This window comes from Streptomyces mayonensis, from assembly GCF_018982965.1.
GTDB classification, from domain to species: Bacteria; Actinomycetota; Actinomycetes; order Streptomycetales; family Streptomycetaceae; genus Streptomyces; species Streptomyces mayonensis.
The window spans coordinates 1-56785 of record NZ_JACBYP010000003.1 but is presented as its reverse complement, the minus strand read 5'-3'; the positions used below and the strand labels follow the sequence as shown (position 1 = coordinate 56785).

The window sequence follows — 56785 nt, the reverse complement described above, 5'->3', positions numbered from 1 at the left end:
CGTTGACGAAGGTCAGGGCGACGGCGGCCGCCGCGACCAGGATGCCGACGGCGAACCAGATGGCGCTGGTGTAACCCTGCACCTGACCCTGCAGCTGGACCAGCTGCTGCTGGGAGCGGGAGGACGCGCCACCCATGTGGTCCGCGATGTACGACGTGGTGGCGGACGCGGCGATCGTGTTCAGCAGTGCCGTGCCGATCGCGCCGCCCACCTGCTGCGAGGTGTTGACCATCGCGGAGGCCACGCCGGCGTCCCGCGGCTCCACGCCCATGGTGGCCAGGGACATCGCCGGCATGAACGCCGTACCCATGCCGAGGCCGAGCAGGAGCATGCCGGGCAGCAGCACACCGGCGTAGGAGGTGTTGATCTCCAGCCGGGTGAGGAACAGCATGCCGACCGCCGCGACCAGGAAGCCCGGGCCCATCAGCAGCCGGGGCGCGACCCGCGTCATCAGGCGGGTGCCGATCTGGGTGGAGCCCGTGATCATGCCCGCGATCATCGGCAGGAAGGCGAAGCCGGTCTTCACCGGCGTGTAGCCCTTCACGATCTGGAGGTAGTAGGTCAGGAAGAGGAACAGGCCGAACATCGCGATGATCGCCAGGCCCAGCGAGAGGTAGATCCCGCCGCGGTTGCGCTCGGTGATCACGCGCAGCGGCAGCAGCGGGGCCTTGACCCGGGACTCGACGAGCACGAAGGACAGCAGCAGCACGGCGGCGCCGACGAACATGCCGATCGTCGTGGCGTCGCTCCAGCCGTTGGACTCGGCGCGGGTGAAGCCGTAGACGAGCGCGACCAGGCCGAGGGTGGACAGGATCACGCCGGGGATGTCGAGCGGCGAGCGGTTGCGGCTGCCCTTCGGCTCACGGATGACGAGGTACGCACCGGCCGCGGCGACGACGGCGAACGGGATGTTGACGAAGAACGTCCAGCGCCAGTTCAGGTACTCGGTGAGGAAGCCGCCGAGGATCAGACCCACGGCACCGCCGCCACCGGCGATCGCACCGTAGATGCCGAAGGCCTTGGCCCGTTCCTTGGCGTCCGTGAACATCACGGCGAGCAGGGAGAGCGCGGCGGGCGCGAGCAGCGCGCCGAAGACGCCCTGGAGGGCGCGGGAGCTGAACATCATCGCCTCGTTGGTGGCCGCGCCGCCGAGCGCGGAGGCCACGGCGAAGCCCGCCAGGCCGGTGACGAAGGTGCGCTTGCGGCCCCACAGGTCGGCTATCCGTCCGCCGAACAGCAGCAGGCCGCCGAAGGCGAGGGCGTAGGCCGTGACGACCCACTGCCGGTTGCCGTCGGAGATGCCGAGGTCCTGCTGGGCGGAGGGCAGGGCGATGTTCACGATGGTGGCGTCGAGGACCACCATCAGCTGGGCGAGCGCGATGAAGACGAGCGCTTTCCAGCGTCCGGCGTCCGGAGCGTCGGTGACGCCGGACGCCTTGACGGCTGACTGAGACATGCGGATACCCACTTCGGGACTTCGTGACGGAAAAAACGAGACGGAAAGGTGACTAAAGGGACGAGTGGACCGCAGCCGGGTCACAGTCGGACCGCGGTCGGACCACGGGATCGCAGTGACCCGGGGACGACCTGACGGCCCGACGGCCGCGGACCTGAGGTTCCGGACCGCTGGACTCGGGACCGCTGAACCCTGGCCTACGGGGCTCCGGCCCAGGGGCTCCGGTCTACGGGGCTCTGGACTACTGGACTACTGGACTCTGGACTACTCGGCTGGGCTACTGGTCACAGGGCCGGCGCAGGTCCTCCATGGTGACTTCCGTGCCCGGCAGGGTGCTGCGGGCAGGAGCCCGCAGCCCGTCCAGGAACAGCTGCAGATGGCGATGGACGAACCGGTCGGCGCTCAGGCACCCCGTGCCGGCCGGGGGCCGGCTGAGCTGGGACGCGGCGATCATGAGATCGCTCACGCCCACGTCTCCACGGAGCTGACCGGCCGCCTTCGCCCGGTCCATGACCTCGGCGACGAGTCGTTCGACCCGTTCGCGCGCCGCCACCAGGTCGGGGTGGTGCTGGTCGAACGTGCTGGACACCATGGGGCACAGGGCGCTGATCCGCTCGTCGGCGGAGGCGTGCACGAAGCGCTCCAGCGCCTCGAACGCGTCGCCGGTCTCCGCGAGGGCCAGTTCGGCCGCCCGTGCCGTGCGGTCCATGACCGAGCAGACGACCTCGCGGACGAGGGCGTCGCGGTCGGGGAAGTTGCGGTACACCGTGGCGTTGCCGACACCGGCCCTGCGGGCGACGTCGTCGAGCGGCACGTCGGGGCCGAACTCGACGAACATCTCCCGGGCGGCGGTGACGATCCGCTCCCGGTTGCGCACGGCGTCGGCGCGGGGCCGGGCCGTCCTGCGCTGGTCGGGAATCGCGGTCCGCACGGCGTACTCCTTGGTCTGTGAGGGTGTGAGTGCGTGTGTCTCTGCTCGGTGGCGATCCGGGGATTCCGTCCCCGTTTCGCTCGGACACAGTTCCAAACGGGGAAACGGTCCCCGGTTATTTCCCCCTTCCGGAGAAGTTTCCGGTGACCTGGCTCACACCCCGCTCCGCCTCCGTCCCCTCACCGTCGGTGAGGGGACGGTGCCTCTCACCCGATCGGCGGCTACCGGCGAGAAACCCACGATCGGCCTTCTCAGCGCGCGCCCGCGCACCCTCCGACACATCGTGAGGCCATGGGTGCAGCCGGTGTCGGGCGGCTGCCGTGGTCGGGGAGGTCCGCATGCAGCCGCAGCCGCAGCCGCCGAGCCGACGCATACGCCCGCGCCGACTGGCCGCGATCGGGACCGTCACCGCCCTGACGCTCGCGCTCAGCACCTCGGCCGGCACCGGCCGGCTCGCGCCCGGCACCTCGACCGCGGGCCCCGGCCCCGCCGCCCTCTCCCGCTCCTCCGCGCACGGCCCCTGCATGATCAGCGGCGGCTCCGAGATCCAGATGTCCGAGGGCGTTCCCACGTCCACCGGTTACGCCCGCTCGACCGGCACCGTCCGCGCCCTGAACCTGATGATCGACTTCTCCGACGCACCCGGAGAGGGCAAGGCGCTCGACCGGTACGGGGAGTTCTTCCCACAGACCGAGGAATGGTTTCGCACCAGCAGCTACGGCCGGCTCGACTACCGCCCCGAGACCCCGATCCGCGACTGGCTCCGCATGCCGAAGTCGTTCGCCGAGTACGGCATAGAGCGCGGCGCGCCCTTCGAACCCGGGTACCGCGGGCTGGTCCAGGACATGGTCGCGGCGGCCGACGCGAAGGTGGACTTCCGCAAGTACGACCTCGTGAACGTCCTGGTCACCCCGAACGCCGGGCCCTCCGCCCTGGACACGGTCCTGTCCGTGACCTTCGCCGGCAACAAGGAGGCCCCCGTCGCCGACGGTGTCCCGGTCGCCAACGCCTCGTTCGTCTACTCCCGCCAGGACGACGGCTCCGGCTCCTACGACGAGACCGGCTACCGGGTCCTCCCCCACGAGAACGGCCACGTCTTCGGCCTGCCGGACCTCTACACCCAGGAGGGCGGCGGCGCCGTCGGCCACTGGGACATCATGAGCGAGGACTGGGGCGCCAACAACGACCTCCTGGGCTGGCACAAGTGGAAGCTGGGCTGGCTCGACCCGTCCCAGGTGCACTGCGCCACCGCCTCCGGGACCACGGAGTACACACTGACTCCGCTGGCCCGCAAGGGAGGCGACAAACTGGTCGTCGTCCCGCTGGACGGCAGGACGGGTTACGCGGTCGAACTGCGCACCCGTGAGGGCAACGACGAGACGGTGTGCCGGCCTGGCGTACTGATCTACAAGGTCGACGCGGACGTGGACACGGGGATGGGACCGGTCCGGGTCTACGACTCCCAGCGCGACAGCGGCGGCTGCACCCGCAGCCCGAACGTCCACGCCGAACTCTCCGACGCCGCCTTCGAGCCGGGCGAGACCTTCAAGGACCCGCGCCGCGGCATCACCGTCGCCGTGTCGGCGGCGGACGGCAAGGGCGAGCAGCGGGTGCGGATCACACGCAGGTGACGGCGGACGCCGGGGCGGGGCCGGGCCGCCGGAACGGGCGGGGGCTTACGGAGAGGGACTTACGGCGGGGGCTCACGGAGAGGGCTTACGGTGGGGGCGCTCCGACCGCCGTACCGGAAAGCCGACGACCGCCTCGATGACCGCCAGACCGACGAACGAGTCCGCACCGGAGCCGAACGCACCGCAGCCGGCCCTGCCGGAGGCGACCGTGCGGAACTCGCCCCTGCCGGAGTCGCCTGCACCGCAGCCGGCCCTGCGGGAGGCGTCCGTGCCAGAGGGGCCCGCACCGGAACCGTCCCCACCGAAAGCGCCCACGCCACAGCCGACCGCACCGGAACCGTCCCCGCCGGAGGCGCCGGAACCGTCCCCGCCGGAGGCGCCGGAACCGTCCCCGCCGGAGGCGTCCGTGCCGGACGAGGCGGTCGGCCCGCTTCTGCGCGGCATCGCCGTGCTGCGCCGCCTGACCGAGGCGGACGGCGTCACCCTCTCCCTCAGCGGCCTGGAGAAGGCCACCGGGCTGGCCCGCTCCACGGTCGACCGCGTCACGGCGACCCTGGCCCGCATGGGCTACGTCCGCCTGGACGGCCGCGACGTGACCCTCGCTCCCCGCCTGATGGAGCTGGGCAACGCCTACCTGGCGGCCCTGCGCCTGCCCGCCCTGCTCTCCGCCCGCGCCGACGAACTGGCCGACGAACTGGACGAGTCGGTGTCACTGGCGGTCGGCGACCGCGACGGCATCCGCTTCATCCACCAGGCCACCCGCCGCCGCGCGATGTCCCTGAGCTTCCGCATCGGCGACCGGCTCCCGGCCGAACGCACGGCGCCCGGACCGCTGTTCGCCGCGGAGTGGACGCCGGCCGACTGGCACCGCTGGCGCACCCGACGGGCCGCCGACCCGGGAGACACCGCCTTCCCCGCCGTACCACCGCGCGAACCCGCCACCCCCGCCCCGGACTTCGAGCATCGCACGGCCCGGGCGGCGTCCGACGGGTGGTGCGTGGACGACCAGTTGATCGAGCCGGGTCTGGTGGCCGTCTCCGTCCCGGTACGCGATCCCGGCACGGGCCGGGTGGCCTGCGTGGCGAGCGTCGTGAGCCACACCAGCCGCCACACGGCACCGGACCTGCGGGCCACCCTCCTCCCCCGCCTGCGCGAGGCGGTCACGACGATGGAGCGCGACCTGCGCACCGCCCCGCCGCCGGCGCCGGAAGGGCACCGCACCGACCTGGCGACCTGGACCGGCGCGTCGAAGCAGGAACTGGGCCGGGAGTTCGTCGAGTCCCTGGCCCGCGGCCTGACCGTCCTGACCGCCTTCGGCGAGGGCCGCTCCCGGCTGACCCTCACTGAGATCGCGAAGGCCACCGGTCTGACCCGCGCGACGGCACGCAGGGCGCTGATCACCCACACCCACGCGGGCCTGGTCACCCCGGCCCCCGACCACACCCACGCCCTCACGCCCCGCGTCCTCTCCCTCGGCTTCCCGCCCCTCTCCCGCACGTCCCTCCCCGACATCGCCCAACCCCACCTGACCGCCCTGGCGGCCCGCGTCCACGAGTCGACGGCGCTGGCCGTCCTGTCCGACTCGGGCGAGGAGATCCAGTACACGGCCCGGGCCTCCACCGGCCGCGTCCTGACCGCCCACGTCCCGGTCGGCACCCGCCTCCCGGCCCGCGCGACGGCCCTGGGCCGCGTCCTCCTGCCGCACTCCGAGGCCCGGACCCGGGGCTACGCCCTGGTCGACGAGGAACTGGAGGCCGGTCTGCGTGCGATCGCGGTCCCGGTCCGCGACCGTACGGGCACGGTGGTGGCGGCGATCAACGTGGCGATGCACGCGGCCCGCCGCACGACGGAGGCCTGCGAGCGGGAACTCCTGCCCGAACTCCTGCGCGCGGCCTCCCAGATCGAGGCGGACCTGCGGGTGGCGGGCCGCTTCGTCGCCGTGCCGACGACCTGACGAGACCCTCTCTTGCCGCCCCTCCCGGCTGTCACCCACCCCTGCCTCCGCACACATCCCGCAGTTGCGGCAGAGCTGAGCTGAATGACAGACTTCTGCTATTCACGGGCAGCTCCTGGCGCGCGCGGACGACTTCGGTGTGCCCGGGGGTGCACGTCCTGTCGAAAGGGGTGTCCGTTCGCATGCACTTCCCTCGTCCGTTCGCGATCTCCGGTCCCACACTGTGGCTTCCCGAGCGACGCGAAAGCGCGTCCCAGGCGGTGCGGCAGGGGCGGCTCGACTCCGAGACGGCCGGAGAACTCGGCCACGACGCGCTGCCCGTCGCCGATCAGGCGCCGCCCGAGCTCGCCGTCGCCGCCGGGCGCCGCGCCCTGGAGGCGGCGGGGCTGGACGGCAGGTCGGTCGGCCTGCTGCTGCACGCCTGGATCCACTACCAGGGCCACGACCTGTGGTCGCCCGCCCACTACATAGCCGACCGGCTCGAAGCCGACTCCGCGACGCCCGTCGGTGTGCAGCAGGTGTGCAACGGGGGCGCCGCCGCAGTGGAGCTGGCGGCGGCCCGGCTGCTCGCCGAGCCCGAGCTGGGCATCGCCCTGGTCACCACGGCCGACCGGTTCGCCGATCCCGGCTTCGACCGCTGGAGCGGTGACTACGGGATCGGCTACGGCGACGGCGCCACCGCCCTCCTCCTGCACGACACGGACCGCCACCCGGCCGGCCTGCTGCTCCACTCGATCGCCACCGTGGCCGCCCCCCAACTCGAGCGCATGCACCGCGGGGACGACCCGTTCGGCCCGGCCCCCCGCTCGGTCAGCGAGCGGGTGGACATACGCCGCACCAAGAAGGCCTACCTGCGGGCCGAGGGGATGGAGAGGTTCGGCAAGGCGAGCGCGGAGGCCCTGCGCCAGGTGGTGACCTCCTGCCTGTCCGCCCCGGCCCTCGCCGGCACCGGCGCCCGGCTCCGGTGTTGGTCTCCCGGACGCTCGGCCCACGAGTGATCAATCCACGAGTGACCAGTCCGCGAGTGATCAGTCCGCGAGTGAGGCGAGTACCGGCTCACGCCGGTGGTGCCGGACGTCCCCGTCACCGGGTGACGGGTCGGGGTCGAGCGAGGCCTCGCCGCGCAGGATGTCCTGCTCCATCTGGAGGAGGAACGGTGAGGGTTCGAGGCCGAGTTCGGCCACCAGTCGCCGGCGGAGCCTGCGCGCCACGGCCAGCGACTCGGCCCGCCGTCCGCTGCGGTACAGCGCCAGCATCAGGTGACCGTGCAGGGTCTCGTGCAGCGGGTGCAGGGACGTCAGTTCGACCAGCTCGCCCATCAGGTTGTGGTGCGCCCCGCGCTGCAGGTCCGCGAAGATGCGGTGCTCCTGCACGCACAGGCGGGACTCCTCGAGGTGGAGGACCCGGGCGCCGAGCAGTTCGCCCGTCTCGACGTTGACCAGCGGAGCCCCGCGCCACAGGGCGAGCGCCTGGCGCAGCATCAGGGCGCCGGCCGGGTAGTCACCCTGCCGGACTGCCCGCGTACCGGTCTCGGCCAGCTGCTCGTACTCCGCGATGTCGAGCGCCGCACGGCCTCCGGACAGGAGGTAGCTGCCGCCCTCGGTGACGAGGAGCGTCTCGGCGGCCTCGGCCACGCTGATGCCCAGGGCCGCGGCGAAGCTGCGCCGGATCTGCCCGATGTAGGTCTGGATGGTGGCCGTGGCCGTGCGCGGCGGCGTGTCCCCCCACAGTTCGCGCGCGAGGGAGGTGACGGAGATCGCCCGGTTGGCGTCGATGGCCAGCATGGCCAGGAGCCGCTTGGGCTTGGGCGCGAGCGGGATGGGTCGTAGATGATCGTCGAGAACGGTCAGCGGACCGAGTACTCGTATGTGCACAGTTCCCCCTATGGCCGTCCCGAGCCCCCGGCAGGGGCGGGCTGCCGCTGCCGGGGGCTCGGGACAGTACCTTTTTGAACAATGTCTGCTTTATGACAGAACACTGTCTTTTCTATCGAGCAGCCTGTTCCGCCGCAAGCCTTTTTGCTCGATTTTGAGGTGTTGGGGATGTCTCACTCGGCGCGTGAACGCCTCACCCGGTGCGGGGGCGAACGGGGGCGCCGACGGCGTCGGCCGAGCCGTCGACCGAGCTGCCGGTCGAGCTGTCGGTCGATCTGTCAGTCGAGCTGTCAGTCGAGCTGTCAGTCGAGCTCCGTCAGCGTGGCGATGGCCCGCTCCAGGTACTTCTCGAAGCGCTCCCGCTCCTCGGGCTCGAAGGCCGAGCCGAGTGCCGCCTCCACCTGGAGGGCGGCCTTGTCGGCCTTCCGCGCCACGGCCCTGCCGCTCCGCGTGATGCGGTTGACGACCACCTTCTGGTGCAGCTTGGAGGGCTCGCGGGCGATGAGCCCGGTCTTCTCCAGGTTCGTCAGCACGGTGGCCACCGTCTGGGGAGTGACGAGGCACTCGCGCGCCAACTGCGCGGCCGACATGCCGTCGGACACGGAGAGCAGCAGCAGGATCGAGTACTGCGGCACGGTGAGGTCGAACTCCCGCAGGGCCCGGGTCTTGCGGGAGATCAGGGCCTGCTCGGCCCGCTTGATGGTGTGGCCGAGTCGGCCTGCGGCCAGTTCTTCCGCTGCAGTTTGCGCCATATCAGTATTCTCTTACATGCCAGAACACGAAGTGAAGCGGTACGGGCATCTACTTTCTCCGTCCACGGCGCGCCGCAGGGATGGCGCAGGTCAGCCTGGCGGTGCAGGTCCGCCGACCGCGCTCGTCGGTGACGACGATCTCGTAGGTGGCCGAGGACGTTCCCAGGTGCAGGGGACGGCAGGTGGCGGTGACCAGTCCCGAGCGCACTGCGGCGTGGTGGGTGCACGACAGCTCCTGCCCCACGATGACGCGGTCCGCTCCGGCGTGCAACCAGGCCGCGACCGAGCCCACCGTCTCCGCGAGCGCCGCGTTGCCGCCGCCGTGCAGCAGGCCGATCGGCTGCCGGTTGCCCTCGACCGGCATGGTGGCGACCACCAGGTCGGGCCGGCAGACGGTCAGTTCGATGCCGAGGCGCTCGACCAGCTGCTGCCCGGCGTACTCGGGCAGCACCTCGATCGGCCCCAGCCGGGTGGCGGGCGCCGCGGTGGCCGCCGCGCTCACCGTGCCGGGCCCGTCGGGACGGCGGCGGGCCCTTCGGCTTCCTGGACTGCGGGTCCTTCGGCTTCCTGGACTGCGGGGGCAGGCTCCTCAGTCTGCTTCCGGCCCGACAGCAGTGCGGCGACGGCCACCGCGCTCACGGCGCAGGCGGCGGCGACGATCCACATGGTGGCGTGCAGCCCGCCGGTGTAGGCGTCGGCGGTGGCCCGCACCACTCCGTCCCGCGCACCGGCGGGAACGTCGGCGGCCGCGTCGGCCAGGCTGCCCTGGAGGGCCCGCGAGGTCAGGTCGTCGGCTCCGCCGGGGTAGGTGCCGACGGCGCCGGAGTCCAGCGCGTTCTTGGTGAGTACGGTGACCAGGGCGCCCAGACCCGCCATGGACACGGCGTCCGAGGTCAGCCGGACCGTGTTGAACATGCCGGCCGCCATGCCCATGCGCTCGGGCTCGACGGCCGAGACCGCCGCGCCGTCCAGGATGCCCAGCGAGATGCCGTAGCCGATGCCGAGGCAGAGCAGCGGCCCGGCCAGCGCGAGTGTGGTGGAGTCGGGCTCGATCACGGTCAGCCAGGCGGCACCGACGGCCGAGAAGCACAGCAGCAGCACGAACAGGGTGCGCTGGGAGACCTTGGGGGCCACCACGCCGGTGACGGCGGGCACCACCAGCGAAGGACCGGTGAGCAGCAGCAGCGTCAGACCGATGCGGAAGGCGGACAGGCCTCCGGCGGAGGTGAGGTAGGGCGGCAGCACGATGACCAGCGCGACGAAGCTGAACGCCAGGACCAGCGGCACCAGGCACACCGCCAGGAAGCGCGGGTTGGCGAAGAGGCCCAGGTCGAACATGGGGTTGTCGCTGCGGCGCTCGATCGCGGCGAACGCCGCCATCAGCACCACGAAGCCGGCCAGCGAACCCAGCACGGCTGGGTCGGTCCAGCCCCGGGCGGGGCCCTCCACCAGGGCCAGGACCAGCAGCGCGACACCGACGCTGAACGCGAACGTACCGCTCCAGTCGAAGCGCTGACCGCGGTTCGGCCTGGGGCTGGGCAGCAGCGGTGTGGCGAGCAGCACCAGGGCCGAGGCACCCGCCAGGACCAGGAACACCGAGCGCCAGCCCCACAGGTTGACCAGCGCACCGCCGAACATCGGGCCGAACGCCAGCCCCGCGCCCAGGAAGGTGCCGAAGAGACCGAACGCCTTGGCGCGGGCGGAGTCGTCGAAGGACTGGGCCACGATCGCGGTGATGGAGGCGAGCGCCGCCCCGCTGCCGAAGCCCGCGACGGCCCGTGCGAGGTCCAGCAGCAGGATGCTGTTCGACAGGCCGGAGACCGCCATCCAGAAGGCGAAGAAGGCCATGCCGAAGGTGAACATCCGGCGGTGGCCGATCCGGTCGGCGAGCGAGCCCATCGCGGCGAGGCTGCTGGAGGCCGTGAGCATGTAGCCGTCCACCACCCACTGGGCGGCGGACAGCGAACTGTCGAGGTCCGCGCTGATGTCGGGGACGGCGACGGAGGGCCCGGTGACCACGAGGGTCATCAGCGGGCCGACGACGCACGCGGCGGCGAGTGTGGCCCGGGGATTGCCGGTTGACACGAGGATTCCTCTTCTCGGTGGGTGCAAGGGAGGCCTGAACGGACGCCCGGACAGAAGCCGAAGCTGAAGCCAAAGCTGAAGCAGAACTCTGTCACAGATTAGTAGTCTGCGTCTTACTGATGTCAATAGCGCATGACAGAGGTCTGTGTAAGGATGTGACTCTGTCTTGCGGACGGCGGACAGAGGCGACGAAGCAACGACGGAGAAGCGACGAAAGGTGGTGCGCACGGTGATGCGCGAGACACGACTGGGCGGCGGGGGCAGGACCTTCGCGAGCGTCGGGCTCGGCTGCATGGGCATGTCGTGGGGGTACGACGAACTCGGGCGCGACGAGACGGAGTCGATCGCGGTCGTCCACCGTGCCGTCGAACTGGGCGTGGACCTGATCGACACCGCCGACCAGTACGGCCCCTTCACCAACGAGGTGCTGGTCGGCAGGGCCCTGGCCGCCCTGGGAGACGGCCGGGACCGGGTCCTGCTGGCCACCAAGGGCGGCCTCGTCGTCGACGACCCGGTCACCTACCGCAGCCACCGCGACGGCCGGCCCGAGCACCTGCGGGCGGCAGTCGACGCGAGTCTGACCCGGCTCGGCGTGGACCACATCGACCTCTACCAGCTGCACCGCATCGACCCGGAGGTCCCGGTCGAGGAGAGCTGGGGGGCGCTGTCCGAACTCGTCGCCGCGGGCAAGCTCGGGGCACTCGGCCTCTCGGAGGCGTCCGTGGCGGAGATCGGGCGGGCGCAGGGCGTCCACCCGGTGGCCTCGGTGCAGAGCGAACTGTCGCTCTGGAGCCGAGAAGCGCTCGACGACGGGGTCGTGGAGCACTGCCGCCGCGAGGGCATCGCCTTCATCGCGTTCGCTCCGCTGGGCCGGGGCTTCCTCTCCGGCCGCATCTCCTCTCCCGAGGACCTTCCCAAGGCCGACGGACGGCACCGGCTCGCCCGCTACCAGCCCGACGCCCTCGCGGCCAACCAGGCGGTCCTCGACCAGGTGCGTGCGGTGGCCGAGGAGACCGGGGCCTCCGTCGCACAGGTCTCCCTGGCCTGGGTGCTGGCCCAGGGCGACCACGTGGCCGTGCTCCCCGGCACCAAGACCCGCCGCTACCTCGAGGAGAACGTCGGGGCCGGTGCCCTGCGGCTGTCCCCCGCCGCGCTCGAACGGCTCGCTCACCTCCCCGCGGCGGTCGGCGGCCGCTGACCCGACGCCGGGGGCCGGTCCCCGCCGGAGCCCGGGCCCGGCTTTCGCCGGGCGACCGGTCACACCGGCTGGCGCCGGGTGCCGGGCGCCAGCCGGGCCGGGAGGACCTCCCAGCCCTCCTCGGCGGCGGTCCGCACCATCGTCGGGTGTTCGCCGACCACCGTCGGACGCCCGACGCGGCGCAGCATGGTCAGGTCGCCCGGATCGTCGCCGTAGGCGTAGCAGTCGGCCGGGTCGGCACCGAACTTCGCCAGCGCCTCCCCCATCGCGTCGCCCTTCGCGGGCCCGAACATCGCGTGCCGGATCGTCCCGTCCATCCTGCCCCGCGCGTCGATCCCGGGCTCGGTGCACAGCACCAGGTCGATGCCCAGGTCCTCGGCCATCGGCTGCAGCGTGGCGGGCCACGACCCGGAGACCACCACCGTGTGGTGCCGCGCCTCCCGGTGCCGGCGCAGCCGGGCGACGACCGGCTCGACGAACGGGCAGCCCTGGGCGCGCAGTTCGGCGTACCAGTCGCGGGCGTCCGACCGCACCTCGTCCCAGGGCACGCCCTCGAACAGCTCGTAGAACCTGGACACGACCTCCACCGGGGTCACCCCCAGGGCGGCGAGCCGGCGCAGCGGCTCGACCCGGCGCTCGTACTCCGCGCCCGAGACGTCTCCCTGCTGCCTGAGCCGGTACCGCAGCAGCGAGAACGGGGTCTTCATCGCGATCAGCGTCTCGTCGGCGTCGAAGAACGCGATCACGGGGCGCTCGTCCGTGGCGGTGGGGAAGGGCCCGTCGGGGCCGGACTCGTCGGCCCGGTCGGGCCGTTGGGACAGACGGCGCTCGCGGCGCTCGTAGCGCTCCTGCTCCTGCTCCTGCTCCTGGTGCTCGTGGTGCTCGTGGTGCTCGTGGTGCTCGTGGTGCTCGTGGTACTCACGGGATGTCATCGCGTCGCGCCTCCGTGCTGCTGCCGGGAAAGGGGAAGGTGTGCCGCCCGTGTCAGCAGGCGGACCGCTCGCAGCGGATCCTCGGGGTCGGCCCGTGCCAGGAGGTGTCCGTCGGGGCGGACCAGCGCCACGGTGGGCGCCGGCCCCAGCGCCTTGGCGAGCGCGGGGGCGACCGCACGGTCCAGCTCCACCACCGGGGACGGCGCCAGCGCCGCGCGCAGCCGGTCCCGGGTGCCGGCCCAGCCGGGCGGCGGATTGCGGGTGCCGGGCCACAGCAGGGCGGTGGGCCGGTCGCGGTCGATCTCGGGCCACGGCGAGGTGCCGCGTCCCGGTGGCCGCCCGCCGGCCGACCGCACCGGCAGACGCGGGTGCTCCGCGCCGTAACCGACATCGGTCTGGCTGAGCTGAGGGGCGACCGTCCGCTGGAACAGCCCGGTGCGGTCGGCGGCCCAGAACGCCGCGTCCCGCACCGCCACCTTCGCCGGAGTACGGACCACCCCGGCCCTGGTGAGCAGTTCGGTGGAGCGGGCCACCCGGTGCGAGACGCTGCGCCGCTCGGCGTCGTACGAGGCGAGGATGGCCTCGCCGAAGTCGCCGCGCAGCACGCCGGAGAGCTTCCAGGCAAGGTTGAAGGCGTCCTGCATCCCGGTGTTCATGCCCTGGCCGCCGGCCGGGCTGATCACGTGGGCGGCGTCGCCCACCAGGAAGCAGCGGCCCGCGGCGAACCGGGCCGCGATCCGCACCCGTACCCGGAAGGAACCGCTCCACAGCAGCTCCTCGACGCGGCTGCGGCCGGCCGCCCGTGCGTCGACCATCCGCTGGAACAGCTCGGCCGGCGGCGGGTTCTCCTCGTCGAAGGCGTCGTGCTGCACGTTCAACGCGATGCGGTGGACGCCACCGCCCATGGGGCCGACCACGATCGCGCCGCCGGGCGAGTAGCAGTAGTGGGACAGGTCCTCGGACAGCGTGGTGGACAGCCGTGCGTCGGTGATGGCGAAGGTGACGTCCACCGGCGGCCCGTCGTAGGCGATACCCAGCTGCTTGCGCACGGTGCTGTGGGCGCCGTCCGCTCCGATCAGCCAGTGCGGCTCGCTCTCCTCCGTCCGCCCGTCCTCGTGCTCCAGTTTCACCGCGGGCAGCGCCCCGGAGTTGTCCAGTGCGGTCAGCCGCACCCCGTGCTCGACCGTGCCGCCCAGCTCGGCGAGGCGTTCGCGCAGCACCAGCTCGGTCTCGTGCTGGGGGATGGTCAGCGCGAAGGGGTAGGGCGCGTCGCGGAGCCTGCTCATCCAGGCCGTGGCCAGCCGGCGTCCGCGGGAGTAGAAGGCGGTGCCCGCCAGCCGGTGGCCGCGCAGGACCAGCCGCTCGGCCACCCCGACCCGGTCGAGCAGTTCCAGGTTGCGCGGCCACACCACGTTGGCCCGCGAGTGCGCGGTGGTGCCGCGCCCCGCGTCCACCACCCGGACCGGGATGCCCTGCTGCAGCAGCTCGCACGCGGTCAGCAGGCCGACCGGCCCCGCACCGACCACCAGCACGTCCCGCCCCGGTGTCAGGCCGCCCACAGCAGCCCCCCGTTGACTTCCAGCACACTGCCGTTGACGTAGCCGGACTCCCGTGAGGCCAGGAACACCGCCGCGTCCGCGACCTCCTGCGGTTCGCCCAGCCGGCCCGACAGCAGACGGCCGCGGTAGGTCTCCCAGGCCCGGGCGTTGGCGGCGAGGTCCTTGCCCATGCCCTCGTCGATGTAGCCCGGGGAGAGGCAGTTGACGGCGATGTTCCTGGCGGCCAGCTCGGCCGCCGAGGTACGGGTGAACATCTCCACCGCCGCCTTACTCGCGCTGTACGCGGCGGCGCCCACCGCGACCCGGCCGGCCACGCAGGACGAGACGTTGATGATGCGGCCGCCGCCCTGGGCGGTCATGTGGCCGGCCGCGGCCCTCGTGCACAGGAAGACCCCGGTCACGTTGGTGGCGAACGTGGTGTTCCAGTCGTCCAGGCTGAGCCGGGCGATCTTCCCGTCCCGGCTGGTGCCCGCGTTGTTGACCAGCACGTCGAGCCGGCCGTACGTGTCCACGGCCGCCGCCATCAGGTCGGCGACGGACGCCTCGTGGGTGACGTCGGCGTAGTGGAAGCGCAGCCGGCCGCCGTACGCGTCGGCCAGTTCCTTGATGTCGTACGGGTTGCGGGCGGCGGCGATCACCGAGGCGCCCTCGGTCAGGTAGGCCTCGGTGATCGCCCGGCCGAGTCCCCGGGTGCCCCCGGTGACGACGACGGTCTTTCCCTGGAGCCGCATGACTCCTCCAATGCGTGAGTGGCGGGCTTGCGGTCAGTACCAGGTGAGCAGGGCGGCTCCGGCGGTCATGCCGCCGCCCACCGAGGCGAGCAGCACCCGCTCGCCCCGGGCGAGGGGCCTGGCGCGGTGCGCGGCGTGCAGGGTGAGGGGGACCGACGCGGCGACCGTGTTGCCCAGCCGGGGCGCCGTGTAGACGACCCGCTCCGGGTCGATTCCGGCCTGCTCCACGAAGGTCTCCAGCAGCCGGGTGTTGGCCTGGTGGAAGACGAAGCGGTGCACGTCGTCCAGGCGCAGCCCGCAGTCGTCGAGCACCTCGCCCGTGAGCTTGCCGAGCACCCCCAGCGCGTAGTCGCGCACCGCCCGCCCGTCCATCCGGAACAGGTGCTCGCCGGCGTCCCGGGCCCGCCGGTCGAGCGGGGTGCGGGTGCCGCCCGCCTCCACGCCGACGTAGTGGTTCAACTCCCCGTTGGTCACCAGCCGCAGCGAACGCAGACCGTAGCCCTCGGGCACCTCGCCCAGCAGCACCGCGCCCGCGCCGTCACCGAACAGGCTCACGGTGCGGCGGTCGCCGCGATCCATGATCGTGGAGAACATGTCCGCGCCGACCAGCAGCGCGTACGAGCCCTGCCGCCCGGTGGTGATCAGGCCCTCGGCGACGGCGAGGCCGTACAGGAAGCCGCTGCACACCGCGTTGACGTCGAAGGCGGGCAGGGCGTCGAGGCCCAGCTTGTGCTGGAGGATGGACGCCGTCGACGGCTGCGGCACGTCGGGCGTGCAGGTCGCCACGACGAGCGCCGCGAGCTGTTCGCGGACCTCGGGTCCGGCTCCCCGGAGCGCCTCCCGGGCCGCGGGCAGGGCGAGGTCCGAGGTGGTGGTGCCCGGATCCGCGTAGCGCCGCTCGCTGATGCCGGTGCGTTCGGCGACCCACTCGGCGGACATTCCGGTCCACTCGCTGATCTGCTGGTTGTCGACGACCCGGTCGGGCACGTGAGAGCCGATCGACACGATACCGACGGCCATGGGCTGTCCCCCCTGTTGGTTGTGCACGGCTGTGCTGATGCACCTGGCGGTGGCTGTACCGGTGTTGGTTGTGCTCTGTGCTTTGGGATCTGTGCTCTGTGCTCTGTGCTCTGGGACCTGGGACCTGGGACCTGGGACCTGAAGTCGGGTCTGCAGTCCGTAATCCGGAACCCGGAATGCGGGATCTGTCAGAGGCCCATGCCGAGACCGCCGCTGACCGGCACCACGGCACCGGTGATGTACGAGGCCCGCTCGCCGGTGAGGAAGGCCACCGTGTGGGCCACGTCCTCGGGCGCACCGGCCCGGCCGAGCGGTGTCATGCTCAGGTACTCGCGCCGCCGGGCCGGACGCAGGTCCTGGATCATGTCGGTCTCGATCAGCCCGGGGGCCACGACATTGACGGTGACGCCGCGGCTGCCCAGCTCCCAGGAGAGGGAGCGGGCGAGACCGACCAGACCGGCCTTGGCAGCCGTGTAGTTGGCCTGTCCGGGGGACCCGGTGAAGGCGACCGCCGAGGAGATCAGCACCATGCGCCCCCAGCGGCGGCCGAGCATGGCGCGGGCCGCGTGCTTGGCCACCCGGATCACCGCGCGCAGGTTGGTGTCGAGCACGGCGTCGATGTCGTCGTCGTCCAGCACCGGCAGCAGCCGGTCCCGGGTGATCCCGGCGTTGGCCACCAGGATCTCGACCGGACCGTGTTCCTTCTCCACCTCCTTGAACGCCCGCTCGACCTGCCCCTCGTCGGTGACGTCGCAGCGCACCGCGAGCAGGCCCGCGGGCGGCTCGCCCGAGCGGTGGGTGACGGCGACCCGGTCGCCCCGCGCGGCCAGTTCCCGGGCCACGGCCAGGCCTATCCCCCGGTTGCCCCCGGTGACCAGTACGGATCGGCCCTCGGGCGGGAGGGCGGCGGTGTCGTTCATGCGGGTGTCACCGCGATCACCGCGTTCTGCCCGCCGAAGCCGAAGGAGTTGTTGACCGCGGCGCCGATCCGCACCGGGCGGGCCTCCTTCGCGACGACGTCCACCTGGACCTCCGCGTCGAGTGAGGAGAGGTTCGCCGTGGGCGGCACCAGCCCCCGCTCGACGGCGAGCACCGTGTAGGCGGCCTCGGCCGCGCCGGCCGCGCCCAGCAAGTGCCCCACGACACCCTTGGTTGAGGTGACGGCGGGGCGTTCGCCGAACACCCTGCGGACGATCCCCGACTCCGTCTTGTCGTTGAGCGGCGTGGACGTGCCGTGCGCGTTGACATGGTCGACCTCGCCCGGCTCGATGAGCGCGTCGGCGAGCGCGGCGCGGATCGCCCGCTCGGCGCCGCCGCCCGACGGGTCGGGCGCGGAGGCGTGGTGGCCGTCGGCCGACGCGCCGAATCCGCTGACCCGGGCACGGACACGGGCACCGCGCGCCCTCGCGTCCTCGACCCGCTCCAGGACCAGCACCGCGGCGCCCTCGCCCGCCACGAAACCGTCACGGTCGGCGTCGAAGGGCCGGGAGGCGGCGGCCGGGTCGTCCGAGCGGGTCGACAGCGCGCCCGCGCGGGCCAGGCTGGCCATGGCGGTCGGGCTCATCGCCGCCTCGGCTCCACCGGCCAGCACGACGTCGCACGCCCCCGCCTCGAGCAGCGCACGGGCGTAGCCGATCGCGGTGTTGCCGGAGGCGCAGGCAGTGGAGACGACCTGGTTGGGGCCCAGCGCCTTCAGGTCCATCGCGATGTAGCCGGCCGTCATGTTGACCGGCCCCATCACCATCAGCAGCGGCGATACGAGTCCGGGACCGTCGGCCAGGTGCTTGCCGTGCTCCCGCTCGACGGTGGACCAGCCGCCCAGGGAGGTGCCCATGACGACGCCGACGCGGGCACCGTCCCAGGCTGCCGGGTCGAGCGCGGCGTCCTGGACTGCCTGCCGGGCGGCGACCACTCCGAAGTGGCTGACCGGGTCCATCCGCACCGCGGCACGCCGGCCCAGCAGCGCACCGGCGTCGAAGCCGGGCACGCGGCAGCCGAAGTCGACCGGCAACCCCTCCAGCTCGGAGTCGCGCGCGGCGGTGGGAGTGCCGGACCAGACCCGTTCGACATTGGCCTCGACACCGATGCCGGCCGGGGTGACCAGGCCGACGCCGGTGACGGCGACGTCGAAGCGCTCGGTGCGCGCGCCTCGCATCAGGAGGTCACCAGCTGGGCGTCGATGGTGCGCAGCACGTCGCCGACGGTGTCCTCCGGCGTGAGCGCGGTCTCGTCGATCTGTGCGCCGAACTCCTTCTGCACGGCGACGCTCAACTCGATCAGGGCGAGCGAGTCGAACTCCAGGGACTCGAAGGTTGCTTCGGTGGTCAGCTCCTCGGGCGCGACGCCCAGCTTGTCGACCATGAGAGCGAAGAAGCGGTCCTGGTTGGCGGACATGTGCACTCCTGAGAACGTAGGGATGTTGCTGTTTCTGTTTCTTTCTCTGTTGCTGTTTCTGTTGCTGTTGCTGTTCTGTTGTTGGTGCTGTTCACGGCCGGGAGACGGCCATGGCCGTGAAGGTGAAGCCGCCACCGCCGTTGAGTACGACCGCGTACTGGCCGGGTGCCAGCCGGTCGCCCTGTGCCAGGTCGGCGAGGGAGGCGTTCAGGTCGCCCGCGCCCACGTGGCCGGTGGCGCGGCCGAGGTCGAGGAGTTCGGCCGAGGTCGACTCGCGCAGCGGCGGGAGGTACGCCTCGTCCATCGCCTTGGTGCCCAGGCGCGGGATCACGGCGTACCTCAACCGCGGGTCGTCCGGGGCGAGTCCGGCGCGCCGCAGACAGAGGTCCACCGCGGCCCGGATGCGGTCGTGAGCGGTCTTGGTGAACCACTCGACTCCGTAGGCCTTGATGAAGGCACGCTTGGTGCGGCGCACGTCGATCACCGGACTGTGCCCCATGGGGGTGGCGTTCAGCTCGTCGTCACCGCGGTGCATCACCTCCAGTTCGGTGGCGACCGTGGTGCCGATCGCGTGCAGCAGCAGCTCGGCCGGGTGTGTGCCGTCGGCCCGGTGCACCAGGACGGCCGTCGCCGCGTCGCCGGCCGCCATGCCGTAGTCACTGCGCCAGCGGTCCCAGCTCGGCATCAGGAAGCGGTCGGCGGTGGTCACCAGCGCGGGCCCGGCCTCCGGGTCGGCCAGCAGCCGCGCGGCGGCCGTCTCGATTCCGATGGCACCGCCGTTGCACTGCTGCAGCAGACCGATCGGCACGGCCGCGTGCGCGCCGAGCCGTTCGGCCACGTAATGCGGGGCCGACCAGGCGTCGTGACCCTGGTGGTGGACGCTGGCGTGCAGCAGCAGGGACAGCTTCTCGGGTCGTACCCCGCAGCGGAGCAGCACTTCGCGGGCGGCCTCCATGGCCATGTCGGGCGGTGCCACCGCGCTGCTCACGGGCAGGGAGACGTAGCCGAGGTCGCGGGCGGTGGCGGCGTCGATGTCCCCCCGGGCGACCGCGTCCTGCACCGACTGCGACTCGGGCGGGTACCAGGCACCGGCGACCAGACCGAGCGGCGACGTCAGCTCCATGCCGCCCTCACCGCCCGGCGCCGGTCGCGGAGACCGAGTCTTCCACCGGTGCCGCGGGCCCGAAGGCCCCGAGGGACGCCACGGGCGCGACGCCGAGTGTGGCGGTGCACAGCGCGGCGCCGTCCTGGTGGAACTCCACGGTCGTGTGGCGGCCGTCCCGGCGGGCGCGGACCGCGACGGGGCTGTCCAGCTCGACGAAGCGGTGGAAGACGGCCTCGAACCGGTACGGGTACAGCCCGCGCGGAGCCCGGTCGTCGGCGAGCACGGAGATCTGCCGGGCCGCCTCCAGCAGGGCCATGGCGGGTACGTGGTCGAGTGGGTGGTCGTACAGCGCGGCGTGCCGCACGGGCACGTCGAGGCGCGCCTCGGCACCGGCGGGGGTGGCGCGGGCGTCCACCAGGACGACGTTGGCTGCCCGCGTCCGGCCCACCGCCGCCGGGTCCACCAGGGCGCCCACGCGCTCGTCGCCCATCGACGAGGACATCGGCGGGACGTCGCCGCGGCTCTTCACCCGGTGGGCGCGGTAGCCGTCGCCGCTGAGGTAGCCGGCGCTCACGGTGCTCGTCCCCACCCGGTGCCCGCCGACGACGAAGGCGCACTCGAAGGTCGCCGCGAGCAGTCTGCTGCCGCGCCGCTTCAGCTCCCGGGCGGTGACGTCCACGGCGAACTCCACCGGCGCGTCCCGGCCCGCCCGCACCGCCGTCACGTCGGTGAACTGCGTGGTCCACTCGCTGATCAGGAAGGAAGTGCCGTGCGGTACGCCCATCCACTGGTGGGCGACGACGGTCACCGCCTGCCGGGCGGCTTCGAGCAGGAACAGCGGATCGAGCTGTTCGGGGCTCCAGGGGTGATCGTTGTAGTAGGAGTGCGACCGCGGCCCCTGCACCGCCACCGCGAAGGTGTCCTCGTCCAGCCGGGTGGCGTCGGTGACGAAGACCTCCATCACCGCGCTGCGGTGCACCAGCGCCCGGTCCACAGGGCGCTGGTAGGAGAGGGGAACCGCCACCGCCGGTGCGGCGGTTCGCTCCTGCCGGGCAAGGGTCATGACGCAATCCGTTCGACTCGTGAGGAAACTCGACTCGGGAAGGAACTCGGCTCGGGAGGAATCCCGGAGGGGAAACCGGAAGCGGGGCATGCCGGGACCGCGGTCCGGCGCTCTCGGCCTGACGGGACGCGGTGCACGCGTCGTCGGGACGCGGTGCACGCGGGCGTACGCACACGCTGCTGGTGGGCAGGCGGGCATGCTGCCGGGAAGTCGGCTCTGCGTGGCGCGGGGAGGCACGACGGTGGGGCTCCCTGCGGCGCACCGCCAGTCTGGCAGCCGCCCCCAGTGCCTGGTCCAAGAGTGCGCGGGGAACGGCGAAGGCCCCGGGCATGAGCGGCTGGAGACTCGCTCAAGGCTCGCTGGAGGGCGCCCGGTTGTGTGCCCGCCGGAGGCGGCACCGGCCTCCGGTATCCGGTCTCCTGTCTCCTGTCTCGGGTCTCCTGTCTCGGGTCTCGGGTCTCCTCCCGGAAACGGCGAAGGGCCGCCCCGGCGAGGGCGGCCCTTCGTGGCGTCGGTTCGTCCGGCGGCGTCATGCGCCGACGTTCAGCACCACCTTGCCCCGGCCGTGCCCGCTCGCCACGCGTTCGTGCGCCCGAGCCGCCTCGGCCAGCGGGAACTCGGCGTCGACGTGCACACGCACCGCCGCGCGTCCGGCCATGGCGGCGAGCTCGGCCAGGTCGGCCGCGTCGGGGCGTACGAACACGTAGCGGCCGCCGAGCGCCACGACGTCGCCCGAGATCGAGGCCAGGCGCCCGCCGGGCCGCAGCAGGGCCGGCGAACCGTGCAGGGTCTCGCCGCCCATCAGGTCGAACACCGCGTCCACGCCGTCGGGGGCCAGGGCCCTGACGCGTTCCGCCAGGCCCGGACCGTAGGTGACCGGCAGGGCGCCGAGCGAGCGCAGGTAGTCGTGGTTGCCCTCGCTCGCGGTGCCGATCACGGTGGCTCCCAGCTCACGGGCCAGCTGCACGGCCAGCGAGCCCACGCCGCCGGCCGCCGCGTGCACCAGCAGCACCTCGCCCGGGACGAGCCGCAGATGACGGCGGAGCGCCTGGTGGGCGGTGAGCCCGGCGGCCGGCAGCCCCGCGGCCTCCCGCATGTCCAGCCCCGCCGGCTTGTGCGCCAGCATGCGTACGGGGACCGCGACCAGCTCTCCGTAGGTGCCGCGCTGCATGTGGTCGCAGCGGACGTAGCCGATCACCTCGTCACCGGGGGCGAACTCGGTCACTCCGAGGCCGGTCCGCTCGACCACCCCGGACAGGTCGCAGCCCATCACCATCGGGAAGTGCGCCTCGAACCAGTCGTCGATGTACCCCTCGCGGATCTTCCAGTCCGCGGGGTTGACGCCCGCGTACGCCACCCGCACCAGAACCAGGTCCGGACCGACCTTCGGCTCGGGAAGGTCCATGAGACGCAGGACGTCCGGCCCTCCGTACTGATCGATGGCCACTGCCTTCATCTTCCCAACCTCTCCTCGCACGGGCCGGTTTCACCGGCGCCACTCGTATCCGGGTTAGACCATAAGACAGAGTCCTGTTTTACCAGTGACACTTGACGTATGAATGTCGAGCTGGGCAGGGTGTGCACATGCTCGCACTGACTGCCACCACCGGCCGCTTCGGGACGAACGTTCATGTCGTGGCCCCGGGCCCGGGGCAGCCCTGCCTCATCGTCGACCCGGGTCACGAAGCCGCCGACGCGGTGGAACAGGCCGTGCGCGACCACCGCCTCGAACCGGAGGCGGTACTGATCACCCACGGACACATGGACCACACCTGGGACGCCGTCCCGCTCGCCCGGCGGTACGGCATCCCGGCGTGGATCCACCCGGACGACCGGTACCAGTTCGGCGCCCCCGCCAAAGGACTGCCGGACACCTTCCCCCGGGAGCTCCTGGCCGGACACCCCGACCGGGAACCCCACGACGTCAGGGAACTCCCGGCTCAAGGGGGCGAATTGACCTTCGCGTCCGGCACGGTCACGGTGCTGCACACCCCGGGCCACACCGGCGGATCCAGCATGTTCCGCTTCGACGACGACCGCCCGCTGCTCGCCACGGGAGACACCCTGCTCGCCACCGGCAGGGGCCGCGCGGACGCCCCGGGCGCCAGCCCTTCGAGCCTCGACGCCTCGGTGCGGGACGTGGTCCGGCGCTGCCCCGGGGAGACCGTCCTGCTCACCGGGCACGGGCCCGCCACCACACTTGGAGAGATCGACATCCGATGAGCCACTCACGCGCCGTCCGCTTCGACACCTTCGGCGACCCCTCGGTCCTCGCCGTCACCGAACTCACGCCTCCCGAGCCGCAGGCCGGCGAGATCACCGTCGACGTGCGCCACGCGGGCGTCAACTTCGCCGAAGTGATGTTCCGCCGCGGCCAGTTCCCCGTGGACCTGCCGCACTTCCCGGGCCTGGAGGCCGTCGGTACCGTCCGCTCCGTCGGCGCGGACGTGACCGGCTTCGCCGTCGGCGAGGAGGTGGCCGCGCTGACCCTGGGCGGCGGCGGAAACGCCGACGTGGTGGCCGCCCCCGCCGCGCACACGGTCCCGCTCACCGGCCGCCTCGCCGGCATCGACCGCGCGGCCGCCGCCGGGGCCCTCTGCAACGTGACGACGGCGCTCGGCGTGCTCACCTCGGCCGGCCACCTGGCCCCCGGAGAGACCGTGGTCGTGCTCGCCGCCGCCGGCGGTGTCGGCACCGCCGCGGCCCAGCTGGCGCGCGTCCTCGGCGCGAGCACGGTGATCGGCGCGACCAGCTCCCCCCGGAAGGCGCAGTACGCGCGCCCCTTCGGGTACGACAGCGTCGTCTCCTACGAGCAGCTGGCCGACGAGGTCGCCGAGCGCACCTCGGGCCGGGGCGCCGACCTCGTCCTGGACTCGGTCGGCGGCTCGTACCGCTCCGAGGTGACCGGACTGCTGGCCGCCTTCGGCCGGCACGTGATCTTCGGCAACGCGGCCGACAGCGACATCACGTACCCGGGCAACCACCCTTGGTACACGAACAGTTCCCTTGCGGGCTACAACCTGGGCGGCGTCGCCGCCCGAGCCCCCGAACTGCTGCGCACCCACCTGGAGCAGGCCCTCGCACACGTAGCCGCCGGTGAGGTACGCGTCGACACGACCGTACTGGCCCTCAAGGACGTGGCACACGCCCACGAACTCCTGGAGACACGCGCCTCCACCGGCAAGTACGTCCTCGACACACACATGTAACGCCCCGCGCCCCCGCCACCACCCACAGAACCGACAACGGCGACCGCCCGCCCCGACGCCCCAGCCCGCGAGCAGACCTCACCCGCTACACTGACAGCGATGCGCAGCCCCTGCGGCCGCGCCTCACGCCTTCGTAGCTCAGGGGATAGAGCACCGCTCTCCTAAAGCGGGTGTCGCAGGTTCGAATCCTGCCGGGGGCACCAGTTCATAAGGGGCTCACCTCCGGATTTTCGGAGGTGAGCCCCTTATGACATCCACGCATGACATCAAGGCGGGCGGTCACTGTCGCCTGCGTCCTCATCAGATGTCGCGGAGGCGCGACGGCAGCCGATCTTCAGGATGCGTCGGCGTAGGCGAGGTGGGTGCCACAGACGGTGCACCGGAAGAGCATGGCGGTCATCCCGTGGCCGAGCCGGGTCAAGAGGCGCTCGACCTGCCTTTCGTCATGGCAGCCATCCCTACGCAGGTCGGCCCGCAGCTGGTCGAGGGCTTCGGGATGCTCCGCCAACTCGGTGTACCCGACTTCGCCCACGAAGGCACCAGCGTCGTGGCAGTGGACGAGCCAGTGCGGGTCCTGCCAAGCGTGGAACCCAGGTGTGCGGCGGGTGACCTCGTGCAACACGTCGTCGCTCACGCCGCCGAGCCCGTAGGAGTCGGTGAATTCACCCGCGAAGCGATCAGCCGCGCTCCCGTCCGCGATGCACCAGGGGCAGAAGCGTCCGCTCACCTCGTGGGCGGAGTAGAAGGTTGCCGTGTAGATCCAGCCCGTGCTGCGGCCGCAGCAGGCGCACGACTCGGCGGACGCGCGGATGGACCCGCTGGCCAGGGGGTCCGGGTGATACCGGAAGAAGGGCAGGTCGGCACTCATCTCAACTGTCGCTCCTCGCCGGCCTTGGACACCGTGAGCCGGATCGCTGGCGCCGTGGGCGCAGAGCCGGAGGACCTCGTGAAGCGGACCGCCTCCGACCGGGATGACGGAGACGGGCCGCGGGTCTGCCTACCGGCCGCGGATCGGCGGGACCACGAACCCCCGCACCGGCCGCTCTTCCTGCGGGTCACGCGCCACTGGGCGCTGCGAGCGCTCCCACTCGGCCACCAGTTCCGCGTACCGCGGGTCGATCCACTCGTTCATGAGCACCTCCGGCCATCAGGCTACGGGTGGCTCCGGCTGCGGCATGGGCCGAATCGTGCACTCGGGGCGCGTGCTGGCACTTCGCGGCCACGGAGACGAGCGTCTCGTCCGACGGCGGCCCCCACAGCTCCGGGTCCGCCTCCCAACCGAGTGCCGCGATGGCTTCGCGGGTCCGGTCCAGGATCGGCGGATCGTAGTGGGTGGGGTCGTAGCCCGGGTAGTGGTGCACGAACCGGCCGCCGAGCTGCTCGCACAGCTCGGCGTACATGGCGGTGTGCAGGATCAAGGCATGCCAGCCCTCGTCGACGATCCGCGACGGGGCCAGACAGGCGCCGGGGTTGGTCGCGCAGGCGGCGACGAACTTTAGTCCCTCGTCGACGATGCGGCCGGCCACTTTCTCGGCCATACCAGGGTTGGCGTCCATGACGGTGCCGCGAACGCCGGCGAACCGTACGTCGGTGATGAGCATGCGGGCGAGCGCGGGCAGCGCCACAGCGGGCGGCGGGATGGGGGCCCGGAGGTAGGGTCACGGCGTCTCCTTCGGTTGTTCCGCTGGGGATTGGCCCGCCCGGGCCGGGGTTCCTTGCCAGGTCTGCCCGGCCCGGGTGGGGATCTGCGAGCCTTACGACGCGCGGCCCAGAGCCCAGTAGTGGTCGGCCAAGGACCGGACCGTGAGGGCGAGCTTCTGCGCGACGATGTGGCGCTGGTCGAACGCTTCCCCGGGGGTCAGGCGTAGCCGCATCCTGGCCTCGCCGATGCACGCCAGCGCGCAGGCCCGGGGCACGTCGTCTTCCGGCAGGCGCGCAGCAACCGCCTCGATCTCGGGAACGGCGTTCTCGATCATTCCGCGCAGCGCCAGGAGCAGGCTGTCCAGCTCGTCCGGGGCGGGCTCTCTGGCGTCGGGTGCGAGGAGCAGGGTGGCTGTTTCCCGCATCCTCTTCGGATCCACCGGCACAGAAGCGTTCGGCACGTCGGCACTCCTTGGGTGTCGTCCACGCCCTGGGGCCGTTCACGCGGCCGCCTGGGTGTTGTGTCACGGATCACGTTCGCGCCGTTACTCTGCGAACGCGACGACGGACGAGGCGTCGCTACGACGACACACCGGGCGTCATTTCGGTGTCATTCCATCCGTGGTGGAGCTACCGTCGATCACATGGCCACTCCGAACGGAACCCTCCGAGCGGTCCGAATGGGCCTGCTCATGTCCCAAGACGAACTTGCCCGCGCCATCCGCGACGCCGGGCAGCGAGCCGGACAACCCAACGACGCCTCCAAGCGGCTCGTGCAACGCTGGGAGTCCGGCACCACTGCAGCCCCCCGCCCCGTGTACGCACGTGCGCTGGAGGCGGTCACCGGCCTGCCGATAGAGTCGCTGGGCTTCCCGCCCGCGACGCTCGCCCGGATCTCCGAGGACGGCCAGGGCGGACACGACCTCCGGGACTCGCCCGTCGGCGTGCCCGCCGGGAACGGGGCGCCGGCACCGCAAGCGGCGGCGCGCGGGAATTACTCAGGGGTGTGGCTGTCCACCTACGAGTACGTCTCCAGCGGGCGGGACAACGCCGTCTTCGCCGGCAAGCACCACGTTGTTCTCCTCCAACATGGCAATCGGCTCACCGGCCGGAGCCTGCCCGGCGCCAGCCTCAACCCGGACAGCCCGCTCACGCTCGACTTGCAGGTGGAGGGAAGCACCATCACCGGCACGTGGACCGAGCAGACCGCAGCCGAGGGCTACTACCGGGGCGCCCGGTACTTCGGCGCGATCCAGATGCTGGCCGAGCCGACCGGCCGTCGGATGGCCGGCAAGTGGGTGGGGTTCGGGAAGGAGTTCGACGTGAACACGGGGCCGTGGGAGTTGCGGCTCCTGGACACGTCGACAGCGAAGGCCACGCTCGACTCGTACAACCGGCCTCCCGAGTAGCCCCCGAACGCACGAAAGCGGCCCCGCCCTCCCGAAGGAGAGCGGGGCCGCGGTCATGAGGTGATGTCGCGCAGGTACGGAGCCACCTCGTCCGGGACGGTCCGAGGCAGCGGGGGCGAGCTCAAGGCGGCCCTGTCGCATCCCAATTGATGCCTGACATTCAGGTCTCGCATGGTGTCGATGGGCCTGGACAACACCGGAAACCTTGTGAGGCTTGTTGGCTTTCACGTTACGGGCCGAGACGTCGCGCACAGCCAAGCCGAGGCAAGCGGTGTCAAGCATCAGGTGACGCCACAGCGTCAAGCATCAACCGAGACAAGACATCCCTGTCGAGTCCCAGCGGGGTAAGACTTTCCCTACTTCATCAAGGCCCGCGCACGGCGCGGGCGCGCGCCGCCTCTACGGCGCGGCCCGCCTCCTGTCTTCGCCCCGGCTGGCCGCGCCCGGCGGCGCGCTCGGCGGCTGCGGGCATGAAATGGGGAGAAACCCTCTGTAGCTGGGGCGGTCGGCTCCACGGCTTTAGGCAGCCACTGCGGGGCGAGCCTCTAAGATCTTGGCCCCAACGTCGTGCTTTAACGGGCAGGTCCACAGACTGCCCGACTCGCCATCAGCTTACGGGGCCAAGATCACTCGCCCCAAAGCAGCTCCAGCCCAAAGCCGCTCCACCGACCTTTGTGTCGCGTCGGACTGCCTGTGCTCCAGCAGCTTTATACGAGTGAAGTGTGATCTGGACGAGTTGGAGGGTTGGGATACCTCAACGCGCCATCAGCCATCAAAGACTCGACCTTTTCTTCGAGGCTTGATGCTCCGACAACAAGACGCTGAACGAATGGCTCGACGTCAGAGCGAATATCCGGATCCGTGATCCTGGGAAGAACCACATCTTTCAAATCTTCAACAGCGATCTCTGCCAACCCGTCAGCGCCCCGGGCTAGTGCACGCATTTGGACACGGTAGGCCTCCGAACACAGGCCAGCCACGAGGTCCACCAAATATTCCTCGCAACCATCCTTCAGATGGAGGCGATGCATTCCATTGGTGACAACGACATTCGCGCATTCCTCACCAGCCAAGAACCACTTGCGGACACTGTTACGGATCCCGCCGACGAAAACGTCTCCAGGTTTGGCCAAGTGGCGGGCCCGCTGAGGAAGCTCCCAGCCTCTCTTAGCGTTTGATCGATACGTTCCGACCTCGACATCTTGAATCTCAACGTGCCTATAAATCGCGGCAGGCGAGAAGCGAATCGATTGCCCGGAGGAGTCGGTCTTCTCAGGAATCACATCAACGATATCGCCAATCCTGAAGTACTCGTCTTCTTTGATTTGGTCTTGCAGCTCTACGAATTTGCGGCAGAGGCGCTTCGGGTCCAACGTCAGGTGTGGGTCATTTACAACTGACGAAATTGACACCGACCACCCGTAGTCAGTATCGGCCGGGTCTGGTTCGTGTCCACGCACAAGCCAAGGAAATTCCTGGCCGGCGCTGCTATTTCGGATCTTAAGCAGGCGATCCGCGAAATCACTGTCCAAGATGGGGTTTCCGTACTCGTCGAGGACAAGAGTTCCGTCTTCCTCGTCACGCAAGTACGTAGGCTTACCGCGCTTGTCGCCAGTCACCCACCCCACACGGTCGACGACCTCAACACAAAAATCATATTCCTCCGAAAGCTTCGCATCAGTTAGCGGCGTGACCCGCTTCTCACAGAAGAGCACGCTTGCTGAGACGTCCGCCCCGGATCCCTTGAATGTGAAGCGCGGCAGGGCGACAATGGCGCTGAGGTAACAGTGGCGCAGCAGGAATTCTCGCAGAATCGTGTATCGCGCAGACCGGTTTCCAAGATAACCATTGGGAACGACCAAGGCCATGCGGCCTCCAGGTCGCATTAGCTTTACACAGGCCTCAGCGAACAGAATTCCACTTTCTTGCTGTGCCAGCATCTGCTTGGAGGGGTTCAAAATTCCTCGCGAATTGGCAACCCACTCTCGCCCAAGGTCGAAGTTTTCTAGAGTGTTCGCCTTGGTTTCCACGATCCGCGTTCCAAATGGCGGATTGCAGACGACAACATCGGCAGAGTTCTCGTTGGAGTTGATTTTCTGCAGCGAGTCTTCCTGCTGAATGTTGGTCTTTCCATCACCGTTTAGGATCATGTTTAGCACTGCGACTTGGACGGCTTCTGGCGAAACGTCAGATCCCCAGATGCTGCTTGCGTAGTCAGGCCAGTGTTGCCCGCGTCTGAAAGCGGCTGTGAGGAAGTCAGCGCTGCCGCAAGCCGGGTCCTTGACGTGTTCCCCGAACTGAGGGTTGAGGATGTCTACGATGAATTCAGTGAGCGCTACTGGGGTGAAATACTGCGCCAAGTCCCACTTGTAGATGTGCTTTGCGAAGTACATGTAAAACTCTTGGATGAGCGCACGACTCATTGAGACGATGCGCACGGGAGCTAGTACACGAAGTACTTCAAGCAGCAGGTCTCCGCTGATGGGGAGCTTGTCATCAACCTTCTCGGGAAGGAAGCGCTGGTAGTAATCAACAGACTTGCCTAGTACGCCGTTGGTGATTCCCAGAGCAACGGAGGCACTCACGCCGGCAGCAGCGAAGTCCTGAATGGTCAGCGCGGCGTCAGGAGTATTTTGATGCTGCTGTTCATCGTAAAGCTTGATGAGTAGCAACTGCAGCATCACATTGAATCGCTTGCTCGGCCCCACGGAGGACGAGTGAAGGATGTCCTCTATGCGCTCAAAAACTTGAATGAGGGGCTTACTTGGGTCGATTGTGTTGAAAGTAAGGCTTCTATTTTTCGGCTTCTTGCCGTAGCCCGGAAGGTCCGACAAAGGGCCTTCCTTGTATTGCTTTGAGCCATCCTTCCGCTCTATCCAAAATACTCGCTGCTCAACATCATCCCAATACAGTGCGACGCAATCATCCCGTCCGGCGAAGTCCAACATCGGCTTCACTTGGTAGCTGACGGCCGATGTGAAGCTGGCATTATCCCGCTTAACCTCGCCCAGGATTACTGCGTGACTCAGAAGAGCTGCGACGTCATCGGTTTTGATGGAAGATACAGGCACATCAAGGACGGCAAAGTCAGCCCGAAAACTGTTACGACCCGAGTTGCCAAACTTCTTAATGGTCGGCTCAACGCGGATGTTCGCTACAGGATAGCCGAGGTCAACAATATGACGTAGAGCCTCAACCCGATAACGTTCCTCGGAAGGCGTCAGGCCGTCCTTACTGCGCGCTTTGGCTTTCAGCCGTCCTCGTACTGGGCAGACAAGCGTCAGACCTGTGCTCACGAGTTTATTACCTCTATGCAACGGGGGGGGGCGCGCAGCGCTACGGACAGTAGGAACGCCTTACCCTATCGCTTGTCGTCCCGCAAGCACCTGATTGCCAGTTGGCGGACGGCGCTGCATCCGGGTAGCCGGGCGTCGAGGGTCGGGCGACGCCGCGAAGCGCCTGCACGTTCCGCACGCCCCTCACTCGCACCGGATCAAGCGGCGGCAGGGCTGACCAATGTGATCCACTGCCTAGCAGTGACGGCAACGGACGTGGGGATAGATCTTCCGGACATCGGGAGCTTCGTCGGTGAAGAAGCCCTCCAGCGCACCGCCGACAATCACCAGGTCAAGGTCCAGCCCGGTGAGTGGCTGGCAGCCGACGAGTGTCCTTGCTGGGCCCTCTCTGGGCCGTCTGAGGTCGCTCAGCGGCGACCGGTGGTGACTACTGACGACAGGCATGGAGAGGCACAGTCCCAGGTCACGGAAGTTGATCTGCGACACTGGTACAGCCATGCCTAAGCCCGGAGAACTGGCATCCGCAGCCGTTGGGGCTTGTCTTCAGCCGCTCACGGCTTCTGGTCAACCTGCCACGGGCAGCGGCTCGTGACGGTGCCAGATCAGATACCGGTCCTCCCTACGCAGCTCCGCAGAGCCCCACTCAATGCGCATGACGCCCTTCTCCATGGAGCAGGCGTAGGCGGCGAGGACGAGCCGTACGTCTTCGGGAAGCAGCTCCAGGTCTGGGTGCACCTCGGCGTCCTCAAGCTCCCCCAGGTCCAAGTCGAATGCTTGCTGCATGGCCGGCGGGCCGTGGCGTCGGATCAGGTCTGCTCGGAAGCCTGTGGCTCGACGGAGGCGTGCAGCTGTGACGGGCACGTCCTTCTTTGCGTAGCGGAGAGGGTAGATGAGTTGCCCGCGGACGAGCATCATCGTGCGTCCTTGCAGGCGCACTGGTTCCCCGAGTCCGGAGATGCCGGCGGCCAGTTCCTCGTATTGCACCGCGTAGAGGCCATGCCCGTAGGCTTCGAGCGTCTGGGTATGGACGCCCTCCTGCCCTGTGCGTGCTCGATCATGAGCCCGGACAAGGCAAGATCGGATGATGTCGGCCAATTCGCTGGCTATGTCTCCGAAGGTCTCACGTGCCCACTGACTGGCTGAACCCACAACGTACCGCCCTTCCTTGGTGGTCTTGCAGGCACCGAGCAGCGTCCAACTGAAACCGTGCTGCGGCTAGGCGAGTCACACAAGGTCGCAACCAGCGCACAAAGGGAGCGCACACCGCCCAAACAGGAGTCACTGCACGTACCGCTCGCGTGCCAACAGCAGCAGACATCCGCCTGGGCAGATCCTTCGCAGTGACGGCAATCTCTCCCACACGGCTTGCCCCGCGGCCACCGCAGCGCAACGCGCGTACAGGAAGCCGTCGGACGATTGCGGGAATGGGCTGCCGAACCGGGCCGTCAGGTCGACCACCGGCAGAGTGCCGAACTTTTCCTGATCCAGACGGTAGAGCGCCTCGGCATGCCGTTCCGCGAAGCCGACGATGTCAGAGACGGGACGGCGGCTCAGCTCCTCGGCGAGGTGCTGGCAGCTCTCTTCAGTTGCTTCGCCGTTCAGGGTGGCTATAAGTGCCCAGAAGTCGGCCCAAGTCATTGTCACGGGCGCAGGATGTCAGGCCGGTCTGACATCCAGGGCTGACATCAACGACGGCGGACGGGGGCGGTCGTACCCGGCTGTCCGCAGCGGTCGTCAGCAGCAGCCTTCCCCCGCCCAGGACCCCACAACCGAACTCCTAAAGCGGGTGTCGCAGGTTCGAATCCTGCCGGGGGCACAGCGAAGTAGCAGATCAGAGGCCCTGTCGCCCGAGAGGGCGGCAGGGCCTCCGGCTTGCAGTACGCATGCAGTACACACGTGGCACAGCTCGGCTGTGCCCGCCCCCCCCTTGGGAGCCGTGCCCCATGTCCAAGAAGGACGAGTTGCCCCAGCGCCGATACCGCGCTCTGGTCGCTCACCTCGAAGACCTCATGAGAGCCGGTCTGAAGCCCGAGTACGAGGGCTACTACGGAACACTGGTCCTCACCGGGAATGACCGCGCAGAGCTGGGCGATCTGGACGCCATCCGACGCGCGGCACGCGAAGCCGGCCGACGGCTCGGATGGGAGCCGACCACGAAGTTCGTGGGCGACCGACTCTTCGTGGTCGACGAGTGGGACGTCCCCGAGGAGATCTGCAAGCGGGCAAGCGGAGACACCGCCGACCGCATGGACGAGCGCCGCCAGCCAGCGCCCAGGCCGCCCGACGAGGGCTGAGGACGGGACGCCCCCAGCCCTCCACCTCCAGGACTCAGCCTGTCGCCTCCAGTGCGGCGATCTCCTCGGCCGCCTCCTGCGCCTTCCGCTCCGCCTTCTCCAAGCTCTTCCTCGCCTTGGCGAGTTGCTTGGTGCGGCGCTTGTGCATCTTCTTCGAGACCTCGTCGAGGCGGCCTGGGAAGAGGTGGCCGTACGTGTCCAGCGATCACCATCCGGCACGGACTCCAGGCCGGGCTTCTCACCGTCATTGGGCTGGGACTCCGCCTCGGGAGCGGCGTTCTCCGAGGTGGCGCGGACACGAGGCACCAGCCGGGCTGCGGCCTCGGCGATCGCCAGGTCCGCCTCGGGGAGCAGGCTCGTGTACGTGTCGGAGGTGATGGTGATCGAGGAGTGGCCGAGCATCTCCTGGATGTCCTTCAGGTCGGCTCCGGCCGCGTGAGCGAGCGTCGCGGCGCCGTGGCGCAGGTCGTGGAGCCGGATCGAAGGGAGTCCGATCTCCTCATACAGCTCGCTGAAACGCCGCGTGATGGTGGCGGGGTGGAGCATCTCGCCGTTCTCCCGGGTGAAGACCCGTCCGGTCTCCACCCACGCGCTCCCCCACTCCTCGCGGTCCTTGTCCTGCTGTGCCCGGTGCCGTCGCAACGCCTCACCGCGTCGCAGGCCGCGGAAGGCGACCAGGTGGAACAGCGCGTACAGGCGGTCCTCCGCGACGTGGTCGAGGAAGCGGCCGGTGTGGTCCGGCGTCCAAGACCATCACCGGTGGATGCCGATCGTCCTGCTCGTCGGATCGCCCCGCCTGCCGCGGCTACGGGGGATCGCCTCGAATGTGAGGCACCAGCCCGCCTCCCGCCAGGTGTGCCGGGGCAGCGGCACCTCACGCTCCTACTCGGCGATGACTTTGTCGGGATCCAGGCCCCCGAGCCACCGCGCCAGCTCAGTCTTCAGCCGCTTCTGCGACGACGTTGTGGGCCCGGTCCTGTCGACCTCGTACGACACGAAAAAGTTGGGGCTCGGCACACCGTCGATGGCATCGGCCAGATCAGGCGGGAGCGGGTTGGACATGGTTTCGTCCAAGCGCTGGGCCGTCCAGATCGCTCGCGGCAGTTCGCCTCGCGCCGCTCGGCAAAGTCCTGGGGCATGTCCTCATCAAGGTTGCGCCACTTGTCGGCACCGACGACCCGGACCTCCTCGCACTTGAGCTGGTCGCGCAGGGCCTGGAAGGCGACGACCTCGTAGACCATGCGCACTACCCGGCGCCGGCCGCGCTTGTCGGTGCGGTGGACGGCCTCCGTCCAGTCTCCGCCCATCGCCTTGTGCACCGGCACCGTCTCGCCGAGCGGGTAGTACGTCGTGTTGCCCGCCGCCATGTACCGGGCCACCAGCGCCAGGGCCTCGATCACCGGCCGATGGGTGTAGTTGGACGAGCCGGTGCCGCTGTCAGCATCACAGCGGTGGCCAGTGTCGCGACGCCCAGCGCACGCACCGTCCGCACGAAGCCCATTACGTCAGCTCTCTCCCCGTTACCGGTCGCCACGGCACGCCCGTGCGACCCGTCCGACTTCCTGTCACACATGTGTCACAGAGCGTCAACCAGGGGGAGGGGGCAGCCCGCGCACCCGGAGCTCATCCGGGGAGCAGTACCACCTTGCCCGTGGTGGTGCGGGACTCCAGGTCCCGGTGTGCCTGTGCCGCGTCGCTCAACGCGTACGTCGTAAGAGCCGGGCGCAGTCGTCCCGTCGCCGCCTCTTCCAGGGCGCGGCTCTCCAGCGCGCGGACGCCGCCCGGCAGCGCGAACAGGGTCGGGCCCGCCACGAACTGTGACGAGATGCCGCGCTCGGCGAGTTCCTCCGCGGGAAGGGACGCGAAGCTGCCCGGCTTGGAGACCCATCCGTAGTACATGTGCCTGCCTCCGGTGGCGAGGCCGCGCATGGCGGTGACGCCCGCCGGGCCGCCGACACCGTCGAACACCACACTCGCGCCGTCCGGGCCCACGGCGTCCGCCAGCCGTGCCTCCCAGCCGTCGGCCGTGTAGTCCACGGCCGCGTCCGCGCCCTCGGCGAGGACGTGCTCCACCTTGCGTGGCCCGCCGGCGAGTCCGATCACGGTGGCTCCCGCCCGCCGGGCCGCCTGCACCAGCAGGATGCCCATCCCGCCGGCCGCCGCAGTGATCACGACGGTGTCGCGGTCGGTCAGCTCCGCCTGGTCCAGGACGCCGACCACCGTACGGCCGGTGCCGATCATGGCGACCGCCGCCTCGGCGGTGAGCGAGGTGGGCAGCGCGTGCAGCGCCGCCGCGTCCGCCACCGCGAACTCGGCGTATCCGCCGGAGCGTTCGTGGCCAAGGTAGGCCACCACCCGCCGGCCCAGCCTCGAGGGGTCCACCCCCGCGCCGACGGCCTCGACCGTACCGGCGGCCTCACGGCCCGGTGTCATCGGCAGTTCCAGTAGCGGCAGTCCGAGGTCCGAGCCAGCTCGCAGGACCGTGTCCATGAGGTGCACCCCGGCCGCCTCAACCTTGATCAGTACCTCGTCGGGTCCTGGCTCGGGCCGGTCCACCCGCTCGGGACGCAGCATGTCGGCGGGGCCGTAGGCGTACTGGCGTATCGCGCGCATGTGCGGGCCGCCCGTCCCGCTCCGGGTCCGGGCGAGCAGCAGGTCGAGGACCTCCTCCGGGGTGTGCGTCCCGGCGATCTGCTTCGAGGTGGTGGCCGCGGCCTCGGCGTACGACGGGTCGGTGAGCACCCGGCCGACGGCCTCGCCGATGGCCTCCGGTTCCGTCACGACCACGGCCGCCCCGATGTTGGCGGCACGCTCCGCGTTGGCGGGCTTGTCGAGTCCCATGGGGAGAAGCACCATCGGGGTGCCCGAGCTGAGTGCCGCCAGGACCGTTCCGGCGCCACCGGAGGAGGCCACCACGTCGACGCCGTCGAGCAGAAGGTTCATCGGGACGAACCCGGTCAGGTGCACGCGCGAGGTGTCCACGCTCAGGCCGCTCGCGTCCGCGGCCGGGTTGACCGCCACGATGGCGTTGACGTCGTGCGCGCCCAGCGAGTCGACGATCGCGGCCAGGGTGTCCGCGTCGTCGACGATGGTGCCCAGGGTGACCAGGACACGCGGCAGGTGGTCACGGCCGGGGAACTCCGGCCGTGACCAGGAACCCGTCTCCGTCTCCGTCTCGGACTCGTACGCCGCCGAGCGCAGGGCGATCCGGTCCGGCGCCGCCGTCCAGTCGTCCGGCTGTAGACACTCGGGCCAGGGGTCGACCGAGGCCACCGGCTCGGTGGGAGTGATGCCGCGCTCCCGCATCCGTTCCGCGGCGGCGGTCCGCATCGCCTCGCGATGGGAAGCGTGGACGGCGATGCCGACGGCGTGGGAGGCCCACGGCACCCCCAGTCCGGCGGCCACCGCGGGGCCCAGGTAGTCCACATAGTCGGACACGATCAGGTCGGGGCCGAACTCCCGCGCCGCCGCCAGTGCCTCGTCGAGCCCGAGGTCCACCCGGGCGCCGCCGAAGAACTCGCCGACCGTCGCCGCGCTCGCGTCCTCCGTCGCGTCGGCCCCCGTACGGCGCCGCACCTCCAGCAGGATCTCCTCCAGGCTCGCCCCGGCGGCCAGGACCCTCGCCGGCGCGACCACGTCGGCCATGGAGCCGTGAGTGAGTACGGCCGTGTCGTGCCCCGCCTCCCGTGCCACCCGCTCCAGGGGCAGCAGCGGCAGGAGGTGCCCGTAGGCGGGCGTGCCGGAGAACAGAATGCGCATGGTGGTTCGGTCTTCCTGTCTGGATTCGGTGTCGGGACGCCGGTACGCCATGTCCCGCGCCACGCGGACAAAGGCCCGCCTCTTGAACATTGTGCGAGGTCAGAACAGCGAAGAGATGCTCATACGGTGCTCACTCGACGCCCGCTTCACCCGCTTCCGCTCACCGTCGGACGGCACCGTCGGCCCGCCGCTGATCGTGCGACTTCTATGCTGGGCCCCCATGAACGCGAACGGCATGATGAGGCTCGGTGACCGGCTGAACGAGAGCCGGCGGAGGTCTTTCGTCGGCCGCGACGGGGAACTCCGGCGTTTCGGCAGAGCGCTGGACGGCGGCCCCGACGCTCCTCGTGTGCTGTTCCTGCACGGTCCGGGAGGCGTGGGGAAATCCGCCCTTCTGCGGCGCTTCGCCGACGAGGCCGTGCTGCGGAACCGCCCCGTCGTCCGGGTCGACGGCCGCACCGCCCCGGCCGACGTGCAGGGCTTCGGCCGCGCCGTCCGTCCCGCGTCGCAGGATCCGCGCACCGTGCTCCTCATCGACACCTTCGAGGACCGCGGGCATCTGGAGACGTGGCTGTTCGACGAGTGTCTGCCGTGTCTGCCGGACGGTACGGTCACCGTCGTCGCGGGCCGCCGGGCGCCCGCCCCGGTCCGGCTCGCCGACCCCGCCTGGGCCGGTCTGCTCGACGTACTGCCGGTGACCGCCCTCGACCCGGCCGAGAGCCGCCTCTTCCTCCAGCGGCGCGGAGTTCCCGAGGCCCTGCACCGCGACATCCTCGCCTTCACCGGCGGACATCCGCTGGCCCTCGCACTGGCCGCGGCAGCCACAGCGACAGCCACAGCCACAGCCACAGCCACAGCCACAGCCACCGGCAAGTCTCCCGGCCCGGACGCCACTGTCGACTGGTCCCCCGGCCAGGACGTCATCTCCGCCCTGCTGCGCCACCTTGTGGGTGATCCCCCCACCCGCGACCACTGGGCCGCCCTGGAGGTGTGCGCGCACGCCCATATCACCTCCGAACATCTGCTGCGCGCCCTCCTCGGGGAGCAGGGCCGCGAGTTGTTCGGCTGGCTCAGGGAACAGCCGTACATCGAGACCACGTCGGCAGGCGTCCACCCGCACGACGTGATCCGGGAGGCGCTCGAAACGGATCTGCGCTGGCGGGATCCGGACGGCTTCGCCGACCTGCACACCCAGCTCAGGCAGTACCTGCTGGAGCGGGTGCGTACGGCCACACCCGCCCGCTTCCTCCAGGCGGTCGGAGAACTGCAGTTCCTGTACCGCACGGACGGGTTCATGTCGGACACACACCGCTGGCACCCGTACGGACTGGTGCAGGACCTTCCCTACCGTCCCGGCCACGAACCCGCCGTCATGGAACTGATCCGGCACCGCGAGGGGACGGATTCGGCGCGTACCGCCGCCTACTGGCTCGCCCGCCGGCCCGAGGCGTTCCGCGTCCAGCGGGTACCGCCCGGCGAGGACGTCGCCGGGGCCTCGGCCTGGCTCAAGCTGACGGCGTTCGACGGCGAGGAGCGGGACCCGGTCGCGGCCGTGGCCTGGGAGCACGTACGCCGGCACGGCCCGCTGCGGACGGGCGAACACATCTCCATGGCGCGTTTCCACGTCGGCCGCGGCACCTACCAGCGGCCCTCACCCGTGATGGACCTGGTGCTGTGGCGCATGTTCGGCGAGATCGTCCGGGACGAGAGGCTCGCCTGGACCTTCATCGTCATGCGGGACGACGGATTCTGGGACCAGCACCTGCTCCACTGCGACATGCGGCCCGTCGACACGACGGTGGAGATCGGGGGTCACCGCTACCGGCTGTTCGCCCATGACTGGCGTCCCCTGACCACGGCCTCCTGGCTGGCGGAGAAGACAGACGGGATGCTCGGCGCCGCTCCCGCGGGCTCCGCGCCCGCGGACGGTCCGGGCGGTGACGCCTTCGTCATGACACATGCCGAGTTCACCGCCGCGGTCCGCTCCGCGCTGCGCACGCTGCGCCGGCCCGACGAACTGGCCCTCAGCCCCCTGCGGAACAGCCGGCTGGTACGAGCCCACGCCATGCCACTGGAGGAGGTGCTCCGCAACGCCATCCACCATCTGCCGCTGGAGCGGGGCGGCGAGAAGAGTCACCGCGCCGCCTTGGCCGCGTTCGTGGAAGGGGCGTCGACCCAGGAGGCCGCCGCGCGGCGGCTGGAGCTGCCCTTCAGTACGTACCGGCGGCATCTCGCCGACGCGGTGGAGCGGGTCACCGACATCCTGTGGCGCCATGAGATCGACGGGACACCGCTACGGCGACCGGGAGCACAATCCGCCGGCTGAGTCCCGCGCCCCACACGGGGCGGACCGCTTCGGACATCTCAGCTTGACCTTCCACCCCGCGGGTCACCCGACCCGCTGCTCTGCGGTTCTTTCCGGGGGCAGTGGAAACGGCCGTCCTCCACGCTTCGGGATTCCGCGTGGAGGCCGATCACCTGCCCGGCGGCCAGGACCCGCTGCCTGTCTGGCCCAGATGCCGAAACAGTACCGGCGGGGACGGCAGACCCTGATCCGCACCGACTCCGGCGGCGGCACCCACGCCTTCGTCGCCTGGCTCGCCCAGCGCGGGCGGTGGCTGTCGTACTCGGCCGGCATGACCATCACCGACGCCCTCCACCAGGCCGTCCTCAAGGCCCCGGCCTCGGCCTGGACACCGGCCGTGGAACCCGACGGCGGCATCCGCGACGGCGCCTGGGGCGTCGAGATCGACGCCGGCAGCAACTGCCTGGCCGGCTGGTCCAAGGGCATGCGGCTGATCGTGCGGAAGGAACGGCCGCAGCCCGGCGCCCAGTTGCGCTTCACCGACGCCGACGGTCATCGGCTGGCCTGCTTCGCCACCAGCACGGGCGGCGAAGCAGTCGCCGCCCTCGAACTGCGCCACCGGCAGCGGGCTCGGGCCGAGGACCGCATCCGCGCAGCCCGCGCTTTCGCCTGTTCTCCAGCGCCGCCCAGCTCGTCACCACCGGTCGCCGCCGCATCTTTCGTATGGCCGGGCGCTGGCCCTGGGCCGAGGTGATCACCGGCGCCCTGGACCGGATCCGAGCTCTCCCGAATCCCGGCTGACCAGCACGTCCCCGTCCCTGCGAGCAGCACAAGCCCACCGGAACCGTGGAACCCGGCGCGCCCCCGACGCGACAGACGGGCACCCGGCCTGCCCATCAGCAGGCACAGAACGCGAAACGGTCTGCCGACTCCGTCGGCAGACCGTCGTGAAAGGCCGAGGTCAAATAGAAAGGTCAGAAACCCTCGATGACGGCGTCGGCGTGAAACGCCTCCGGGGGCACGGTGAAGAAGGGGGCCATCGCACCGGCGAACTTCGCGAACCCCTCGCTTTTCGTGAACACCTCCGTGTGGTGCTCCAGAGACTCCCACTGGACGCACAGCAGGATGGCTCCTTCCTTGTCGATGGCCCGGAACATTTTCGCGTCCAGACAGCCACTGTCCTCCTTGAGGACCGGCAGATGCGACCGGACGACGGATTCGAACTCGTCCTGCTTTCCTTCGGTCACCGTGATCCGGACGATTTCCCAGACCGCCATGTGTTTACCTCCTGAGTTTCTTTCTTCTGTCGTTCTGTTCGTGGGCGTGCGTCTTCAGCGTGTCGTCGCTCGGGAGCGGGGTCGCGGTGAAGACGTGTTCGGGGTCGTAGGCTTCCTCGCAGGTTGTCCGCGGCCGGCCCGGCGGTGCCCAGCAGCGGGCCGTAGCCGCCGAGAGTGAGCCCGGCCAGGCCGACGTCGCCGGTGGTGCCCCCGGTGATGTTCGCACCGGACGAGGCGAGGGCCGTGACGAGGTGACTGCGACGCCGGCCTGCGTGCCGGTACGGGCCGTACGACCAGGGACGGCCGGGTGGTCACCGCACCTTCCAGAGCGTTGTCGTGCCGGTGCAGGAGGGATCGCCGGGACGGAACAGGCCGTCGACCGGCAATCGCTCGCTCAGTCGGCGGACGGGTTCATCGACAGCGTGCCGGAAGTCATTCCCCTTCTCCGTATGTGCCGACGGTTCTCCGTATGGGCCGACGGTCTGGCGGGACCGGGCACTGCCAATGATCGTCCTGCTGTCAGTCCAGCCATGCGGACATGGCCTTGAGCACGGTGGCACCGTCCAGGTCCGCGAGGGACAGCCCGACAAAGTCGACGGCGGCCCGGGACGTCTGCCAACGGAACCTGGGGGTGTCCGTCGTCGCCGCCTCGATGACCACCGCCGCCGCGTCCTCGGCCGCCTGCCCGTTCGCCATCTGCCCATCGGCCGCGCGGAGGAACGTGTCGGCCAGATCTCGATAGGGATCGTCGAGGGCGTCGAGCGCCTCGGTGTCGAGGTTCTCCCTCATGTTCGTCACGACGGACGCGGGCTCGACCACGCTGACGGTGACCCCGAACCGGGCCGCCACCGGCGCGAGGGACTGCATCAGCCCCTCCATGGCGAATTTCGAGGCGCAGTACGCGTCCAGGAACGGCTCGCCGACGACCCCTCCGTTGCTCGTCACGGTGACGATCCGCCCGGCGCCGGAGCGACGCATCGACGGCAGCACGTGCCGGGTGAGCGCGGCGGCTCCCAGGAAGTTGACGTCGAGCTGCTTCCGCAGAGCGGCGTCGCTCAGTTGCTCAAGTGTGCCGAAGGTGGCGCTGCCGGCGTTGTTGACGAGGAAGTCGACCGTCCCGAACTCGGCCGTCACCTCGTCCAGACACGCCCGTGCCCGGTCGTGGTCCGTGACGTCCAGGGCCCGCACCGCCAGCTCCACACCCTGGCGTTCGGCCTCGGCCCGCAGCGCGTCGGAGCGGCCCGTGTCACGCATCGTCGCCACGACGCGCAGTCCCCGGTGCGCCAGGCCGACCGCGGTGTGCAGGCCGATACCGCTTGAAGCCCCCGTGACTACGGCGACTGAATCCATCGGTTGTGCCCCTTGCTGTTCGCACCGGTCCGTCCGGCGCCCTGTCAGCGAACCACCCGGTCCGCCGGACACGGAAGTACCGATCGGGCATGCCCACCCATGCCCGCCGGGCATGGAGTCCGTCGCCGCCCCAAAAACCCCAAGGCCCGCCGGCACTCCCACGTACGGGGAGCCCAGACCGCGTTCAATACGCTGCGTGAGTGACGAACATGGACCTCCGACAGATCAGGTACTTCCTCGCCGTCGCGCGTGAGCTGAATTTCACCCGTGCCGCACGGGAGCTCACCATGACCCAACCTGCCCTGTCCCGCGCCATACGGTCACTGGAACAGACAGTGGGCGCCAACCTGTTCGTCCGCGGGCCGCGCTCCGTCGAACTCACCGACGTCGGACGCGTCCTGATGGCCGAGGTCTCCGGCCTCGACGCACGTGCGACGACCGCGCTCCACCGGGCCCGGCAGGCGGCTCGGACCCCCAGCCGTCCCCTTCGGCTCGCGGTACGCGGCTGTGACGGCGCGCTGGCGCGCCGTCTGCTCCGGGAGTGCGCGGTCCGCATACCCGGCCAGAAGGTGGAGCTGGTGCTCACCGCACCTCTGGCCCAGCCCGCCGCGGTCCGCTCCGGAAGGTGCGACCTGGCCCTGATCCGGGCGCCCTTCAGCGCCTGGGGGCTGGAGAGCGAGACGCTGCTGACCGAACCCCGCGTCGCGCTCGTACCCATGGATCATCCACTCGCGGACCGCGCCGAGGTCGGCCTGGACGAGCTGGCCGGAGAGCCGGTGGTGACGGGGCCGGTGGCCAGTGAGCAGGAACGTGTCTACGCGGCCGGCGCCGACCTCCGTGACCGGCCCTGGCGTGAAGGGCCGACGGTGCGCGACTCCCTGGACATCCTGTCCACCGTCGGTTTCGGGCAGGGGATAGCGTTCGTCCCCCGGTCCGTGCTGCCGGCGGACACCCACCCGTGGGGCATCGAGACGGTACGGGTACGGGACCTGTCACCCAACTCCCTGCATCTGGTCTGGCACGAGGCGAGTACCTCCCGGGCCGTCGCCCGGTTCGTCCGGCTCACGCTGGAGGTGTCGGACGCGGTGGCCACGTCCTGCGGTGCCGCCGTCGAGAGCGGGTGACGAGAACGGGCAGACAGTACGCGTCACCGGGTCGCCGGCTCACAGGTTCACAGGTTCAGAATCGTCGCCGCCAGCTCGCTGTGGCCGCGGACACCGGTCTTCACGAAGACGCTCTTCAGATGTCCTGCACGGTCGATACGGTGCTGTGCAGTTCCGTGGCGATGGCCCGGGACGGCAGACCGGCGACGACCCGCTTCAGTACGTCCCGCGCACGCGGTGTGAGCCCGTCCGCGAGCAGCAGCAGCAGCAGCTCAGCCACGTCGGTGGTCGGCGCCGGGTTCGTCCCCACGGCCACCGGCGCCGGGGCGGGCCGCCGCTCAGTGGGGAGGCGTGCAGCGAGAGCCACCGGCCCGACCGGCCGCGGACCCGCCCGTACGCCGGCAGGTCCGCGGCCTTCCCCCGCGCGGCGACTTCCAGAACCGCGAGGGGCAGCCCGGCTCCCGGCGAGGCCGGTTCGTGCGGCCAGAGTGTGGCGACCGGAGTCGTGGCCGACGAGGTCGACGGGTCCATCGGGCTTTTCCAGTCGCGCAATGATCCAGTCGACGTACCGGCGTATTCGTACGGGGGTCGGGGCGATGTTCCTCCGCGGGGGGCGGCGGGGGGGCGGAATGCGGACAGTGGCGCAGACGAGGGCCGCACCGGCGTAGAAGATCCACAGCCAGCCGGCGCTCTCGCGCCGCCGTCGCCGGGGGTGTCCGGCCGAGTAGGGGAATGCGCCGAAGCCGGTTACGACCTGCTGTCCGACGGGTGTGCCGGGGCGGCGAAGGCGGCGAAGGCGGTGTCCAGCAGTGCGCCGGGGTCCTTCTTGCCGTCGCTGGCGCTCCAATGCGCCAGGACGACCCACAAGCATTCGAGTGCCGCCGCGACGCGGACGTCGGCGATGACCGATGATCCGTCGGTCCCGTCCGGGGTGGTCGTCTTGTGCAGCCGGGCGACGATCTCCGGTCGCCATGCGGTCTGCTTCTCCCGGAGCCGTGCGCACAGGGCCGGGGTCTGGTCGATCAGGCCGAGGATCGTCGCGAGGTTCGGCACATCGCGCACGAGGTACGTGACGGCCGACTCCAGGGCGTTGCGCAGCCTGCCCCAGTCGTCCTGGTCGGCCCGTTCGGCATCGAGCGCATCGGCGATGACATCACCGACGGGGTCGAAGACGAACAGGAGCACGTCTTCCTTGGTGCCGAAGTAGCGCAGAAACGTGCTCCGCGACACTCCGGCGGCTTTGGCGAGGTCGGCAAAGGTGACCTGGTCGAAGCCGGTCAGGCAGAACCGGTCGAACGCCACGCGGGCCAGCTCCGCCCGGACCGCGTGACGGCTGATCTCCCGGGTACCGACTGATGCTGCACTCATGGTGACGAGTCTACTTGAGTACACTCATTGGCTTTTTCGAAACTGATCCTCTACTTTGATACTCAGTGTCAGCCGCGAAGCTGGGAATCGCGGCGTATCCCCGGTCGGCGGCTCGTCACGCGTCGGCCTCTCTGTGAAGTGGAGCCACCCCATGAGCTACGACGACCTCTCCGCCCTGACGATCGACGTCTCGGACGGGGTCGCGACGGTGACCATCGACCACCCGCCGCTCAACCTGATGGACGCGGTCCTGCTGCCGTCCCTGCGGGCGTTCGTCGCCCGGGTGCGTGATGACGCCGACGTCCGCGTCATCGTCTTTGAGAGCGCCGACCCGGAATTCTTCGTCGCGCACGGCGACATGGCCTACCTCACCGACCCGGACGCACTGCCCGCCGCCACCCGCGCCGCGATCGCGGCCGCACCGGACGCGACCATTCCCGAGGGGCTGAACATCCTCCAGGCGCTGAACCAGGAGGTCCGCTCGCTGCCCCAGGTCACCATCGGCAAGCTGGCGGGCTTCGCCCGCGGCGCGGGCAACGAGTTCTTCATGTACCTGGACATGCGCTTCGCGGCGATCGGCAAGTCAGGGCAGGGACAGCCGGAGTCTCTGATGGGCATCCTCCCCGGAGGCGGCGGCACGGTGAACATGACGCGCCTGGCGGGCCGGGCCCGCGCACTGGAACTCATCCTCGGCGCCGAACTCGTGGGCGCGGAGCTGGCGGAACGCTACGGCCTGATCAACCGTGCGCTGCCCGCCGGGGAACTCGACGCGTTCGTCGACGCCCTGGCCCGACGGATCGCCGGCCTGCGGCCGGAGGTGATCGCCATCACCAAGGCCGCGGTCGACGCGGTCGCGCAGCCGATTCCCGACGCGGCGTACGCCGTGGAGAACGAGGGCCTGTTCGCGGCGTTCGGCGACGAGGTCACCGACCTCGCCCACAAGCTGCTCGCCGCCGGTATCCAGACCCGCGAGGGCGAACGGGACCACGAGCGCATCGCCAACAGCGTCTGAGCTCGCCCTGCCGTTCTGTCACGGGTCCATGCCGGTCATTCCTGGGATCGGTGGGCCCGAGGACTCCGGGTATGGCTGTGAGCTTGACGCCGCTCGATGGCTGAAGAGACTTGGCCGCCCGGAGCCCGTGACGGTCACAACCGCTCAGTGGGATACGCGACTTGATCGCTGTGTGGGACAACGTCGGCAAGACCGTCCGCGCGGGACCACAGAACGGACATCTGACGGAGGCGGCCACGCTCACGATCTGTGCCGGGGTCGACATCGGCAAGGAGCATCACCACTGCGTGGCACTCGACGCCCGCAGTGAACGGAGGCTGTCACGCCGTGTCGGCAACGACGAGCCCGAGCTGCTGGAGCTCATCGGCGACGTGCTCGCCCCCGCCGAGCCGGGCGAGGTGCTGTGGGCGATGGACACCAACCGCGGCAGCGCCGCCCTGCTCATCGGCATCCTGCGCCGCGGCTTGACGACGGTTATCGGGAAGTTCTACGAGTCGGCGGCGCGGGCCGACGAGGTGTCGGGCCTTGACGTGGAGGAGCCTGTACCCGCAGGACAAGCCGGGGAAGATCACCGCCAAGGGCGGGGCGCACCCGAGGACATCGAGGACCTGGACGGCGCCCTCACCGATGATCGTGGACGGTTGATCGCGCCGTCACCCCGCGGGCGGCTCAGCATCATTGACGGAGACGATCAGATACGGGTCGATCTGCAACCAGAAGGCACCGCCGTCCCGTTGGACCGCTCCGTCGAATCCCGTACCGCGCAACCGCTTCCATGCCGCAAGGACGTCGGTGATCGCGACGCGGAGTTGGGCTCCTGGAACATCCGTGGCCCGCTCCTTGCGGAACCACTGCCTGGAGGACCAGATTCTCGTAGGAGACCCAGTCTTGCCGCGGCGGGACGTGGTCATCCCCAGAGCTGTGAGGGCTTCGTTCATGCGGCCGATGTCAGTGACGGGCAAGTACGCGCTCTGTAGCCGGGGTTGTACAGGTGATCGGTACTCGATGTCCGCCGGCGCCTCCGCGTGAGGCACATCGTGGACATCGTCTCCCGTTTCCACGCGCCGCACCCCACGGATGAGGAAGAGGTTCTGACCGTCCACAGTGGTCAGACGAGTGCGATATGCAGACCAGTTGCCGACCATCAGCGTGCCTCGGCTCACGACGCGTGCCTCGCGGCGGTCCGGAAGCAGAAGGCCGGTTGCGATGTCGGCGGCGTCGAGTTCATCGAGAAACCGCGACCGTGCCTGACCGGCTTCGTCCGGGGAGGGCGGAGTCAGCGGCTCGGGGACCGGCCGGAGCAGGTTCTCGGCCAGCGCGTTCAGCAGAGGTCCGCAACCGATGTCCGGTGGACACGGTGGAGTCGAAAGTAGCGGTTGGCAGTGGGCAGGAACATCAGCGCCAAGGCGGAGAGCACGGCAACCACGTGCACCACCCGGCTGGCCCCGAAGACCAGGTCCAGCGCTTCGGCCTCCGCCAGTGCCGTGCCGAGCGTGCGGCCCTCGGCCAGGGCACGTACCGGCTCCACCACCATCGAAGCCATACCCACCACACCCAGGCCCAGCGTCAGCAGGATCCGGGCCCAGCCCTGGCCACGGCGCATCCTGACCGCGAGGAGGAGCGCCACGGCGAAGACGGGCAACCGCACTGCGAGCCCTCCAACGATCTCGGCGGCGGAACCCGAGCCGTCGGCCGCCAGTCTGCCCACCGCCAGAACCGTCTCGAAGGCACCGGCGGCAACAGCCGTGATCCACAACGCGAACGCGGCGCGCACCGGCCCAGGAGGCGCCTGGGAAGCCGACACCAGGGGCGCTGCGTCGGGGGTGTGCGATTGGTCGACGGAATGAACTGGTTGTGCGGAGCGCGACATCATGACCTCAATTCGTGAGCCTGAGGGACGGGTACGAGCAGCGCTCCCCGATCCTCCAGGCACGGCACGGCCACGGCCCGCCTGCTGACCTGTGCATTTCTGCGGGGGGTATCCCCACTGCCCGTGGCCTTCGGTGCTGCGCACTGCGGCGGCCCGGCGCGAAGGCCCCGGGCGGTAGCGCTCCGGGCCTCCACAACCGGCATCGACCGCCGCGGAGCACCGACGACCGGGCTGCCTCCTGAGCGCAAGAAGACAGGCCCGTGATCGCACCGGGCTAAGGTGGCGGGCCGTGTTCAGGGACGCCGTCAACCGAAAGGCAGCATCTTGTGCGCACTCTCCACGTCGTCACCCACCCGGAAGCGACGCACCACGTCGAGGGAGTCGTCGGCGGATGGCACGACTCGCGCCTGACGCCTGTCGGTGTTCGTGCGGCGGCTTCCATCGCCCGAGCGCTTCGGGCTCGGATCCCGGACGGCGTCGAGGTGGAGCTGTTCTCCTCGGACCTGCAGCGCACGCGTCAGACCGCCGAGACAGTAGGCGCGCTGTTCGACGTGAAGCCGACCCTTGATCGTCGGCTGCGGGAGAAGTCCTACGGTGAGGCAGGTGGGCGGCCACAGGAATGGCTGGACCGGCGCTTCGTCCCACCGCCGGCTGTCGGGGAGCGGATGGACCATGACGAGGGCGTGGCGGGCGCCGAGACGAAGGCGCAGTGGGCACAGCGTGTCTACGCAGCCATGGACGAGATCCTGCAGCGTCCCTGCGAGCACCAGATCATCGTCACGCACGGCGGCTCGCTGACCTTCGTCCTGGCGTCCTGGATCAGGATGCCGATCGAGTCGGCCGGCTACGCCAGCTTCCGGGGTGCCTCCGGCAGCATCACCACGCTGCGCGAGGACGATTTCTTCCACAACCGCCAAGTCGTCAGCCTTGGCGACACTCGCCATCTCGATGCCGAGCAACGCTGAACCTGCACCCCGGCCGCATCCGACCGCGTCCGTTCAGCAAGATCCGTAAATCCCGTTACGAGCTCCTGAAGTCCGGGTACGGCCGACGGCGCCCAGCCCTCTCCTCCGAGTGCAGCCGGACCCTGAAGTCCGACGGTCTCGTGCTGCCTTCCCGGGCGACCGCCGGACCGGCCGACGACGGCCACGGGAGCGGGCACGGACCGAACTCCCCATGCGGGCGGGTCTCTGGTGAGGGTCGTCGCGGCGTCACGCTTCTCGTCGGCGGTTGCCCGCGAGGCCGGTCTCGTAGGCGACGATCACGAGCTGGGCGCGGTCGCGGGCACGGAGCTTGGTGAGCAGGCGTCCGATGTGGGTCTTGACCGTGGCCGGGCTCAGATGGAGGTGTGCTGTGATCTCCGTGTTGGACAGCCCCCGCGCGATCAGGCCGAGCACCTCCAGCTCCCGGTCGGTCACTCCGTCCAGCGTGCGGCTGGGTGGGCGCGCGGGCTCCGGGCGGCGGGCGAACTCCTCGATCAGGCGGCGGGTCACCGAGGGAGCGAGCAGTGCCTCGCCCGCGGCCACGACGCCGACGGCGGTGAGGACCTCGGCGGGCGGCGTGTCCTTGAGCAGAAAGCCCGCGGCGCCGGCGCGCAGGGCGCCGTAGACGTACTCGTCCAGGTCGAAGGTGGTGAGGATGAGGACCCGGACGCCGGACAGCACCGGGTCCGAGCAGATCAGCCGGGTCGCCTCGATGCCGTCGAGGTCCGGCATGCGGATGTCCATGAGCACCACGTCCGGCCGTTCGCGGCGGGCGAGTGCGACGGCCTCCGCTCCGTTCGCGGCCTCGCCCACGGCTGTCATGCCGGGCGTGTGGTCGACGAGGACCCGGAAGCTGCCGCGCACCATCGCCTGGTCGTCGGCGATCAGTACCCGGACCGGGGTCACGTCGGTCATGGTCGCTGGTTCCCTTCGGTGGGGAGGCGGACGGACACCGCGAAGCCGCCCTCCGGCCGGGGGCCCGCCTCGAAGCTGCCGCCGTACATCATCACGCGTTCACGGATGCCCAGGAGTCCGTGTCCGCCCGGCAGTTCGCGGAGGGGGCGCCCGGATGCGGACGGGGGTCCCTCGTCCGTGATGTGGATGCGGATCTCTCGTTCATCCGCCTCTACGGTGACCCGGCAGCGGGTCGGGGCGGCGTGCCGGACGGCGTTGGTGAGGGACTCCTGGACGATCCGGTAGACGGTCAGTTGTGTTCCCTCGGCCAGAGTCTTCGCGACGCGCACCGTCAGGTCGACGTCCACTCCTGCCCGGTTCGCCTCGTCCGCGAGCGAGTCGAGGCGGCCGAGGCCCGGTGCGGGCCCCAGGGGTGCGCCCTCGGTGCGCAGTACGCCGAGTGTGCGCCGCATCTCGGCCAGCGCGGAACGGCTTGTCTCCTCGATGACCTTGAGGGCGGCCCGCGCCTCCTGCGGGTCGGCCTCCGCCACGTGCCCGGCGACACCCGCCCTGACAGCGATCAGGCTGAGGTTGTGCGAGACGATGTCGTGCAACTCCCGGGCGATCCGCAGGCGTTCCTCGGCCAGTGCCTGCTCCGACCGGCGCCGCTCTTCCCGGACGGCCCCGGCCCGGCGGCCGCGCACGGTGAACCCCGCGCCCCAGGCCCCGCCGATCACCAGGAGGACGAGACCGGTCACTCCGACGGCACCCCGCACGTCTTCGGCGGGAGTGATCACCGCCTCCCCGAGATACACACCGCCGCACGCCACCGGCAGCGTCGTCGCGAGTGCGGGCACGGACCGGCGGGTCGGTTCGGCCAGTGCGACGAGGTAGGCGGCGAGCCCGGCGGCGGCGAACGGTTCGCGGGGGATGTCGAGCAGCGACGCCGTGGTCAGCGCGGCCAGCACGGTCACCAGGACCGCGACCGGCCAACGGCGGCGTACCGCGATCGGCAGGCCGACGGCCGCGGCGATCAGACAGCCGAGCCAGAACGGTCCCGTGTAGGCGGGCTGGCCGTCGTCGGCGGCGGTCAGCCGGGCGAAGCCCAGGTATACGGCGGTCAGGGCCAGGGCCGCGCAGAGGTCGAGGGCGTAGAGAGGGCGCTGCCGCTTGGACTTCACGGTCCGACCGTACGTGGACGTGTGCACTCAACCGGCCTGCCCGAGCAGCACCATCAGTACGAGCGTGACCAGGGTCAGCGGCACCCAGCGCAGCACCGCCGCCCGGCTGGGACGGGGTCCTTCGCGCAGGAGCACCAGGCCCAGCGGCACCAGTGCGGCGCACAGTCCTGCCAGGGCCACCAGCGACTGAGGGGTGGTCCCCTTGAGAACGCCGATGGGCAGCGCCGCTGTGAGGCCGAGTGCGGTGGCGCGGACCAGGCCGAGCACCCCGGTGCGCCAGGCGCCGAGGGCAAGGACGATCCACCCGGCGAGGACGGCGGGGTTCAGCGTGGCGGAGACGTGGAAGGCGCCGTAGCCGGCGGCGACCGCTTCGGTGGCGGGCCCGGCTCCCTCGGAACGCACGAGCTGGAAGGCCAGATGGTCCACCCCGGCGTGGAAGGCGCGGGCGAACAGTCCGAACATGACCAGCACCCCGCCCCACAGTCCCCAACCGGCACTGCGGGCCCCGATCCGTGCGGCCACCACGGCCACGGCGGGCCAGAGCAGCAGGCTGCCCGCGGCGAAGAGGCCGTATGCGGTGGCCATCAGGGCGGGGTGCCGCTCGTACGCGGCGAGTTGGTCGGGAAAGAAGAAGTGGAAGCGGGCCCGCAGCAACGCGCCGGTCAGCATCAGGAGGGGGCCGAGCACCATGGCGCACCCGCCCAGCCAACGTCCGGGAAAGCCGGTGGCCTCCCACCGTTCCACAGGAAACGCGCCACGCAGTCGGACGCCGATCGTCGTGGCCGGGACGGCCATGGATGTCTCCGGGTTCGTCATACCGAAGACGATGCCTTCGCCGCCTCTGCGGGGCGTCGGACCAGGAGCTGAAGCGCGGGGTCAGACCTGGGTATGACCCACCGGGCCGCATCAAGGCCCCGTCCCGGGGCCCAGGCCTTCCCCTGGCCTTCCCCTGGCCTTCCCCTGGCCTTCTCACGTGCCTTCGGAGGGTGCACCGTACGTCGCCCCGGAAGTTACGGACCTTCCGGAGGTTCCGGAGGTTCCGGAGGTTCCGGAAGTCACCGAAGCCGTGGGGGCCGTCTCGGCCGCGCGGGTGCGGGCCTCCTCCACCAGGGCGCGGCTGGTGTCGTGGGCGGCTTGCAGGCCCTCCCGCGGGGTGGTGCGGGCGTGTTGGTGCAGGACCACGCCGAGGGCCAGGCGCTGCTGCCCGCTGCGGTCCCGTACGTTGACCGCCCACATCAGGGCGCCGCCGGCCGGGGTGCTGGAGCCGGTCTTGATGCCGATGACGCCCGGTGTGTCCAGCAGGTCGTTGGTGTTGGGGACGGTGCCGGAGGCGCCGGGGGCGGTGGTGCGGGGTTGGGCGACGATGGACCTGAAGACCTTGTCCCGCATGACCTGCCGGGCCAGTTTCAGCTGGTCGACGGCCGTGCTCGTGGTGGTGGGCTCGATGCCGCTGGCCCCCGTGTAGGTGGTCCGGTGCATGCCCAGGTCGGCTGCGGCGCTGTTCATCCGGGCGACGAACGCCTTCTGCGACCCCGCGTCCCAGCGGGCGAGCAGCCGGGCGATGTTGTTGCCGGAGGGGATGAGCATCAGTTCCAGCAACCGCCGTTGGCTCAGCCGCTGTCCCGGCCTCACCTCGACGGTGGATTCGTCGCCGGAGAAGGACTCGCTCACCGCCTGCTGGTCGACGGGGACGAGGGGGCCGGACTCGGTGCCGTGCAGGGGGTGGTCGCGCAGGATCACGTACGCCGTCATCACCTTGGTGACGCTGGCGATCGGCACCGGCCGTTCCGGGCCGTGGGCGCCCAGGTCGCCGCGCTCACCGAGCCCTTCGATCAGCACCGCCGCCTGGCCCTCGTCCGGCCAGGGCACCGCGGCGGCCCGGGTGCCGTCGGTGCGGAGCACGCTCCAGACGGCCACCAGCGCGGCCAGGGCGGTCGCGCCGGCGGCGAGGAGCGTCCCACGGCGCCTGGACCGGCGCGGGGGCGGGGTGCGGGGGCCGTCGTGGTCGCCGAGGCCGGGCGTCGGAAGCATGGGAGCCACCTCCAGTGGGAGCCGCCTCAGGGGGCGCGGTGCGCGGCGTTCGTGCACCGTGGCCACTCTCGGCGGGGTGGATCTCCGCACGGCCGTGGCCGTGTGTTGGCTCCCGCTCGACCGGTCATCCGTTGCGTAACAGCGCCGGAAGGCCCTGGCGCTGTTACCCGGCGGCCGGGAGCCGGAGGGTCGCCACCGCACCGCCGTCCGAGGCGTTGGCGAAGGAGAGGGTGGCTCCGACGACCGCTGCCTGGCCGCGGGCGATGGTGAGTCCGAGGCCGTGTCCCCGGCCGCGTTCCGGTGTGCCGGTGCGGAAGCGCCGGGGTCCGTCGGTGAGCAGGTCGGGCGGGAAACCGGGGCCGTGGTCCCGCACGGTCACCGTGGTCCCGGCGACGGTGACCTCGACGGGGGCGCGGCCGTGCCGGTGGGCGTTGGTGACGAGGTTGGTGACGATCCGGTCGAGACGGCGCGGGTCGGTCTCGGCGCACCCGGCGTCCGTCGCGGTGAACCGCGTCCGCAGCCCGGCGCGGTCCAGTGTGTCGGGGACCGCCTCGGCCAGCGGCACCCGCCGCATCTCGGCCCGTTCGGCGCCCGCGTCGAGCCGGGAGATCTCCAGCAGGTCCTCCACCAGGGTCCGCAGGACCCGCACCCGGTCCTGGACCAGGTCGGTGGCCTCCGACTCGGGCAGCAGGTCGCTCGCGGTGACCAGGCCCATCAGCGGGGTGCGCAGTTCGTGGGCGACGTCGGCGGTGAAGCGCTGCTCGGTCAGCAGCCGCTGGTGCAGGCCGTCGGCCATCGAGTCGACCGTGGCCGAGATGGCGGTGATCTCGTCGTTGCCGCGGCCGGGTCCGGTCCTGGCGGTCAGGTCGCCGGACCCGATCCGGCGGGCGGTGCGCGCCACCCGTCGCAGCCTGCGGTGCGGCAGTTCCGCGGCCAGCGCCGACAGGGGGACGACGACGGCCAGGGTGAGCAGGGAGTACTTCCACATGTGCCGGTCCAGGGCGCGGCGCGTGAGCAGGTCGGCCGTCATGTCGGTCTCCACGGCGACGGGCGCGCCGCGGTGCATGCGCGCCGCCCACATCGAGGGGTGGTCCCCGGGGCCCGGCTCCTCGTACCAGGTGACGTCGCCGCGGGCGGGGTCCTGCCGGTCGTGGAGCCGGTGCAGCAACTCGTCGGGGATGGTGTCGGGCGACAGCTTGAGGCCGGAGGGCTCCAAGCCCTCGCGCTCGTACTCCTCCAGGTCCCGGGACAGTGCTGCGACGGCCTTGGCGGCGCCGTCGTTCATCGAGCGGGTCCGGGTGCTGGAGTGCACCAGGCTTCCGACGGTCAGCGCGACGGCGCAGCAGCACACGGTGACGAGCAGGCAGGTCTTCCAGCGCAGGGAACGCCAGTTGAGCAGGTCGCGCACGGCAGTCACGTCAGCGTCGCAGCTTGTAGCCGAACCCGCGGACCGTCTCGACGCGGTCGGCCCCGATCTTCTTCCGCAGCCGCTGTACGCACAGGTCGACCACGCGGCTGTCGCCGTCCCAGCCGTAGTCCCACACGTTGCGCAGCAGGGTCTGGCGGTCGAGTACGGTGCCGGGGTTCGCGGCGAACTCCAGCAGCAGCCGCAGCTCGGTCGGGGCCAGCGCGACGGGCCGGCCGGCCAGCGACACCTCGAGGCCCGCGGTGTCGACGGTCAGGTCACCGAAGACGAGCAGGGCGCGGTCGTCGCGGCGGGAGTGTTCCGGCCGTGCCCGGTCCGCGGGACGCTGGGCGGAGGCGGAGGCGGAGGCGGAGGTGGGGGCAGGAGCAGGGGCGGGGGCGTAGACCGCCCGGCGCAGCAGTGAGCGGATGCGGGCCACCAGCACCGAGGTGTCGACGGGCTTGACCACGTAGTCGTCGGCGCCGGCCTCCAGGCCGGAGACCACGTCCAGGGCGTCACCGCGCGCGGACATCATCAGTACGGGGTCCATGCTGGTCTCCCTGATCCGGCGGCACAGCCCGATGCCGTCGAGGCCGGGCAGCATCACGTCCAGGAGCAGCAGGTCGTGGCGGCCTTCGCGGAACAGCTCCAGTCCGGTCAGCCCGTCTCCTGCGGACATGACGCGGTAGCCGTAGCGCTCCAGCGCCATGGTGACGGACCTGCGGATGACCTCGTCGTCCTCGACCAGCAGGATCGTCACGGGCGCGGGGCCGTCCACCCCGTCAGTCACTGGGCCGGCCCTCCTCTCCGTGTCTCCGTGCCGCCCGCCGCGGGACCGTTCGTCGTGCGGCGGGCTTCCTTCTCGTCCCGTCCCGCATTCTGCCTTCCGTACGACGCCGGCGGGCATCCGGCACCGCTCGGGCGTGTATCGGCCGCGTATCGGCCGGGCCGGGCGCGTCCCGTGGCGGGCCGGGTGCCGCCCGGGAATCGGCGAGCCGGCCGACTGCGCGTGCTCACGTCGCGAGGCCGGGCGCGCCCGGGTCGTCGTGGTGGCCCTGGTAGCGCAGCAGCAGCATCGCCGCGTCGTCGTGGTGGGGGCCTGCCGCGTGACGGACCAGGTCCTCGCGCAGGGCCTCCAGGGCGCGGTGGACGTCCGGATCCTTCAGGAGGTGGGGGCGTGCGGCGAGCGGGTAGAAGGCGCCCTGTTCGTCGCGGGACTCGGTGACGCCGTCGGTGTACAGGAGCAGTTGGTCGCCGGGGGCGAAGGGCACCTGGTACGGGTCGGGGGCCGGGCCTCCGTGTGCGGCCAGGCCCAGGGGGAGGGCGTACGCGGGCGGTTCGGGGAAGTCGGCGGTGCCGTCGCGGTGGACGAGCATCGGCGCCGGGTGGCCGTAGTTGAGGAGGACGACCCGGTGGTCGTCGCCGATCTCGGCGAGGATCGCGGTGACGAACTTCTCGTCCTCCAGTTCGCGGGCGACGCTGCGTTCCAGCCGTTCGCCGAGACCGGTCAGGTCCTTCTCGTCGTACGCCGCCTCACGGAACGCGCCGAGCACCCGCGCCGCCGTCTCCACCGCCGCCAGGCCCTTGCCCTGGACGTCGCCCACGATCACGCGGACGCCGTGCGGCGAGGCCACGACCTCGTAGAGGTCCCCGCCGATCCGGGCCTCGGCGAGGGCCGAGGTGTACGAGACGGCGGCCTGCAGCGGGCCCGCGGTGAGCGGCACCGGGCGCAGCAGGACCCGCTGGGCCGCCTCGGCGATGGAGCGCACGCTGGCCAGTTCGGCCTCCCGGCGGGAGCGCATCACGGCCGCCGCGATGCCGGCGCCGGTCACTCCGGCCACCGACACCATGGCGGTGTAGCCGCGGGGCCGGTCGAAGAGTCCGTTGTACATGCCGAGGGAGACGCAGAGGAGCAGGGCGACCACGCCGATCACCGCCGTACGCCGCCAGCCGCCGACCAGGCCGGCGAAGGCGGGTCCCAGCGACACCAGCGGCAGCAGTCCCACGCCCGGTCCCGCCGTGACGTCGCCGACGACGACCACGGTCATGGCCGCCACGGGCATCCAGGACAGTGCCGCGGAAGCGGACGGCGACTTCTTCACGGTCATGGATCCACTCCGGTGTCACGGCGCTCGAGAGCCGCCCTCCCCCTGTCGCCGGGCGGCGCCCCTCCCCAGACGGTCAGCCTAGGCAAGCAGATGACCGGCGAGGAGCTTCCCGGCAGGCCTTAATCCAATCGAGAGGCCCGGTCCAGAGCCCCGGTCGGGATCCCCGGTCGGGAGCCCTGATCGCAAGGCCCCGTCGCAAGGTCCGGCCGCAAGGCCCCGTCGCGAACGACGGTCGCGGGCGCCGGTCCGGGCCGCGCGCCCCGGCCAGGTCGCGGGCCCCGGTGCAGGTGGGCCGTGCCGGGGTGCTGCCCCCACCAGGCGGCCCCCTCGCGGCCCGTGCGGAGGGCCGGTGCACGCCGGCGTGCACCGGCGGGCGGCGCGCGTCACGTGGTCGCCCGTGCCGCGGGGACCGCCCGGGTCGGCCACAGTCCCCCGTCGGCCGCGCCCCGGCGGCTGATCGCCGTCAGGGTGAGGGTCACCGTGAGCGAGGCGAGGGCCATCGCGGTCATCGCCGTCGCCGGTGAGGTGAGCTGGGCGACCGTGCCGGCCAGTGTCGCGGCGAGGCCCTGCATGGTGAGCATCCCTGCGGAGTGCAGGCCGAGCGCGTGGCCGGAGAGGTCGTCGGGGGTCAGCGCGACCAGGCGCTCCTGCTGCACCAGGCTCGCGCCGAAGCCGACCGAGGCCAGTGCGACCAGTACGGCCGTCAGCGGCAGCGGCGGGTGCAGGAAGAGGACGAGGTACGGCGCGGCCAGCAGCACCAGGAGCGGGATGCCGAGCCGCGGACGCAGCCGGGCCGGCAGGAGGCGGCCGATCGTCACGTCGCCGGCCAGCATGCCCAGCGCCGCGCAGGCGAAGAGCGTGCCCGCGGCGTGCGGCTCGTAGGAGACGTACAGGGACTCGCAGCCGACGACGAGGCCGTTGGGGATCCACAGGGCCAGGTAGACGTGGCGGCGCGGAGGGGCGGACCACAGCCGGGCGTTGGCGCGCCAGGTGGCCCGCACGGAGGGGCGGCCGGAGGCGCGCGGCGGGCGGCGGGTCAGGCGCAGGGCGAGGGCGGCGGACGTGCCGTACAGCGCGGCCGCGAGCAGCAGGCACAGGCGCGGCGACAGCAGGGCCACCAGGACGCCGCCGGCCGCGTATCCGGCGATCTGCATGATGCCGGTCATCATGTTGAAGAGCGAACGCCCCGACAGGTAGCCGTCCTTGGAGAGGATCTCGGTCAGCAGGCCCCAGCGGACGCCGCCGCCGAGGGAGGCGATCAGGCCCTCGGCGAGGACGATGGCGAGCATCGCCCAGACCGGCAGGCCGGGCAGCGCGAGGGCCGCGGTGGCGGCGGCGAAGGCCAGTGAGAGACCGGCCAGCGTCGCGCGCGGCGGCAGCCGGTCGGCACCGGAGAGGAAGAACGTGGCGCCCAGCACCTGGGCGAGGGCCGGGCCGAACATGCTCAGCGCGGACAGCAGCGGCGAGTTCGTGGCCCGGAACACGAGTGTGCCGAGGGCCAGTCCGCTCACCGTCTGGGCGGCGATGTTGGCCGAGGAGGAGAGGAAGAGAGCGCTGAACTCGGGGGTTCTGAAGAGGTCGCTGTAGGTCTTGCGGGGGGTGGGC

General features: G+C 70.8%; 51 protein-coding genes, 1 tRNA gene and 2 pseudogenes (1 of these 54 cut by a window edge). 16 read left to right on the top strand and 38 right to left on the bottom strand.

Annotation, left to right across the window (positions count from 1 at the left end):
* Positions 1-1456, bottom strand: the 5' portion of a protein-coding gene (locus HZS56_RS01675) for an MFS transporter (RefSeq protein WP_216718825.1). 89 nt of this gene lie to the left of the window's left edge; only the first 1456 of its 1545 coding nucleotides appear in the window; the start codon lies at positions 1454-1456; the stop codon falls past the left edge of the window.
* 277 nt (positions 1457-1733) lie between these two features.
* Positions 1734-2387, bottom strand: coding sequence for a TetR/AcrR family transcriptional regulator (locus tag HZS56_RS01670; RefSeq protein ID WP_216718824.1), 654 nt, complete (start codon positions 2385-2387; stop codon positions 1734-1736).
* A 338-nt stretch (positions 2388-2725) separates the two neighbouring features.
* On the opposite strand from HZS56_RS01670, the gene HZS56_RS01665 reads away from it, so the two are divergent.
* From HZS56_RS01665 to HZS56_RS01655, 3 genes are all read left to right on the top strand, one after another.
* The gene (locus HZS56_RS01665; RefSeq protein ID WP_216718823.1) at positions 2726-4018 is read left to right on the top strand and encodes a M6 family metalloprotease domain-containing protein; all 1293 of its coding nucleotides are present in this window, start codon (positions 2726-2728) and stop codon (positions 4016-4018) included.
* A 406-nt stretch (positions 4019-4424) separates the two neighbouring features.
* The gene (locus HZS56_RS01660) at positions 4425-5972 is read left to right on the top strand and encodes an IclR family transcriptional regulator domain-containing protein (RefSeq protein WP_216718822.1); all 1548 of its coding nucleotides are present in this window, start codon (positions 4425-4427) and stop codon (positions 5970-5972) included.
* Between the two features lie 182 nt (positions 5973-6154).
* Positions 6155-6970 (top strand): beta-ketoacyl-[acyl-carrier-protein] synthase family protein, encoded by an 816-nt coding sequence (locus HZS56_RS01655; RefSeq protein WP_216718821.1) that lies wholly within the window; start codon positions 6155-6157, stop codon positions 6968-6970.
* A gap of 30 nt (positions 6971-7000) precedes the next feature.
* Here HZS56_RS01655 and HZS56_RS01650 read toward each other — a convergent pair whose 3' ends face one another.
* From HZS56_RS01650 to HZS56_RS01635, 4 genes are all read right to left on the bottom strand, one after another.
* Entirely contained in the window at positions 7001-7846 is an 846-nt protein-coding gene (locus HZS56_RS01650) for an AfsR/SARP family transcriptional regulator (RefSeq protein ID WP_308407960.1), read from the bottom strand.
* Positions 7847-8148: 302 nt separating this feature from the next.
* The gene (locus HZS56_RS01645; RefSeq protein ID WP_216718820.1) at positions 8149-8598 is read right to left on the bottom strand and encodes a MarR family winged helix-turn-helix transcriptional regulator; all 450 of its coding nucleotides are present in this window, start codon (positions 8596-8598) and stop codon (positions 8149-8151) included.
* A gap of 49 nt (positions 8599-8647) precedes the next feature.
* Positions 8648-9100, bottom strand: a complete 453-nt coding sequence (locus HZS56_RS01640; RefSeq protein ID WP_216718819.1) for a hotdog fold thioesterase — start codon at positions 9098-9100, stop codon at positions 8648-8650.
* The gene (locus tag HZS56_RS01635) at positions 9097-10683 is read right to left on the bottom strand and encodes an MFS transporter (RefSeq protein WP_216718818.1); all 1587 of its coding nucleotides are present in this window, start codon (positions 10681-10683) and stop codon (positions 9097-9099) included. Before HZS56_RS01635 ends, HZS56_RS01640 begins: the two co-directional genes overlap by 4 nt.
* 232 nt (positions 10684-10915) lie before the next feature.
* On the opposite strand from HZS56_RS01635, the gene HZS56_RS01630 reads away from it, so the two are divergent.
* Complete coding sequence (locus HZS56_RS01630; protein WP_216718817.1) at positions 10916-11881, top strand: aldo/keto reductase; 966 nt, start codon at positions 10916-10918, stop codon at positions 11879-11881.
* 59 nt (positions 11882-11940) lie between these two features.
* Here HZS56_RS01630 and HZS56_RS01625 read toward each other — a convergent pair whose 3' ends face one another.
* The 10 genes from HZS56_RS01625 to HZS56_RS01580 form a co-directional block, all read right to left on the bottom strand.
* A complete protein-coding gene (locus HZS56_RS01625; protein WP_216718816.1) occupies positions 11941-12813 on the bottom strand; it encodes an HAD family hydrolase in 873 nt (290 codons plus the stop codon).
* A complete protein-coding gene (locus HZS56_RS01620) occupies positions 12810-14372 on the bottom strand; it encodes an FAD-dependent monooxygenase (protein ID WP_216718815.1) in 1563 nt (520 codons plus the stop codon). The genes HZS56_RS01625 and HZS56_RS01620 overlap by 4 nt, the downstream gene beginning before the upstream one ends.
* Positions 14360-15103: an SDR family NAD(P)-dependent oxidoreductase gene (locus HZS56_RS01615; RefSeq protein ID WP_216718814.1), complete on the bottom strand. Its 744-nt coding sequence runs from the start codon at positions 15101-15103 to the stop codon at positions 14360-14362. Before HZS56_RS01615 ends, HZS56_RS01620 begins: the two co-directional genes overlap by 13 nt.
* 33 nt (positions 15104-15136) lie before the next feature.
* Positions 15137-16123, bottom strand: coding sequence for a 3-oxoacyl-ACP synthase III family protein (locus HZS56_RS01610; RefSeq protein WP_216718813.1), 987 nt, complete (start codon positions 16121-16123; stop codon positions 15137-15139).
* A 188-nt stretch (positions 16124-16311) separates the two neighbouring features.
* Positions 16312-17043 (bottom strand): 3-oxoacyl-ACP reductase FabG, encoded by a 732-nt coding sequence (gene fabG, locus HZS56_RS01605; protein ID WP_216718812.1) that lies wholly within the window; start codon positions 17041-17043, stop codon positions 16312-16314.
* The gene (locus HZS56_RS01600; protein ID WP_216718811.1) at positions 17040-18278 is read right to left on the bottom strand and encodes a beta-ketoacyl-[acyl-carrier-protein] synthase family protein; all 1239 of its coding nucleotides are present in this window, start codon (positions 18276-18278) and stop codon (positions 17040-17042) included. Before HZS56_RS01600 ends, fabG begins: the two co-directional genes overlap by 4 nt.
* The gene (locus HZS56_RS01595; RefSeq protein ID WP_216718810.1) at positions 18278-18517 is read right to left on the bottom strand and encodes an acyl carrier protein; all 240 of its coding nucleotides are present in this window, start codon (positions 18515-18517) and stop codon (positions 18278-18280) included. The genes HZS56_RS01600 and HZS56_RS01595 overlap by 1 nt, the downstream gene beginning before the upstream one ends.
* A 91-nt stretch (positions 18518-18608) precedes the next feature.
* Entirely contained in the window at positions 18609-19640 is a 1032-nt protein-coding gene (locus HZS56_RS01590; RefSeq protein ID WP_216718809.1) for a ketoacyl-ACP synthase III family protein, read from the bottom strand.
* A 7-nt stretch (positions 19641-19647) separates the two neighbouring features.
* Positions 19648-20685 (bottom strand): ScbA/BarX family gamma-butyrolactone biosynthesis protein, encoded by a 1038-nt coding sequence (locus HZS56_RS01585; RefSeq protein ID WP_216718808.1) that lies wholly within the window; start codon positions 20683-20685, stop codon positions 19648-19650.
* A 529-nt stretch (positions 20686-21214) separates the two neighbouring features.
* Positions 21215-22141 carry an NADP-dependent oxidoreductase gene (locus HZS56_RS01580; protein ID WP_216718807.1) on the bottom strand — a complete coding sequence of 309 codons (927 nt, stop codon included), beginning with the start codon at positions 22139-22141 and terminating at the stop codon, positions 21215-21217.
* Between the two features lie 128 nt (positions 22142-22269).
* On the opposite strand from HZS56_RS01580, the gene HZS56_RS01575 reads away from it, so the two are divergent.
* From HZS56_RS01575 to HZS56_RS01565, 3 genes are all read left to right on the top strand, one after another.
* The gene (locus HZS56_RS01575; RefSeq protein WP_216718806.1) at positions 22270-22908 is read left to right on the top strand and encodes an MBL fold metallo-hydrolase; all 639 of its coding nucleotides are present in this window, start codon (positions 22270-22272) and stop codon (positions 22906-22908) included.
* Positions 22905-23894, top strand: a complete 990-nt coding sequence (locus HZS56_RS01570) for a quinone oxidoreductase family protein (RefSeq protein ID WP_216718805.1) — start codon at positions 22905-22907, stop codon at positions 23892-23894. Before HZS56_RS01575 ends, HZS56_RS01570 begins: the two co-directional genes overlap by 4 nt.
* A gap of 127 nt (positions 23895-24021) precedes the next feature.
* Positions 24022-24097: transfer RNA gene (locus tag HZS56_RS01565), tRNA-Arg, on the top strand.
* Positions 24098-24228: 131 nt separating this feature from the next.
* On the opposite strand, the gene HZS56_RS01560 is transcribed toward HZS56_RS01565, so the two are convergent.
* From HZS56_RS01560 to HZS56_RS01550, 3 genes are all read right to left on the bottom strand, one after another.
* On the bottom strand, positions 24229-24762 hold the full coding sequence (locus HZS56_RS01560) for a CbrC family protein (RefSeq protein ID WP_216718804.1): 534 nt from the start codon (positions 24760-24762) through the stop codon (positions 24229-24231).
* Positions 24763-24949: 187 nt separating this feature from the next.
* Positions 24950-25495 (bottom strand): glycine-rich domain-containing protein, encoded by a 546-nt coding sequence (locus tag HZS56_RS01555; protein WP_253913560.1) that lies wholly within the window; start codon positions 25493-25495, stop codon positions 24950-24952.
* A 153-nt stretch (positions 25496-25648) separates the two neighbouring features.
* Positions 25649-25996, bottom strand: coding sequence for a DUF6415 family natural product biosynthesis protein (locus tag HZS56_RS01550; RefSeq protein ID WP_216718803.1), 348 nt, complete (start codon positions 25994-25996; stop codon positions 25649-25651).
* Positions 25997-26179: 183 nt separating this feature from the next.
* On the opposite strand from HZS56_RS01550, the gene HZS56_RS01545 reads away from it, so the two are divergent.
* A complete protein-coding gene (locus tag HZS56_RS01545) occupies positions 26180-26944 on the top strand; it encodes a helix-turn-helix domain-containing protein (protein ID WP_216718802.1) in 765 nt (254 codons plus the stop codon).
* Between the two features lie 707 nt (positions 26945-27651).
* Here HZS56_RS01545 and HZS56_RS01540 read toward each other — a convergent pair.
* The 3 genes from HZS56_RS01540 to HZS56_RS01530 all read right to left on the bottom strand — a co-directional run bounded on the left by HZS56_RS01540 (position 27652) and on the right by HZS56_RS01530 (position 31878).
* Entirely contained in the window at positions 27652-30240 is a 2589-nt protein-coding gene (locus HZS56_RS01540) for a type I restriction-modification system subunit M (protein WP_216718801.1), read from the bottom strand.
* A 564-nt stretch (positions 30241-30804) separates the two neighbouring features.
* Positions 30805-31389 (bottom strand): hypothetical protein, encoded by a 585-nt coding sequence (locus tag HZS56_RS01535; RefSeq protein WP_216718800.1) that lies wholly within the window; start codon positions 31387-31389, stop codon positions 30805-30807.
* A 129-nt stretch (positions 31390-31518) separates the two neighbouring features.
* Complete coding sequence (locus HZS56_RS01530; RefSeq protein ID WP_216718907.1) at positions 31519-31878, bottom strand: DUF4240 domain-containing protein; 360 nt, start codon at positions 31876-31878, stop codon at positions 31519-31521.
* A gap of 305 nt (positions 31879-32183) precedes the next feature.
* On the opposite strand from HZS56_RS01530, the gene HZS56_RS01525 reads away from it, so the two are divergent.
* Both HZS56_RS01525 and HZS56_RS39000 read left to right on the top strand, forming a co-directional pair.
* Positions 32184-32534, top strand: coding sequence for a hypothetical protein (locus tag HZS56_RS01525; protein WP_216718799.1), 351 nt, complete (start codon positions 32184-32186; stop codon positions 32532-32534).
* 142 nt (positions 32535-32676) lie between these two features.
* Positions 32677-32973 (top strand): hypothetical protein, encoded by a 297-nt coding sequence (locus HZS56_RS39000; protein WP_374201049.1) that lies wholly within the window; start codon positions 32677-32679, stop codon positions 32971-32973.
* On the opposite strand, the pseudogene HZS56_RS38995 reads toward HZS56_RS39000, so the two are convergent.
* The 3 genes and pseudogenes from HZS56_RS38995 to HZS56_RS38865 form a co-directional block, all read right to left on the bottom strand.
* A pseudogene (locus HZS56_RS38995) lies at positions 32946-33080 on the bottom strand (tyrosine-type recombinase/integrase); the annotation flags it as partial. The gene HZS56_RS39000 and the pseudogene HZS56_RS38995 overlap by 28 nt on opposite strands.
* 395 nt (positions 33081-33475) lie before the next feature.
* Entirely contained in the window at positions 33476-33934 is a 459-nt protein-coding gene (locus HZS56_RS37945) for a hypothetical protein (protein ID WP_253913559.1), read from the bottom strand.
* Between the two features lie 223 nt (positions 33935-34157).
* Positions 34158-36293 carry a nucleotide disphospho-sugar-binding domain-containing protein gene (locus tag HZS56_RS38865; RefSeq protein ID WP_216718798.1) on the bottom strand — a complete coding sequence of 712 codons (2136 nt, stop codon included), beginning with the start codon at positions 36291-36293 and terminating at the stop codon, positions 34158-34160.
* Positions 36294-36513: 220 nt separating this feature from the next.
* Here HZS56_RS38865 and HZS56_RS01500 point away from each other — a divergent pair, with 220 nt between their 5' ends.
* Both HZS56_RS01500 and HZS56_RS01495 read left to right on the top strand, forming a co-directional pair.
* The gene (locus HZS56_RS01500; protein ID WP_216718797.1) at positions 36514-38619 is read left to right on the top strand and encodes an ATP-binding protein; all 2106 of its coding nucleotides are present in this window, start codon (positions 36514-36516) and stop codon (positions 38617-38619) included.
* 61 nt (positions 38620-38680) lie between these two features.
* A pseudogene (locus HZS56_RS01495) lies at positions 38681-39399 on the top strand (transposase); the annotation flags it as partial.
* A 173-nt stretch (positions 39400-39572) separates the two neighbouring features.
* Here the strand turns inward: HZS56_RS01495 and HZS56_RS01490 are convergent.
* Positions 39573-39875 carry an antibiotic biosynthesis monooxygenase family protein gene (locus tag HZS56_RS01490; RefSeq protein WP_216718796.1) on the bottom strand — a complete coding sequence of 101 codons (303 nt, stop codon included), beginning with the start codon at positions 39873-39875 and terminating at the stop codon, positions 39573-39575.
* Between the two features lie 519 nt (positions 39876-40394).
* Complete coding sequence (locus HZS56_RS01485; protein ID WP_216718795.1) at positions 40395-41225, bottom strand: SDR family oxidoreductase; 831 nt, start codon at positions 41223-41225, stop codon at positions 40395-40397.
* A gap of 209 nt (positions 41226-41434) precedes the next feature.
* Between HZS56_RS01485 and HZS56_RS01480 the strand changes: the two genes are divergently transcribed.
* On the top strand, positions 41435-42349 hold the full coding sequence (locus tag HZS56_RS01480) for a LysR family transcriptional regulator (RefSeq protein ID WP_253913570.1): 915 nt from the start codon (positions 41435-41437) through the stop codon (positions 42347-42349).
* Positions 42350-42464: 115 nt separating this feature from the next.
* Here the strand turns inward: HZS56_RS01480 and HZS56_RS01475 are convergent, their stop codons facing one another.
* On the bottom strand, positions 42465-42695 hold the full coding sequence (locus tag HZS56_RS01475) for a hypothetical protein (protein WP_216718793.1): 231 nt from the start codon (positions 42693-42695) through the stop codon (positions 42465-42467).
* A gap of 380 nt (positions 42696-43075) precedes the next feature.
* Positions 43076-43696, bottom strand: coding sequence for a TetR family transcriptional regulator (locus tag HZS56_RS01470; protein WP_216718792.1), 621 nt, complete (start codon positions 43694-43696; stop codon positions 43076-43078).
* Between the two features lie 151 nt (positions 43697-43847).
* Here HZS56_RS01470 and HZS56_RS01465 point away from each other — a divergent pair, with 151 nt between their 5' ends.
* Together HZS56_RS01465 and HZS56_RS38670 are read left to right on the top strand one after the other, a co-directional pair.
* Positions 43848-44708 (top strand): enoyl-CoA hydratase/isomerase family protein, encoded by an 861-nt coding sequence (locus tag HZS56_RS01465; protein ID WP_216718791.1) that lies wholly within the window; start codon positions 43848-43850, stop codon positions 44706-44708.
* Positions 44709-44953: 245 nt separating this feature from the next.
* A complete protein-coding gene (locus HZS56_RS38670; protein WP_444875592.1) occupies positions 44954-45685 on the top strand; it encodes an IS110 family transposase in 732 nt (243 codons plus the stop codon).
* Positions 45686-46029: 344 nt separating this feature from the next.
* Here the strand turns inward: HZS56_RS38670 and HZS56_RS01455 are convergent, their stop codons facing one another.
* On the bottom strand, positions 46030-46482 hold the full coding sequence (locus HZS56_RS01455; RefSeq protein ID WP_216718790.1) for a hypothetical protein: 453 nt from the start codon (positions 46480-46482) through the stop codon (positions 46030-46032).
* A 422-nt stretch (positions 46483-46904) separates the two neighbouring features.
* On the opposite strand from HZS56_RS01455, the gene HZS56_RS01450 reads away from it, so the two are divergent.
* Positions 46905-47543 carry a histidine phosphatase family protein gene (locus HZS56_RS01450; protein WP_216718789.1) on the top strand — a complete coding sequence of 213 codons (639 nt, stop codon included), beginning with the start codon at positions 46905-46907 and terminating at the stop codon, positions 47541-47543.
* Between the two features lie 246 nt (positions 47544-47789).
* Here HZS56_RS01450 and HZS56_RS01445 read toward each other — a convergent pair whose 3' ends face one another.
* The 8 genes from HZS56_RS01445 to HZS56_RS01410 all read right to left on the bottom strand — a co-directional run.
* Positions 47790-48476, bottom strand: a complete 687-nt coding sequence (locus HZS56_RS01445; RefSeq protein WP_216718788.1) for a response regulator — start codon at positions 48474-48476, stop codon at positions 47790-47792.
* A complete protein-coding gene (locus HZS56_RS01440) occupies positions 48473-49636 on the bottom strand; it encodes a sensor histidine kinase (protein WP_216718787.1) in 1164 nt (387 codons plus the stop codon). Before HZS56_RS01440 ends, HZS56_RS01445 begins: the two co-directional genes overlap by 4 nt.
* A gap of 27 nt (positions 49637-49663) precedes the next feature.
* Positions 49664-50452, bottom strand: coding sequence for a hypothetical protein (locus HZS56_RS37930; RefSeq protein WP_253913558.1), 789 nt, complete (start codon positions 50450-50452; stop codon positions 49664-49666).
* 153 nt (positions 50453-50605) lie between these two features.
* Positions 50606-51667, bottom strand: a complete 1062-nt coding sequence (locus tag HZS56_RS01430; protein ID WP_216718786.1) for a D-alanyl-D-alanine carboxypeptidase family protein — start codon at positions 51665-51667, stop codon at positions 50606-50608.
* Between the two features lie 163 nt (positions 51668-51830).
* Positions 51831-53084: a sensor histidine kinase gene (locus HZS56_RS01425; protein ID WP_216718785.1), complete on the bottom strand. Its 1254-nt coding sequence runs from the start codon at positions 53082-53084 to the stop codon at positions 51831-51833.
* A 1-nt stretch (position 53085) separates the two neighbouring features.
* The gene (gene cseB, locus HZS56_RS01420) at positions 53086-53832 is read right to left on the bottom strand and encodes a two-component system response regulator CseB (RefSeq protein WP_216718905.1); all 747 of its coding nucleotides are present in this window, start codon (positions 53830-53832) and stop codon (positions 53086-53088) included.
* 253 nt (positions 53833-54085) lie between these two features.
* Entirely contained in the window at positions 54086-55180 is a 1095-nt protein-coding gene (locus tag HZS56_RS01415) for a PP2C family protein-serine/threonine phosphatase (RefSeq protein WP_216718784.1), read from the bottom strand.
* Positions 55181-55563: 383 nt separating this feature from the next.
* On the bottom strand, positions 55564-56785 hold a 1222-nt coding region (locus HZS56_RS01410; protein WP_216718783.1), incomplete at its 5' end, for an MFS transporter.

Coding starts and splice junctions, on each gene's coding strand:
- HZS56_RS01665 (WP_216718823.1), top strand. CDS start 2,726: ATGCAGCCGCAGCCGCAGCCGCCGAGCCGACGCATACGCCCGCGCCGA.
- HZS56_RS01655 (WP_216718821.1), top strand. CDS start 6,155: ATGCACTTCCCTCGTCCGTTCGCGATCTCCGGTCCCACACTGTGGCTT.
- HZS56_RS01645 (WP_216718820.1), bottom strand. CDS start 8,598: ATGGCGCAAACTGCAGCGGAAGAACTGGCCGCAGGCCGACTCGGCCAC.
- HZS56_RS01630 (WP_216718817.1), top strand. CDS start 10,916: ATGCGCGAGACACGACTGGGCGGCGGGGGCAGGACCTTCGCGAGCGTC.
- HZS56_RS01625 (WP_216718816.1), bottom strand. CDS start 12,813: ATGACATCCCGTGAGTACCACGAGCACCACGAGCACCACGAGCACCAC.
- HZS56_RS01615 (WP_216718814.1), bottom strand. CDS start 15,103: ATGCGGCTCCAGGGAAAGACCGTCGTCGTCACCGGGGGCACCCGGGGA.
- HZS56_RS01610 (WP_216718813.1), bottom strand. CDS start 16,123: ATGGCCGTCGGTATCGTGTCGATCGGCTCTCACGTGCCCGACCGGGTC.
- fabG (WP_216718812.1), bottom strand. CDS start 17,043: ATGAACGACACCGCCGCCCTCCCGCCCGAGGGCCGATCCGTACTGGTC.
- HZS56_RS01600 (WP_216718811.1), bottom strand. CDS start 18,278: ATGCGAGGCGCGCGCACCGAGCGCTTCGACGTCGCCGTCACCGGCGTC.
- HZS56_RS01595 (WP_216718810.1), bottom strand. CDS start 18,517: ATGTCCGCCAACCAGGACCGCTTCTTCGCTCTCATGGTCGACAAGCTG.
- HZS56_RS01590 (WP_216718809.1), bottom strand. CDS start 19,640: ATGGAGCTGACGTCGCCGCTCGGTCTGGTCGCCGGTGCCTGGTACCCG.
- HZS56_RS01585 (WP_216718808.1), bottom strand. CDS start 20,685: ATGACCCTTGCCCGGCAGGAGCGAACCGCCGCACCGGCGGTGGCGGTT.
- HZS56_RS01580 (WP_216718807.1), bottom strand. CDS start 22,141: ATGAAGGCAGTGGCCATCGATCAGTACGGAGGGCCGGACGTCCTGCGT.
- HZS56_RS01575 (WP_216718806.1), top strand. CDS start 22,270: ATGCTCGCACTGACTGCCACCACCGGCCGCTTCGGGACGAACGTTCAT.
- HZS56_RS01570 (WP_216718805.1), top strand. CDS start 22,905: ATGAGCCACTCACGCGCCGTCCGCTTCGACACCTTCGGCGACCCCTCG.
- HZS56_RS01560 (WP_216718804.1), bottom strand. CDS start 24,762: ATGAGTGCCGACCTGCCCTTCTTCCGGTATCACCCGGACCCCCTGGCC.
- HZS56_RS01555 (WP_253913560.1), bottom strand. CDS start 25,495: ATGCTCATCACCGACGTACGGTTCGCCGGCGTTCGCGGCACCGTCATG.
- HZS56_RS01545 (WP_216718802.1), top strand. CDS start 26,180: ATGGCCACTCCGAACGGAACCCTCCGAGCGGTCCGAATGGGCCTGCTC.
- HZS56_RS01530 (WP_216718907.1), bottom strand. CDS start 31,878: ATGACTTGGGCCGACTTCTGGGCACTTATAGCCACCCTGAACGGCGAA.
- HZS56_RS01525 (WP_216718799.1), top strand. CDS start 32,184: ATGTCCAAGAAGGACGAGTTGCCCCAGCGCCGATACCGCGCTCTGGTC.
- HZS56_RS38865 (WP_216718798.1), bottom strand. CDS start 36,293: ATGCGCATTCTGTTCTCCGGCACGCCCGCCTACGGGCACCTCCTGCCG.
- HZS56_RS01500 (WP_216718797.1), top strand. CDS start 36,514: ATGAACGCGAACGGCATGATGAGGCTCGGTGACCGGCTGAACGAGAGC.
- HZS56_RS01490 (WP_216718796.1), bottom strand. CDS start 39,875: ATGGCGGTCTGGGAAATCGTCCGGATCACGGTGACCGAAGGAAAGCAG.
- HZS56_RS01485 (WP_216718795.1), bottom strand. CDS start 41,225: ATGGATTCAGTCGCCGTAGTCACGGGGGCTTCAAGCGGTATCGGCCTG.
- HZS56_RS01480 (WP_253913570.1), top strand. CDS start 41,435: ATGGACCTCCGACAGATCAGGTACTTCCTCGCCGTCGCGCGTGAGCTG.
- HZS56_RS01470 (WP_216718792.1), bottom strand. CDS start 43,696: ATGAGTGCAGCATCAGTCGGTACCCGGGAGATCAGCCGTCACGCGGTC.
- HZS56_RS01465 (WP_216718791.1), top strand. CDS start 43,848: ATGAGCTACGACGACCTCTCCGCCCTGACGATCGACGTCTCGGACGGG.
- HZS56_RS01445 (WP_216718788.1), bottom strand. CDS start 48,476: ATGACCGACGTGACCCCGGTCCGGGTACTGATCGCCGACGACCAGGCG.
- HZS56_RS37930 (WP_253913558.1), bottom strand. CDS start 50,452: ATGACGAACCCGGAGACATCCATGGCCGTCCCGGCCACGACGATCGGC.
- HZS56_RS01430 (WP_216718786.1), bottom strand. CDS start 51,667: ATGCTTCCGACGCCCGGCCTCGGCGACCACGACGGCCCCCGCACCCCG.
- HZS56_RS01415 (WP_216718784.1), bottom strand. CDS start 55,180: ATGACCGTGAAGAAGTCGCCGTCCGCTTCCGCGGCACTGTCCTGGATG.